Source organism: Streptomyces katrae (assembly GCF_000717655.1).
Taxonomy (GTDB): domain Bacteria; phylum Actinomycetota; class Actinomycetes; order Streptomycetales; family Streptomycetaceae; genus Streptomyces; species Streptomyces katrae_B.
On sequence record NZ_JNZY01000042.1, the window covers coordinates 1 to 53203 of the forward strand.

A 53203-nucleotide genomic window follows, 5' to 3' on the forward strand; every position below is an offset into this window, starting at 1 on the left:
CCATCCTGCTCCACCTCCGTGGTCCTGGGGACTGGCTCCGGATGGACAGGGGCTCCTGCTCGGCATCTCTGATCTGGGCCAATCGGAACATGAACCCCCCGGCCATTCCTTCGGGGGCTTCCCGGCAGTCTTATGGCATTCCGGGGCGGGCCGGGCCGGCAAAGGGGGGCGGAAGGCAACCCGAAACGACGCGACGACGAAGGAGGAGCGCCCTTGACGGCCCGGCACGACACGGAAGGACAGTGGACTGACGGGACACCCCCGGACACACCTCCGACGCCGAATGCGGGGACCCCGCCCCCTGCCCCGATCTTCCCTCCCCACCCCGAGCGCGCAGGCCCGCCCCGGCGTCCTGGCCGACGCCTCCGACGCCGAGTCGACGGACCGCCCCCGAGGCCCCGGCCGCCTTATCGATCGCCGCGCACCCGGTCCCGGCCGCCTTGCCGGCGCCGCGCACCCGGCCCCGGCCCCCTGGCGTCCCGCCCGCCGCCGAGCGCGCAGACCCGCCCCCCGTCGTCCCGACCGACCGCTCCGACGCCGCTCGCCCAGACCCAGCCCCCGCCCCGCCCCCGCTCGCGTTACCGGCGCCCCGGGCGCACCCTGGAGGCAGGGTGACCCCCTGGAGGTGATGCACCATGCCCACACTCGTCGGGTGGCACGTGGAGCTCGAATTCACCGAGGAAGGCAATCGCACCAGTGCGGCGGCCATGGTCAGACTCGGCGACGGCTCCGAGATGAGGGCGCACGGCTACGCCATGCGTCACCCCTCCGACCCGGAGCAGCTGCGGGTCGGGGAAGAGATCGCCGGCGCTCGCGCGCTCATGGATCTCGCGTCCCAGATGTTGCAGAAGGCTCATGGCGAGATCGACGAAGCCACGGGCCGGCACTCATATCCGCTGACCCACTGAGCGAGGGTGAGAGAGGGGCCGTGAGGGACTTTCGAGTCCCTCACGGGCATCCGGTCGAGGCCGGTGGCGACCTCGGGGCGGGGCGGCGGGCGCCGTCGGCGTGGCCTGGCAAGGTGGGGTGCAGCGAGTGCCGAAGGGGTCTTACCGGTATGCACAGTGGGGGGAGATGTGCGCACGTGCCAGGGCAGGAACACCGGGTGACGCGCGGGCAGTTGGGCTGCCTGATCGCCCCGCCGGCCGGAATGGGCACGGGAGTGCTCGGGGCCGTGCTGCTCAATGCCGCATGGCGCGCCTGCGGCGTGGGGGTCAACGGGTCGGCCAACGGCCTCGCCCTCCTCTTCTACGGGGCGCTGCTCGCGCTCCTCGCAACGGCCTGGTGGGGCGTGCTCGTCGGGTACGTCGGGCGGCGCAGCCCGGCGGCCGGGCTGCTCGGTGGGCCGGCCGGGGCCGTGGTGATGGTGTGGGTGTTCGTGGCGCTGTTGCAGGTGCCCGACGGGTATCGCTGCTAGCTTCGGAGGTTCGGCCCGGAGGTTCGTCAGTTCGTCAGTTCATCGGTCCGTCAGTTCAGTGGTCCAGGGGTCATGGGGGGTCAATGTCGCGTCCGTTGCGGTGGGTTGTCGTGCTCGTCGGTTCGGCTGTCGTCTTCTTCGTCTGCTTCAAGCTCGCCCAAGCCGATCCGTTCGGCTGGCTGCCCGAGAAGGATTCCGACGCCGTGGCCGTCGCCGCCGGCTTCGCCGGGGCCATGACCGCGGCCGTCGGGCTGGCCGGTGGCTGGTGGGCCGGTACGGCGCCCCTCGCGCCCGGCACGCCCCCCGCGCCGCCGGTTCCGGAGCGCTCCGTACGGCAGGTGGCCGAGGCGTCCGGGACGTCGGAGATCAGCCAGGCGGGCGGGGCCCGTCCCGCGGGGCCGGTGGACCAGGAGGCCCGGGCCAGGGACAACAGCCGGATCCGGCAGACCGGCGGCGGTGAGCCGGGCGGGACCCCGTGACCGGCGGGCCCACGGAGCAGTGGGCCTTTGCCGAGGGGAACGCGACGATCACGCAGGTGGCCGGGGACTACGTCACGTACGGGGCCGTCGCAGCCCCCGCGCCCCGGGCGCTGTCCGGCCTGCCCGAGGCGCCCGCCGTGCTGGTCGGCCGGGACGGCCCCGTCGAGGAGCTGCTCGGGGTGCTGGAACCGCCCGGGCCCGCCCGGCCCGGCGCTCCCGGCGGGGCCCGCGTGGCCGTCGTCGCCGGGCTGGCCGGGGTCGGCAAGAGCGCGCTGGCGGTGGCCACGGCCCACCGGGCCGTGGAGCTCGGGTGGTTCGGCGACCGGGTGTTCTTCCTCGCGCTGCGCGGTTACGCCCCGAACGGCGCGGTGAGCGGCCCGCAGGCCGTGCAGGAGATGCTCCGCCACCTCGGCATCCGCGACAGCGACATGCCGGCGTCCCCGGAGGCCAGGCTGCACCTGTACCGGGCCGAGCTGGCCGCGCGGGCGCAGGCCGGGGAGCGGGTGCTGATCGTCGCGGACGACGCCGGGTCGGTGGCCCAGGTACGGGACCTCGTACCGGCCCAGGACGCGCACCGGCTGCTCGTCACCTCGCGCCACCGGCTCGTGGCGCCCGGGTTCTCGGCGCGGATCGTGGCCCTCGACGAGCTCGCGGCGGACGCGGCGGCCGAGCTCCTCGCCGGGGCGCTGCTGCGGACCTGGCCCGAGGACCCGCGGCCGGAGCGGGATCCCGCTGCGCTGGCGGAGATCGCGGAGCACTGCGGGCGGCTGCCGCTGGCCCTGACGGTGGCGGGGGCGCTGCTCGCGGGCGATCCGGGCCTGCCCGCGGGCGAGTTGGCCCGGCAGCTGTCGGGAGCGCGGACCCGGCTGGCGACCCTCCACATCGGCGAGGAAGGGAACGGGGACGTCCCGGTCGGGGTGCGGGCCGCGTTCGACCTCTCGTACGCACGGCTGCCCGCGGACCAGGCGCGGCTGCTCCGGCTGCTGACGGTGGTGCCGGGGCCGGACTGCGCGACCGCGTACGCCCACCTGCTGACCCGGGGTTCCCTGCCGCGGCCAGACGGCCCGCCCGAGGAGCTCGCCGCCGTACGGGCCTCGCTGGCGGCGCTCGTACGGGCCAGCATGCTGATCGAGCAGCCGGTGGGCTCGGGGCGCTGGCGCATGCACGATCTGGTGCGGCTGTACGCGCGGGAGCGGGGCGAGGAGCAGGCCGGGCAGGACGGGCGGGAGGGCGTGACCGACGCCCTCCTGGCGAGCCTGGCCTTCGACGCCGCGGTGGCCTGCCACGCGCTGGGAGTGGACGGCCGGGCCGCGAGCGGGCGGGGGCTCCCCTCGGTGGCGCAGGCGCTGCAGTGGCTGGACAGGGAGCGCCCGATGCTGGTCGCCGCGGTGGGCTTCGCCGCCGCAGCCGGCCGGCCGGACATCACCGTCGAACTGGCCGCCCGGCTCGCCCCGTACCTCGCTCTCTACGGTCATGCGCCGGACGCCGTCGTGGTCGCTCACCACGTGCTGGAGGTCGGCCGGGAGAGCGGCGATCGGACCGACGTCGGCGCGGCGCTGTACAACCTCGGCATGGCGCACCTGGACGCCTGGCAGATGGCGGAGGCGAGCGCTCTGCTGGACGAGGCCCTCGTCCTGTTCCGCGAGGTTTCCGAGCCGTTGGGCGAAGCCCGGTCGCTGAACCTGCTGGGGTCCCTGTACACCCGGGAACACCGGTGGGAGGAGGCCCGCGAGGCCCACGAGCAGGCTCTGGAGATCTTCCGCGCGCAGGGGATCCGGCATGCGGAGGCCACGGCACTGGTGAACCTGGCGCGCGTCCTGAAGCAGTCGGGACGGGTGGACGAGGCCGTGGACGCGTGCGAGCAGGCCCAGCGCCTGTTGAAGGAGACCGGGGACGACCACAGGGCCGCGACCGCGCAGGGCGTGCTCGGGGACATGCTCTGGGAGGCCGGGCGCCGGGAGGAGTCGCTTGCCGTACGGGAGGAAGCCCTGGCCACCCTGCGGGAGCTGGGCCACCGGGCCGCGGTGGCCTGGCTGCTCAACGGGATCGGCGCCTCGCTGACGGATGACGCGGCCGGGCCCGGGGACGAGCGGCTCGGCGCCGCGCAGGCCCGGTACGAGGAGGCCCTCGCGCTCTTCGTCGAGGTGGGGAACCGGCACGGCGAGGGCGCGGTACTGGGCAATCTGGGCCGGCTCCACCGGCTGGCGGGCCGGCTGGAGGAGGCGCTGGAGTCTCAGCGGCAGGGCTGCGACCTCCTCGCCGCCACGGGAGACCGCGACAACGAGGCCGTCGCGGTGCAGGGGTTGGCGCTGACGCTGCTCGAGCTGAACCGCCCGGCCGAGGCCGCCGGAGCCTTCGAGCGGGCGGCCGCCCTCCATGGTGCCGTGGGCAACGCCGGGCACGAGTCGGCGGTCCGGGCGGTGGCCGCGCAGCTGCGCGCGATGCCCGCAGCGCCCGGGGGGCCTGCCGTGCCCGCGGAGCCCGAAGCGGCTGCGGAGCCTGCCGCGCCCGCGGGGCCTGCTGCGCCCGGGGGGCCTGCCGTGCCCGCGGAGCCCGAAGCGCCTGCGGAGCCCCAGGCAGCCGCGACCCCCGAGGCACCCGCGACCCCCGAGGCGCTGCCGCGCCGCTGGTGGGACCGCTTCAGGGACTGAGCCGCGGGCGGCGCCCGGCTCCGATCCGGGGCTGCGCCGCCCCCGAGGCGGCCCGCCGGTCCACCCGGGCCTCGAGGCGGGTCAGCGCGCGGGTGAGTTCGCCCGACGTCCCGAACGGGACGACCGCCGCGCGACCGGGGATGCGTACGCCGCCCGTCAGGGCCACACGGGTGCCGCCCGACGGGTCGGGTGCCGCCGCCATCCCGACGATCAGGAAGCGGCTCTGCAGCCAGCACCAGCCCGGGCGCAGCACCCCCCGGAAGTGGGCGCGGAAGCCGTACTTGCTGCGGGCCAGGGCCTCCACCCGGTCGCCGGTCGTCCGCACGACGCGGATGCTGCGCATGTCGGGCTGGAAGCGGCCGAACTCGCCCTCCAGGTCACCCATCACCGCCCAGACGGTGTCCAGGGGGGCGGGGACGACCTGTTCGGCGACCCGGGCGCCCCGGACTCCCGCGGCCATGATCCGCAGGCGGTTCACCTCGTCGAGTGCGTACGTCATGCGGACCATGCCCTTCGGAAGCTCGTACGGGCCCGGTGCAGCCGGGACTTGGCGGTGCCCGGCGGGACGCCGAGGAGGGCTGCCGCGGACTCCTCGTCCAGGCCCTCCACGTCCCGCAGGACCAGGACGGCCCGGTGGTCGGGCGAGAGGCGGGCCAGGACGTCGTCGATGTCGGCGGCGAGCTCGGGGTCCCCGGGGCCGGGGAGGTCGGCGAGTTCGGCGGGGCGGGCGCGGGCCGCGCGGCGGGCGATGCGCACCGCCTCGCGGAGCGCGATGGCGCGGACCCAGCCGTACAGCGTCTCCGGATCGCGCAACGACCGCAGGGCGCGGAAGACCGCGACCAGGGCCTCCTGGCAGGCGTCCGGGCCGTCCGCGAGCGCGATGGGGGTGCAGATGCGGGCGATGTACGGGGTGAGGTGGTCGAGGAGGTCGTGCATCGCGAGGGTGTTGCCGGCGCGGGCCGCCCGGGCGAGGGCGACGCCGCGGTCGCGTTCGGCGGGGGTCACCGGGAGCGGGCCAGCCGGGCGGCCGCCCAGCCGAAGCCGAGGCATGCGGGTGTGTAGAGGAACAGGTTCAGCCCGTGGAAGGGGCCGGCCGGGCTGTCGAGGAGCCCGGCCGCCCACCCCAGGCCCGCCAGGCCCCGTACCGCCAGCCCCGCCGCGACGGCCCCCGTGGCCAGCCGCGTGACGCGTCCGCCGCGCCCGTACGCGTGGCCGAGAACGGCGGCGGCGGCCGTCAGCGTGAGCGCCGCCAGCGGGAGGACGACGGGCGGAGCGAAGGACACTTCCGTGCCGAGGACGGCGAGGGACAGCGCCCGCTCGCTCTCCGCGGGCCAGGTCCGCCCGGTGGCCCAGTACAGGTGCACCAGCCCGTCCGCGGCCAGCAGCCCGCTCACGGCGATCCCCGTACGGCGCCGTGCTGTCTCGTTCATGGGAGCTCCCCCTCGGGTGTCGACGGCCGACACCCAACAGAGGAGGCGCACAGGGAGGACGTTCCCTGTGCGCCTCGTCACACCGGCGGGGCGAGAGCCGTCAGAGGCGCTCGGGGGTGCGGATGCCCAGGAGGGACATGCCCTTCGTGAGCGTGCGGGCGGTCAGGTCGCACAGGAACAGGCGGTTCTCGCCGACGACGAGCTCCGGCTCCGGCTTCACGACCGGGCACTGGTCGTAGAACGTCGTGAACAGCGAGGACAGCTGGTACAGGTAGGCGGCCAGCTTGTGCGGGGCGTGTTCCGCGGCCGCCTCGGCGATCAGCTCGCCGAAGCCGTCCAGGTGCAGGCCCAGCGCGCGCTCGGCCGGGGCCAGCTCCAGCTCCGGGTGGGCGACCGGGTTGCGGTCGCCCGCGCGGCGCAGGATGGACCGGATCCGGGCGTACGCGTACTGGAGGTACACGGACGTGTCGCCGTTCAGCGAGACCATCTGGTCCAGGTCGAACTTGTAGTCGCGCGCGGCCGAGGTGGACAGGTCGGCGTACTTGACCGCGCCGATGCCCACGTACCGGCCGTTCTCGACGATCTCCTCCTCCGACAGGCCGACCTTCTCCGCCTTCTCGCGGACGACGCCCGTGGCCCGGTCGACCGCCTCGTCGAGGAGGTCGACCAGCCGGACCGTCTCGCCCTCGCGGGTCTTGAACGGCTTGCCGTCCTTGCCGAGGACCGTGCCGAAGGCCAGCTGTACGGCCTTGACCTCGTCGTTCAGCCAGCCCGCGCGGCGGGCCGTCTCGAAGACCATCTTGAAGTGGAGCGACTGGCGGGCGTCGACCACGTAGATGAGGGTGTCGGCCTTCAGGTTGCCGACGCGGTCCCGGATCGCCGACAGGTCGGTCGCGGCGTAGCCGAAGCCGCCGTCGGACTTCTGGACGATCAGCGGGGTCGGGTTGCCGTCCGGGCCCTTGTACTCGTCGAAGAACACGCACAGCGCACCGTTGGAGCGGACGGCGACGCCCGACTCCTCAAGCAGCTTGCACGTCTCGATCAGCATGTCGTTGTAGCCGGACTCGCCGACGACGTCCGCGTCCTGGATGTCCATGTCCAGCTTGTCGAAGACGGAGTAGAAGTAGATCTTCGACTCGTCGACGAACCGCTGCCACATCGCGAGGGTCTCCGCCTCGCCCGCCTGGAGCTCGACGACCCGCGCCCGGGCCCGCGTCTTGAACTCCTCGTTCGAGTCGAAGAGCGCCCGCGAGGCCTTGTACAGGCGGTTCAGGTTGGACATGGCCTCCTCGCCGGAGACCTCCAGCGTGTCGTCGCCATCGGCGGCCGCCTTGTGGTCCAGCTCGTGCGGGTGCTCGATCAGGTACTGGATGAGCATGCCGAACTGGGTGCCCCAGTCGCCGATGTGGTGGCGCCGGACCACCTTCTCGCCCGTGAACTCCAGGATCTCGACCATCGCCGCGCCGATGACCGCCGACCGCAGGTGGCCGACGTGCATCTCCTTCGCGACGTTCGGCTGCGCGTAGTCGATCACCGTCGTGCCCGCGTTCGCCGCGTACGGGACACCGAGGCGGTCGTCGCCGGCGCGGGCGGCGAGGGTCTCGATGATCGCCCGGTCGGAGACCGTGATGTTGAGGAAGCCGGGGCCCGAGACCTCGATCTCGCTGATCAGGTCGGCGTCCGGGCCTGCGGGGATGGACCCGACGACGGCCGTCGCCAGCTCGCGCGGGTTGGCCTTGGCCTTCTTCGCGAGCGCCAGGATGCCGTTGGCCTGGAAGTCGGCCCGGTCGCTTCGTCGCAGCAGCGGGTCGGCGCCACCGGCCTCCGGCAGGGCCGAGGCGAGGGCGTCCGCGACGCGCTGATTGACGGAAGAAGCGAGGGAAGGGACCGAGGCCATGAGCTGCCGTTCCTGTGAGGTCGTGCCTGAAGGTGCACTTGGTTGTTCCGACAAGTGCCGAGTATCCCACGTGGGGACTGTCCGGTGCCCGGGATAGGTCCTGGACAGAAGGGGCCCGCAGGCAACCCCGGAGCGGCCCGTTCCGTCTGGGAGAATGGCTGAAGCCAGCATTCGAGATAGAAGGACGTGTCGTGGCTCAGAGCGCCCAGAGCAGCACCGAGACCGACTGGGTCTCCCGTTTCGCGGACGAGGTCATCGCCGAGGCGGAGCGCCGAGCCCCGGGCAAAGCCGTCGTCGTCGCGTCCGGACTCTCCCCCTCCGGCCCGATCCACCTGGGCAACCTCCGCGAGGTCATGACCCCGCACCTGGTCGCCGACGAGATCCGCCGCCGCGGCTTCGAGGTCCGTCACCTCATTTCCTGGGACGACTACGACCGTTACCGCAAGGTCCCGGCCGGCGTCCCGGGCATCGACGAGTCCTGGGCGCAGCACATCGGCAAGCCCCTGACCTCCGTGCCCGCCCCGGCCGGCTCCGCGTACCCGAACTGGGCCGAGCACTTCAAGGCCGCCTTCGTCGAGGCCCTGGCCGAGATGGGCGTCGAGTACGACCCGATCAGCCAGACCGAGCAGTACGCCTCCGGCGCGTACCGCGAGCAGGTCCTGTTCGCGATGAAGCACCGCGGCGACATCGACGCCGTCCTCGACCAGTACCGCACCAAGCAGAAGCCGGGCGGCAAGAAGCCCCAGCAGAAGCAGGTCGACGAGGCCGAGCTCGAGGCCGCCGAGGGCTCCGGCGCTGCCGCCGAGGACGACGGCAGCAGCGCCGAGGGCGGGTACTTCCCGTACAAGCCGTACTGCGGCCAGTGCGGCAAGGACTTCACCAAGGTCACCTCGTACGACGACGAGTCGACCGAGATGACGTACGTCTGCACCGAGGACGAGTTCACCGAGACCGTCAAGCTCAGCGAGTTCAACCGCGGCAAGCTGGTCTGGAAGGTCGACTGGCCGATGCGCTGGGCCTTCGAGGGCGTGATCTTCGAGCCCTCGGGCGTCGACCACTCCTCGCCCGGCTCGTCCTTCCAGGTCGGCGGCCAGATCGTGCACATCTTCGGCGGCGAGCAGCCGATCGGACCGATGTACGCGTTCGTCGGCATCAGCGGCATGGCCAAGATGTCGTCCAGCAAGGGCGGGGTCCCGACCCCGGCCGACGCGCTGAAGATCATGGAGCCGCAGCTGCTGCGCTGGCTGTACGCGCGCCGCAAGCCCAACCAGTCCTTCAAGATCGCCTTCGACCAGGAGATCCAGCGGCTCTACGACGAGTGGGACAAGCTCGAGGCCAAGGTCGCCGACGGCTCCGTCCTGCCGGCCGACGCCGCCGCGCACACCCGCGCCGTACGCGTCGCCTCGCACGAGCTGCCGCGCACCCCGCGCCCGCTGCCGTACCGGACCCTCGCGTCGGTCGCGGACATCACCGCCGGGCACGATGAGCAGACCCTGCGCATCCTGGCCGACCTGGACCCGTCGCAGCCGCTGACCTCGCTGGACGAGGTACGGCCGCGCCTGGACCGCGCCGAGAACTGGATCACCACCCAGGTCCCGGCCGACCAGCGGACCCTCGTACGCGAGGAGCCCGACACCGAGCTGCTGTCCTCCCTGGACGACGAGGCCCGCGAGTCGCTGCGGCTGCTCGTGGACGGGCTGGACTCGCACTGGTCGCTCGACGGGCTCACCACGCTCGTCTACGGCGTGCCGAAGGTGATGGCGGGCCTGGAGCCCGACGCCAAGCCCACCCCCGAGCTCAAGGTCGCGCAGCGCTCGTTCTTCGCGCTGCTGTACCGCCTGCTCGTGACCCGGGAGACCGGGCCGCGCCTGCCCACGCTGCTCCTCGCCGTGGGCGCGGACCGGGTGCGCAAGCTGCTCGCCGCCTGACGTGGATGCGGAAGGGCCCGCACCCCTCGGGGGTGCGGGCCCTTGGCATGTGGGTCGTGGGGCGTGGGTCCTGCGCCCGGTCCGGCTCAGGCGATGTGCTCGTTCTCCAGCTCGCGCTGGTAGCGCAGCTTCAGGCCCGGCATGAGCTTGCGGATCATCGAGGAGCTGCGCGGGTGGTCGATCCCGTGGCGGTCCGAGAGGTGTATGTCCACCTGCTCCGGGGTCGGGAAGTCGGAGTGCTCGTCGAGGTACGAGCGGAACACCTCGTAGGCCGCCTCGTTGAACTTGACCTGGTCGAAGCCGGAGTCCGAGTCGGAGGCGGAATCGTCGTCATCGGCGGTGGGCGGTACGGGGAGCTGCTCCTGCTGCGGAACGTCCTGGTCCGGGCCGGTCGGGGGCATGACCGGGGTCGGCTCCAGACCCTCGACGTACTGGGGGTTGTACCCGCCCTCGTACGCGGCCTGCGGGGCCAGCGGGGCGGCGAACCAGGCGCTGTCGTGGGCGGCGGGCATGGCCGTCGGGTCTACCGCGAAGGGGAGCGGGGTGTGGCCCTGCGGAGCTGTTCCGCTACCCGCCCCTTCCCGCAACCGGGGCTCCGCCCCGGGGGCGGAAGCCGTGGCCTGCGCCTGCGGCGCGGCCTGGCCCGCAGGGCCGCCGGCTCCCCCGGGCAGGACCGCCCGGCCGGGGAAGCCTGCGGCTGCGCCGGCAAGGCCGGGCTGGCCTCCGGCCCCGCCCGGCAGGCCCGCCTGGGCCGACGCCGCGCCGGGGAGGCCCGGCTGGCCCGCGGCACCTGCGGCTGCGCCGGCAAAGCCCGCCTGGCCTCCGGCTCCGCCGGGCAGGCCCGCGCCCCCCGTGGCTCCGCCCGGCTGGCCCGCAAAGCCCGGCTGGCCCGCCGCGCCCGGCTCCAGAGCCGGAGCCGAGGACGCCGGGACCGCGGTGCCCGTCGCGATGGCCGCGGCCGCCGGGGGCAGCAGCATCGGGTCGATGCCCGCCGCCGCCAGGCCCTCCGGGGCCGTCTGGGAGAGGGGGACGCCGATCCGGGCCAGCCGGAGCGGCATGAGCGCCTCCACCGGGGCCTTGCGGCGCCAGGCCCGCCCGTACCGGGCCTGAAGTCGCGCCTGGTAGATCAGCCGGTCCTGCTCCATGCCGACCGCCTGCTCGTACGACCGCAGCTCCCACAGCTTCATCCGGCGCCAGAGCTTGAACGTGGGGACGGGGGAGAGGAGCCAGCGCGTGATGCGCACGCCCTCCATGTGCCGGTCCGCGGTGATGTCCGCGATCCGGCCCACCGCGTGCCGGGCCGCCTCCACCGTGACCACGAACAGGATCGGGATCACGGCGTGCATGCCCACGCCCAGCGGGTCCGGCCAGGCCGCCGCGCCGTTGAACGCGATCGTCGCCGCGGTCAGCAGCCACGCCGTCTGGCGCAGCAGCGGGAACGGGATCCGGATCCACGTCAGCAGGAGGTCGAGCGCCAGCAGCACACAGATGCCCGCGTCGATGCCGATCGGGAACACCAGCGAGAAGCTCCCGAACCCCTTCTGCAGGGCGAGCGCGCGGACCGCGGCGTACGAGCCCGCGAAACCGATCCCCGCGATGACCACGGCTCCTGCGACCACGACGCCGATGAGTATCCGGTGCGTACGAGTCAGCTGCATCGCGGCCACCCGCGATCCCCTCCCCTTGTCGAGCTACGGCAGGCACAGCGTACGGGTGACTGCACAGGTGACTGAATGTCAGCCTCCCGTTAGGGGTCGCCGGGCACCCCCGGCGCCGCCCGGATCCGCCGACGCCTACTGCGCGGAGGGAGAAGCCTGCTGCTCAGGCTGCTTCTGCTGCTGGTTGGCGGTGCCGATCGAGGCCACCGTCTCCTTCGCCGCCGCGATCGCGTTCTCGAGCAGCTTGGCCTGATCCGGAGCGCCCGCACCCTCGTACGCCGCACCGTTGTAGTCGAGCGTGATCACGACGTTCTGCGTGCGCGCCACGATCGTCGTGTTGAAGAAGTCGACGTCCTTCTTCACGCCGTACACCACCGACGACGCCTGGTCCCCGATGCCGCCCGCCTGCTCGACCTTCACGTCGTGCGCGCCCTCGGCCGCCTTCGCGGTCTCGACCTGCTTGTTGAACTGCTCCTCGGCGCGCTTGTTCGCGCTGCCGAGCGAGGCGTGCGAGTCGTAGCGGACCAGGGAGATCGACAGCCAGCGGTACTGCGAGCCCTTCAGGCCGTCCTCGTCCAGACCGTTCCAGGAGCAGCTGGCGCGGGTGGTCAGGTCGTTCGACTTCGTCGCCGTGCCGTTCTTGTCCTTCGCCTCCGGGACGAGGGTGTCGACGGTCGCGGTCTGGATCGACTTGCACGGGTCGGACAGCGTCGCGAACGCCGCCTTCTCCAGCGTGGCCGACGCCTTGCCGCTCGGCTTGGCGGACGAGGACGCGCCGGGCTTCTTGTCGCCGCCCGAACCCGAGTCCTTGCCCGAGTCGGACGAGCAGCCGGCGACGGTGAGGATCACCGGAACGGCTGCGCAGGCGAGAAGGCGAGTGAGACGCGAGGCTGATCGGTGCATGGTTCCTTCAGTACGTAGTGGGGCGCGTTCTGTGGACGCGGTGCGGGCGTGGTGCGGGGTGTGGTGCGGGCGCGGGACCCGAGCAACGGTAGCCCGACGCGGCGCGCGCCTGCTGTGCGCGCCGTCACGCCGAGCCCCCCGCGCCCGCTCCGACCGCCCTCTCAGTCGTTGAAACGCTCGACGAGGGCCTGCGCCAACTGCCGTGCCCTGTCCTGGGTTTCGGGGCTCGATGGGACCGTACCGGGCAGCGCGGGCTGCACGCTGTACTCGACCGTGACGATGACGTTCGAGGTGCGGAACACGATCCGCACGGTCCGCGCCTGCGCCGCGCTGGCACCGGCCGCACTCAGCTTGTCCTCGAGGAACGCCTCGGTCCCGAGCCCCTCGATGACGCGGGAGCCGAGCTCGGGCGGCGGCGCGGAGGGGCTGCCGGTGCCGGGCGACGGCGACTGCCCGGCCGGCGGAGGAGCGCTCGCGGCCGGCGGGGCGGAGGGGGCGGGGCTGGTGGCCGTACCGGCGGCGGGGCTCGGCGAGGGGCCCGGGAACGGCAGGTGCGCGTCCGTCAGCCGGCGCACGTAAACCTGCCGCGTCTTGTCGTCGTCGCTCATGAGCGTCCGGTCGTACGAGACGACGCGCTCGAAGCCGACCGACAGCAGCCGCGTCTCCTCGGGCGTCTGCGCCGTCCAGCGGCAGCCGACGTGCCGGTCGCCGTCGTACGAGGTGTCCGCGGTGCCGGCGTACAGCTGCGTGCGCTGCTCGTCGGTGAGGGTGTCCGCGGCCGGGAGCATGGCCTTGAGGCGCTTGCCATCGGCGGCCCTGCACGGCGCGGGCAGGCTCCGGTACTTGCCGGCCGGGGCGGGGGCGGGGCTGCTGTCGCCCGCCTTGGCGTCGGTGTCGTCCCCGACGCCGTTGCCGCTGGTGCACCCGGTCAGGCCGGTGAGGCCGGCCATGAGTGCGGTGAGCATCGCGATGCCCGGCAGGACTCGTCGGCGTCGCCGTACCGCCTTGCGCTGCACGTCCACTGGCTCCCTTCGACCGGCCGGCGGCCCGGCGGTCAGGAAAATGCGTTGCCGCGCTTCGGACGCGGATGAACACAATGTCTATCGCACACGCTGGTGCTGGCGCCGGTCCCCTGTCTGATTTGGGGCTAAGAGCGAGGCTTTTTGCGTATAACGATTTTTTCACGCTTCTCGGGGGATTAAAGTCTTATGTCGTATGTAGAGGTGCCGGGGGCGAAGGTCCCGATCCGGATGTGGGCCGACCCCGCGTCGGTCGAGGCCGGCGCGATGCAGCAGCTGCACAACGTCGCCACCCTTCCGTGGATCAAGGGCCTGGCGGTCATGCCGGACGTCCACTACGGCAAGGGCGCCACGGTCGGCTCGGTGATCGCGATGAAGGACGCGGTCTGCCCGGCGGCGGTGGGGGTGGACATCGGCTGCGGCATGTCGGCGGTGAAGACGTCCCTGACGGCGAACGACCTCCCCGGAGACCTGTCCAAGCTCCGCTCGAAGATCGAGCAGGCGATCCCGGTGGGCATGGGCCTCCACAAGGAGGCGGTGGACCCGTCGCGGCTGTACGGCTTCTCGGAGGCGGGGTACGAGGACCTCTGGGCGCGCTTCGACTACCTCACCGATGCGGTCAAATTCCGTCAGGAGCGTGCCACGAAGCAGATCGGAACGCTCGGAAGTGGCAACCACTTCATCGAGTTCTGTCTTGATGAGACGGGATCGGTCTGGTTGATGCTGCACTCCGGGTCCCGGAACATCGGCAACGAGCTCGCCGCCCACCACATCGGCGTGGCCCGCAGCCTGGACCACAACCAGAACCTGGTCGACCGGGACCTGGCGGTGTTCCTGTCCGCGACCCCGGAGATGGAGGCGTACCGCAACGACCTCTTCTGGGCTCAGGAGTACGCCAAGTACAACCGCGCGGCGATGATGAGCCTCTTCAAGGAGGTCGTGCGCAGGGAGTTCCGCAAGGCGAAGGTCTCCTTCGACCGCGAGATCAGCTGCCACCACAACTACGTGGCGGAGGAGCGGTACGACGGCATGGACCTGCTGGTCACCCGCAAGGGCGCGATCCGCGCCGGCAGCGGTGACTACGGGATCATCCCGGGCTCCATGGGGACGGGCTCGTACATCGTGAAGGGCCTCGGCAACGAGAAGTCGTTCAACTCGGCCTCGCACGGCGCGGGCCGGAAGATGAGCCGGACGGCCGCGAAGAAGCGGTTCTCGGCGCGGGACCTGGCGGAGCAGACCAAGGGCGTGGAGTGCCGCAAGGACTCGGGCGTGGTGGACGAGATCCCGGGCGCGTACAAGTCGATCGAGCAGGTCATCGACCAGCAGACCGACCTCGTGCAGGTCGTGGCCAAGCTCAAGCAGGTCATCTGCGTGAAGGGCTGAGGCCCGGGCGCAGCTGTCGGGGGAGTGGAGGGGCCCGGGCCGGTCGTGAGCGGTCCGGGCCCCTCCGCGTGCTCAGTCCTCGTCCCCGTCGAGGAGGCGGTCCACGGAGAGGTCGAGCGTGATGCGGCCCCGGGGGCGTCGTGCTGCCGCACTTCACGCCGACGCCGACGCCGACGTCGGCCGCGGATCCAGAGCGGGCGCCGGGTGCGGCGAAGGCCGCCGGGTCGAAGCCGGCGGCCCTCATGCCGCATCCGAAGGCGGCGGGAATCGTCTAGAGGTCGCGGTGGACCTTGGTGTTCGAGGCCTGGGCTCGGGGGCGGACCACCAGGAGGTCGATGTTGACGTGGCTGGGGCGGGTCACGGCCCAGGTGATGGTGTCGGCCACGTCGTCGGCGGTGAGGGGGGCCGCGACGCCCGCGTAGACCTTCTCGGCCTTCTCGGCGTCGCCGCGGAAGCGGGTCTTGGCGAATTCCTCGGTCTTCACCATGCCCGGGGCGATCTCGATGACGCGGACGGGCTGGCCGACGATCTCCAGACGGAGGGTCTCGGCCAGGACGCGGGCGCCGTTCTTGGCGGCGACGTAGCCGGCGCCGCCCTCGTACGTGGAGTGGCCGGCGGTGGAGGAGAGGACCACGACCGTGCCGTCGCCGGAGGCGACGAGGGCGGGGAGGAGGGCCTGGGTGAGGTTGAGCGTGCCGATGACGTTGACCTCGTACATGGTGCGCCAGTCGGCGGGGTCGCCCGTGGCGACGGGCTCGGCTCCGATGGCGCCGCCCGCGTTGTTGACGAGGACGTCACAGCGGTCGAGGGAAGCGGCGAAGGCGTCGACGGCGGGCCGGTCGGTGACGTCGAGGGCGTGGGCCGTGGCGGAGTGGCCGGCTGCCGTGAGCTCCGCGGCGAGTGCCTCGATGCGGTCCTTGCGGCGGGCCGTGAGGACGACGTGGTAGCCCGCGCCGGCGAGCTGCCGGGCGGTGGCCGCGCCGATGCCGCTGCTCGCGCCGGTGACTACGGCGGTTCGGGTGGCGGCCGTGCTCATGTGCGGGCTCCTCGGTCGTTCGGTCATTCGTACGGGCGGACATCCGCCAGCATAGGCGGGGCTCAGCGGCCGCGCGGGGCGTACATGATCACCGTCATGCCGGCGAGGCAGACGAGGGCGCCGGCGATGTCCCAGCGGTCGGGTCGGTAGCCGTCGGCGGCCATGCCCCACACGAGGGAGCCGGCGACGAAGACCCCGCCGTACGCGGCGAGGACGCGGGCGAAGTCGCCCTGGGGCTGGAGGGTGGCGACGAAGCCGTAGAGGCCGAGGGCGATGACGCCGGCGCCGATCCAGGCCCAGCCCTTGTGCTCGCGGACGCCCTGCCACACGAGCCATGCGCCGCCGATCTCGAGGAGTGCGGCGAGGGCGAACAGGGCGGCGGAGCGGGCGATCAGCATGGCGCGAAGCGTACGCAGGCGGGTTCCGGGGCCGGGGCGGCGCCCGCCGGTTGGGGGAGGGGCTCGCCCTCGTTCGTGTGATGGTCCGACCGGTGGGGGGCGGTGCTGGCTAGCCTCCGCGCGTGGAGGTGGTGGCGGTGCGCCGTGGTGCCGTACGAAGTGTGGTGGTGGCGGGCTTGCTGGTGCTCGGGGTGTCCGGGGTACCTGGGGTACCCGGGGTGCCGGGGATGTCCGGAAGGGCCGGGGCGTGGACCGGGCCCGAGGCGGACGTGGCGTACCACGGGCGGGTGTCCCTGGCACAGGGGCGGCTGAGGGTGTGGGTGGTGCCGCAGAACGAGGGGCCGGCCCCGCTGCCGAACGCGACGCTGCGGGTGCGGCTGTCGGCGGAGCTCGCGGACCGGCAGGAGCTGGCGGAGGGCTGCGCGCGGGCCGGGCTGCGCGAGGTGGTGTGCGAAACGGGCGCGCTGCCGCTGCACGGGCGGGGCCGGCACATCGGGCTGCTGCTGGAGCTGAAGGAGCGGCAGCCGGAGGTGGTGGTCCGGATCGACACGTGGTGGAACGGCGGGGCGTCCGACCGGGACCTGTCCAACAACCAGCACGCGGTGCTGGCGCTGGACACGGGCGACGCGTACGCGTTCTGACCGGGGCGTGGCTCCGCCGGGCTACGGCGTGGCCACGCCGCCGAACTCTTCCACGGCCTCGCTGACGATCCGCTCCAGGCGGGCGTGGTGGGCGCCGCGCCAGTAGACGCGCTCGCACGCCGTGCACTGGGCGAAGACGTCGTACGAGCGGTGCGTGCCGCTCTCGAGGCGGTCGCCGACGCTTTCCTTGTCGGCGTTGCGCAGCGGCCCGTTGCAGGCGGTGCAGCGGGTCCACGGCGCGAGGGCGGGGGCGAACCGGCCGAGGACGTCGCGCAGCTGCTCGTCGGGGTTGTCGCTGTAGACGTACGCGCCGGCGAAGAGCTCGCGGCGGCGCAGCAGTCCGCGGTCGCGGGAGAGCAGCACGCGCTGCTCGGCGGCGGAGCGGGTGGCGAGGGCCGGGTCGCCGATGTCCTCGTTCTCGTACGCGGCGTCCACGCCGAGCAGGCGCAGGCGGCGGGCGAGGGTGCCGAGGTGGACGTCGAGGAGGAAGCGCAGCGGCGGGGCGCCGGGGACGTGCTGGGGGCGCTCGACGCCGAAGACCTCGACGGACTGCCCCGCGCTGGGCACGTACGAGACGGGCACCTCGCGGCCGTCGACGAGGAGCCGGCCGACCTCGGTGAGCGGGACGCCGGCCGATTCGACGACGTGGCCGAGGCTGGAGGCGCCGTCGGTGGCGGTCGGTACGCGTTTGGCGCGCCGGCTGGGCGGGGCGAACAGGCGTAGTTCGGGGGCGAGGGTGAGCTGAATGCCGGGTCCGTTCACGCTGTCAGCATGCCATCGGGGGCGCGGCGGCGCGGCCGAATTTACGGTGTTGCCGCAGGCGGGGCGCGCCCGGCGGGCCCCCGCCGGGGCCTTGCCGAGCCCCGGCCGCCTCCGGCGCGGCTACGGGCACTGGTGCGACGGGATGGCCAGGCTGGGTGGTGAGAGCAGAGGCCACCACCGAGCCGGAGGCACAGATGAACCAGGCCGTACCGTTCACGACCGCCGAGACCAGCGGACTGCACGACGCGCTGCGCGAGATCGTCGCCGACGGCGTCACCCCGGGCGGGGTCGTCGTCTGCGGTACGGCGGGCGGGGACCGCACCGTCCGGTCGGCCGGCGTCGTCTCCCCGTTCACGGGCCCGGGCACGCCCGACGAGAACACCGTCTACGACATCGCGTCCCTGACGAAGGTCACGGCAACCTGGCCGCTCGTCGGCCGTGCCGTCGACGCGGGCCTGCTCGACCTCGACACCCGGGTACGGGAGTTCCTGCCGCCGATGGAGGGCTCGATGCCGAGCGCGGAGGCCACCGTGCGGCAGCTGCTCTCGCACACCTCGGGCCTGCGGGCCGCGACCCGGCTCGACCTCTACGACCTGACCGAGCGGCCCCTGCACGAGCTGATCTGCCGGGAGCTCATGGAGAACCTGCCGGGCACGCACCGCTACATCAACCGCGGCTACATCCTCCTCGGCCTGGCCCTCGCCCACGTGCACCGGCAGCCGCTGGACGAGCTCGCCGCCGTCCTGTGGGCCGAGCTGGGCATGGCGGACACCGCGTACGGTCCCGTCGCGCAGTCGCCCCGGGTGGCGCCGACCGAGCGGCACGACGGCCACGACCGGCTCTGGGGGGCCGTCCACGACGAGAACGCGGCCGTGATGGGCGGCGTCGCCGGCCACGCCGGGGTCTTCGCACCGGCCGCCGACCTCGCCACGTACGCCGAGCACCTGCTCGCCGGGGACGGGAGTCCGCTGGGCGGGTGGCTGCGGGCCGGCCTCGTCCCGCAGGCCGAGATCGAGCCGGGGCTGCAGCGCGGTCTGGGCTGGATCCTCGCCGCGGGCGGCACCGTGGCGTACCACCACGGCTTCACCGGTACGAGCCTCCACCTCGCTCCCGCCACCGGCCGGTACGTGGTGATCGTCACCAACGCCGTCCACGACGGCGCCGCCTCGCGCATCCGGATCGCCCCGCTGCGCGAGCGCGCCCTGAAGACCCTCGCCGCCGGCTGACCGGGCGACCGGAAGCCGTCAGGGCCAGACCAGGCAGTACGGCTGGTGGCCCGCCTCGTGGAGGCGGTGGCTGAAGTCCTGCCACTCGTGGAGCAGCTGGTAGACGTTGAAGGCGTCGCGGGGGCCGCCGCGGTCCGGGACCGTGGACCAGATGAACGCCGCGGCGCCGACCGATTCCTCGCCGATGCCGCGCAGCGGGTCGACCACGGTCATCGGGAGCTTGACCACCGCGTAGTCGGGGTGGAGGACGACCAGCTCCAGCGGGGGCACCTTGTGCAGGGGTATGCCCTCGATGCCGGTCAGGACCATCGCGGCCACCGTCTCCGGCTTGATCTTGGTGAACAGGCCGCCCATGCCGAGCTCGTCGCCGCCGAGCTCCTCGGGCCGCATCGTGACGGGGACGCGGGCCGCCGTCGCGCCGTCGGGCGCGCCGAAGTACTTGTACGTCACACCCATGCCGCGGCCCTTGGGCAGGCCGTCGGGGTCCTCGAGGGGCCCGGGTACCGGATCGGCCGCGTCCGCTGCCCGGCGCCGGTGCTTGCCTCGGCGGCGGGCTTCGCGCGCCTCGCGGGCGCGCTGCGGGTCGAGGCCGTCCATACCCTCGCCCGGTCCACCACCGCGTTGCATATCTCCACCCGACTGGTCTTGCCTGCCCCGGCCCCGCGGCCCCCGCCACGCAGCCTGATCATCATGGCAGTGACCTCCCCAGGGGCGGCGCGGTGAAACGCCCGTCCGCAAGTCAGTCGCGGCCTGATGAGACCATGGCTGGTGTGAGCTACCCGTACCCGTATGAAGCCAAAGTCTCGCAGACTCTCTTTGACCGCGCGTCCCTCGTGACGCCTGGCGGCGTGAACTCTCCCGTGCGCGCCTTCCGCGCCGTGGGCGGAACGCCCAGGTTCATGGTGTCCGGTACCGGTCCGTACCTGACGGATGCCGACGGCCGCGAGTACGTCGACCTGGTCTGCTCGTGGGGGCCGATGATTCTCGGCCACGCCCACCCGGCCGTGGTGGAGGCCATCCAGGCCGCCGTCGCCCGCGGCACCTCCTTCGGTACGCCCGGTGAGGGCGAGGTCGCGCTCGCCGAGGAGATCGTCGCGCGCATCGAGCCCGTCGAGCAGGTCCGCCTGGTGTCGTCGGGCACCGAGGCGACCATGTCGGCGATCCGGCTGGCGCGCGGCTTCACGGGCCGGGCCAAGGTCGTGAAGTTCGCAGGCTGCTACCACGGCCACGTGGACGCGCTGCTGGCCGCCGCCGGTTCCGGGCTCGCGACCTTCGCGCTGCCGGACACCCCCGGGGTGACGGGGGCGCAGGCCGGCGACACGATCGTGCTCCCCTACAACGACCTGGAAGCGGTACGGGCGGCGTTCGCCGCGCACCCCGGCGAGATCGCCTGCGTGATCACCGAGGCCGCGCCCGGCAACATGGGCGTCGTGACCCCGGCCGAAGGGTTCAACCAGGGGCTCGCGGACCTGTGCCGCGAGAACGGCGCGCTGTACATCTCCGACGAGGTGATGACCGGTTTCCGCACCTCCCGCGCCGGCTGGTACGGCGTCGACGGGGTCAAGCCCGACCTGATGACCTTCGGCAAGGTCATGGGCGGCGGTTTCCCGGCCGCGGCGTTCGGCGGCCGCGCCGACGTGATGGGGTACCTGGCCCCGGCGGGCCCGGTCTACCAGGCGGGCACGCTCTCGGGCAACCCGGTCGCCACCGCCGCGGGCCTCGCGCAGCTGCGACTGCTGGACGGGGCCGCGTACGAGAAGGTCGACGCGGTCTCCGCGCAGATCCAGGGCCTGGTCACGGACGCGCTCGCCAAGGAGGGCGTGGCGCACCGGCTGCAGACCGCGTCCAACATGTTCTCCCTCTTCTTCACCGAGGACGAGGTGAAGAACTACGACGACGCCAAGAAGCAGGAGTCCTTCCGCTTCAACGGCTTCTTCCACTCGATGCTGTCGCAGGGCGTGTACCTGCCGCCGTCGGCCTTCGAGTCGTGGTTCGTCTCCACCGCCCACGACGAGCAGGCGGTCGAGCGCATCGCGGCTGCGCTGCCCGCCGCCGCCCGCGCCGCCGCGCAGGCCACCCCGGAGAGGACCGCATGAGCAGCAGCGAGATCACCGTCGTCCACCTGATGCGGCACGGCGAGGTGCACAACCCGGACGGGGTGCTCTACGGGCGCCGTTCCGGCTACCACCTCTCCGAGCTGGGCCGCGAGATGGCCGAGCGGGTCGCGGAGCACCTGCAGAACCGTGACATCACGTACGTGGTCTCCTCCCCGCTGGAGCGGGCGCAGGAGACGGCGGCGCCGGTCGCCAAGGGCCACGGCCTGGTCGTGGCGACGGACGCGCGGCTGCTGGAGGCGGAGAACGTCTTCGAGGGCAAGACCTTCGGTGTCGGGGACGGCGCGCTGCGCAAGCCCGCCAACTGGAAGCACCTGACGAACCCGTTCAAGCCGTCCTGGGGCGAGCCGTACGTGGAGCAGGTCGTCCGGATGACGAGCGCCATCGAGGCGGCGCGCGATGCGGCCCGCGGCCACGAGGCGGTGGCGGTCAGCCACCAGCTGCCGATCTGGATCGTGCGCAGCTTCGCGGAGAAGCGCCGGCTGTGGCACGACCCGCGGCGCCGGCAGTGCACGCTGGCCTCGCTGACGTCGTTCACGTACCAGGGCGACCGGCTGGTGTCGGTGGGCTACAGCGAGCCGGCCCGGGACCTGGTCCCGGCGCATCTGCTCGCGGGGGCGAAGCCGGTGAAGGGCAAGTCGAAGGCCTTCGGCGCCTAAAAGTTCATACAAGTCCTGTCGAATCGCCGCGCGGAGCCTCGACTTCATTGAAAAGTCCGTTTATGTGACTATTCATGAGCGACGCGAAGCGCGACTTCACTCGAAGGGGACTGCTCGGACTCGGCGCAGCCGCGGTGGCGGCCGGGGTCGTCGGCTGCGGCGCCGACGGCCGCCCGGCCCGTCCCGGCCCAGGGCCCGGCGGCTCCGGCCCGTCCGGGTCCGCGCCCCCGGCCCGGCCGATCGGTGACGGCTCCACCGCCGACTCCGGCCCGCAGCCCCGCCAGCCGGACAAGCCCGTACCGCTCCAGCCGGGCGAGACCCCACCGCAGTTCGTGGTGTTCAGCTGGGACGGCGCGGGGGAGATCGGCAACGGCCTCTTCCCGCGCTTCCTCAAGCTCGCCAAGGACCACGGCGCGGCCATGACGTTCTTCCTCTCCGGCATCTACCTGCTGCCCGAGTCGAAGAAGGACCTCTACAAGCCGCCGAACAACCCGGCAGGGGCCTCCGACATCGGCTACCTCAAGGACGAGAACGTCCGCAGCACCCTGAAGTGCGTCCGCGAGGCGTGGCTCGACGGCCATGAGGTCGGGACCCACTTCAACGGCCATTTCTGCGCCGGCTCCGGTTCCGTGGCCCGCTGGACCCCGGACGACTGGCAGAGCGAGATCGACCAGGCCGTGTCCTTCGTCACCAACTGGCGGACCAACACCGGCTTCACCGACCTCGAACCCCTGCCCTTCGACTACCGCAAGGAACTGGTCGGCGGCCGCACCCCCTGCCTGCTCGGCCGGGACGGCATGCTGCCGGTCGCGCAGAAGATGGGCTGGCGCTACGACGCCTCCTCGCCCGGCGGCCTCCAGGTGTGGCCTGGGAAGAAGGCGGGCATCTGGGATCTGCCGCTGCAGTCCATGCCGTTTCCCGGGCACTCCTTCGAGGTGCTGTCGATGGACTACAACATCCTCGCCAACCAGTCGAAGAACACCACCCGGGGCGTGCCCTCCAACTACCCGGCCTGGCGCACCCAGGCCACCGGCACCTATCTCGGCGGTTTCCGGCGCGCGTACGAGACGAACCGCGCGCCGCTCTTCATCGGCAACCACTTCGAGGAATGGAACGGCGGCATCTACATGGACGCCGTCGAGGAAGCCCTCAAGGGCATGTCGGACAAAAAGGACGTACGGCTGGTCTCCTTCCGGCAGTTCGCCGACTGGCTCGACGTTCAGGACCCCAGGCTGCTGGCCCGGCTCCAGGAACTGGCCCCGGGGCAGCCGCCGACCGGCGGCTGGAACACGTACCTCTCCGCTGCCTGACCGGGCGACCGGCCGACCGGCTGACCAGCGGCTCGGCGCACCGTCGGGGGGCGGGAAAGATCCGCAAATCGCTCATGCGAAACTTTTCACATGAGAATTGGCCGTGCTCTCCTGCTCACCGCGGTGACCCTCGCGAGCGCCGTGACCCTGTCGGCGTGCGGCGACGGCGGCGGCAAGCCGAACGGCTCCGCCGGCGGCAACTACGTGACCGGCGCCGGAGGCATCTCCACCGTCGCCAAGGGCTCGCGCACCGAGGCGCCCAAGCTCGACGGCGAGACCGTCGACGGCAAGACCCTCGATGTCACCAGCCTCAAGGGCAAGGTCGTCGTCCTCAACGTGTGGGGCTCCTGGTGCCCGCCGTGCCGCAACGAGGCCAAGTACTTCGCGCAGGTGTCCAAGGAGCTCGCCGACGGCGGCAAGGACGTCGCGTTCGTCGGCATCAACACCCGCGACAACAGCAAGCAGAACGCCGTCGCGTTCGAGGAGAACTTCGGGATCGCCTACCCGAGCCTCTACGACCCGGACGGGAAGTTGATCCTCCGCTTCTCCGCGGGCACGCTGAACCCGCAGGCCATCCCCTCCACGATCGTCCTCGACAAGGAGGGCAAGATCGCCGCCCGCACCCTCGTCGCGATCAACGGCGAGCAGCTGCGCTCCATGATCGACCCCGTTCTCGCGGAGCAGTGACCTCGTGGTCCCCGAGCTCCTCACCCTGGCCGCCGAGCCGGCCGGCGTGAACACGACGGTCCTCGACGGGGCCCTGATGCTGGCCTTGCCCATCTCGGTCCTCGCCGGACTCGTCTCGTTCTTCTCGCCCTGCGTGCTGCCGCTGGTCCCCGGCTACCTCTCGTACGTCACGGGCATCAGCGGCGCCGACCTCGCCGAGGCCCGGCGCGGCCGGATGCTGGCCGGGGCGAGCCTGTTCATCGCCGGATTCACGGCCGTGTTCGTCTCCACCGGCGCGCTCTTCGGGTACTTCGGCGGCACGCTCCAGGAGAACCGGGAGATCATCTCCCGGGTCCTCGGCGGTCTGGTGGTCGTCCTCGGCCTCTTCTTCATGGGCCTGATCCCGGGCCTGACGATGCGCGAGTTCCGCTTCCACAGGAAGCCGACCGCGGGCCTGCTCGGCGCGCCCGTGCTCGGCGTCCTGTTCGGTGTCGGCTGGACCCCCTGCATGGGCCCGACCCTCGCCGCGGTCAACACGCTCTCCATCGACCAGGCGAGCGCCGGCCGGGGCGCGCTGCTGACCGTCGCCTACTGTCTGGGCCTGGGCCTGCCCTTCATCCTCGCCGCGATCGCCTTCCGCAAGGCGCTCGGCGCTTTCGGCTGGGTGAAGCAGCACTATGCATGGGTGATGCGGATCGGCGGCGGCATGCTGGTCCTGACCGGTCTGCTGCTCGTCACAGGTTTGTGGGCCAGCATCGTCAACGACATGCAGAGCTGGACCCAAGGCTTCACGGTGGGGATCTGAGGACTACACACACATGAGTACGACAGACAAGGCGTCCACCGAGGCGCCGAACCCGTCCGAGGAACCCGCGGAAGCCGCGGACGCCGCAGACGCAAGCGAAGCCGCCGCCGGCGCGCAGCTGTCCACCGCCCCAGCGGAGGACGCCGGCGGCCCCGTCGGCATCGGCGTGATCGGCTGGATCCGCTGGTTCTGGCGGCAGCTCACCTCCATGCGGGTGGCGCTGATCCTCCTCTTCCTGCTCTCCCTGGGCTCCATCCCGGGCTCGCTCGTCCCGCAGAACCAGGTCGACGCGATGAAGGTGGCCCAGTGGAAGAAGGACCACTCCTTCTGGGTCCCGCTCGCCGAGAAGCTCCAGCTCTTCGACGTGTACAGCTCGGTGTGGTTCTCCGCGATCTACCTGCTGCTGTTCATCTCGCTGATCGGCTGCATCGTCCCGCGCAGCTGGCAGTTCGTCGGCCAGCTCACCGGCCGCCCGCCCGGCGCCCCCAGGCGCCTCGACCGGCTGCCCGCGTACGCGACGTGGCGTACGGAGAAGTCCCCCGACGAGGTGCTCGCACACGCGAAGACCGTCCTCGGCGGCCGGCGTTTCCGTACCGAGGCCGGCACGGACTCCGTCGCCGCCGAGAAGGGCTACTTTCGCGAGGCCGGGAACCTGGTCTTCCACATCGCTCTGATCGTGATGCTGGTGGCGTTCGCCTGGGGCCAGCTGTTCAAGTCCGAGGGGGGCAAGCTCGTGCTGCGCGGCAAGGGCTTCGCGAACACGCTGACCCAGTACGACGACTTCAAGTACGGCAGCTTCTTCAGCGCCGACGACCTGGCGCCCTTCTCCTTCACGCTCGACAAGTTCGACGCCACGTACGAGGAGAGCGGCCCGCAGAAGGGCACAGCCCGCGACTTCAAGGCGTACGTCACCTTCAGCGACGGTGCGGACGGCGCACCGCAGAAGCGCGAGATCCAGGTCAACAAGCCCATGGAGGTCGACGGGTCCAAGGTCTACCTGCTCGGCCACGGCTACGCGCCGATCGTCTCGGTGACCGACCCGACCGGCAAGGTGGTCTTCAAGGACGCCGTGCCCATGCTGCCCTTCGACGCGAACCTCAGCTCCTCCGGCGCCGTGAAGGTCCCGGACGGCTACCGCGACAAGGACGGCAACAAGGAGCAGCTCGGCTTCAACGCCATGTTCGTGCCGACCTTCGCCGGTGAGGGCAAGGGCACGATGCTCTCCCAGTTCCCGGACCTGAAGTTCCCCGTCCTCGCGCTGAGCGCCTACCACGGCAGCCTGGGCGTGGACGCGGGCCTGCCGCAGAACGTGTACCAGCTGAACACCTCCAAGATGCAGGAGTTCAAGGACGCCGACGGGCAGCTGTTCAAGAAGCGGCTGCTGCCCGGCGAGGCGATGGAGCTGCCGAACGGTGCGGGCACCGTGAAGTTCGAGGGCGTCGAGCGCTGGGCCACCTTCTCGATCACCCGGCAGCCGGGCAGCGGCCTGGCCCTCGGGGGCGCCATCGCCGCCATCGGCGGCCTGGCCGCGTCGCTGTTCATCCAGCGCCGCCGGGTCTGGGTGCGCGCGGTGGCCGGCAAGGACGGCGTGACCGTCGTCGAGATGGCGGGCCTCGGCCGCAGCGAGTCGGCCAAGCTCCCCGAGGAGCTGGGGCAGCTCGCCGCCGCCCTCCACCAGCAGGCGCCCACGGCGCCCGACCAACCTGTCAAGGAAACTGTCGAAGGGGAGCGCGGATGACGCCGCTCGCAGCCGAAGTCAACGAGAACTTGGCTCAGATCAGCAACTACCTGGTCTATTCGTCGATGGCGGTCTACACGCTCGCCTTCCTCGCCCACATCGCCGAGTGGACCTTCGGCAGCCGCAGCAAGGTGGGCCGTACGGCCGCGGCGCTGACCAGCACCAAGGCCGCCGGGGCCGGGGCCGCCGACGCCCCCGCCGTCCAGGTGCGCGGCAAGGGGGGCACGGCCGTCCTCGACAAGCCGAAGGTCGTCACCCGCTCCGCCGCCGGCACCCGCGACGTCCCGGACGGCCCCGGCGCGGCCGGCGGCACCGAGAACGGCGACCTGTACGGCCGCATCGCGGTCTCGCTGACCGCGCTCGGCTTCCTCATCGAGGCGGCCGGCGTCGTGGCCCGCGCGATGTCCGTGCAGCGGGCCCCCTGGGGCAACATGTACGAGTTCTCGGTGACCTTCTCCACCGTCGCCGTCGGCGCCTACCTGCTGCTCCTGGCGCTGAAGAAGAACGTCCGCTGGCTCGGTCTGATCCTGGTCACCACCGTCCTGCTGGACCTGGGCATCGCCACCACCTGGCTCTACACCGACAGCGACCAGCTGGTCCCGGCCCTGCACTCGTACTGGCTGTGGATCCACGTCTCCACCGCGATCTTCTGCGGCGCGGTCTTCTACATCGGCGCGGCCGGCGCGGTGCTCTACCTGTTCCGCGACTCCTACGAGAGCCACCTGGAGCAGGGCCGCACGCCGGGCCGCTTCCGCTCCTCGGTGCTGGAGCGGCTGCCCTCGGCGGCCTCGCTCGACAAGTTCTCGTACCGCATCAACGCGGCCGTCTTCCCGCTGTGGACCTTCACCATCGTCGCGGGCGCGATCTGGGCCGGCGACGCCTGGGGCCGCTACTGGGGCTGGGACCCCAAGGAGGTCTGGTCCTTCGTGACCTGGGTGGCGTACGCCTGCTACCTGCACGCCCGCGCCACCGCCGGCTGGAAGGGCCGCAAGGCCGCGTACCTCGCGCTCTTCGCCTTCGCCTGCTGGATCTGGAACTACTACGGCGTGAACATCCTGCTCAGCGGCAAGCACTCGTACGCAGGCGTCTGACCCGCGGGAGTGGGACGCTGGTGGCATGGCACCCGTAAGTCATGCCACCAGTGAGAGCCGCGGCGGGAACCGCTGGCTGCTGCGCTTCGAGGTCCACGTGCCGAGCGCGTACGAGACGGTGTGGCCTGCTTTGACCACGCCGGAAGGGCTCCGCGGCTGGCTGGCCGCGGCGGACGTCCTGGAGCGCCGGCTCGGCGGGGTCGTCACGCTGCGCTGGCTGAACGGCGGAGCGACGGTATCCGGTCACGTCACGGCCTGGGACGTCGAGCGGGTCGTGGAGTACACGGTGAGCGAGCACGGCCGGATCCGGTTCCACCTGGAGGCGGTGGGGACGGACTCGACCGTGATCCGCTTCCTGAACGAGCGGGCCGGCTCGGACGAGGACCGCCTCGACTGCCTGGCCGGCTGGCACCACCACTTCGAGCTGCTCGAATCCGCGCTGCAAGGCCATCCGGCGGACTGGTCCCGGTGGACCGACGCCCGCTGGGCGGAGCTGCGCGCGTCCTACGCGTCCTTCTCCAGGACGTAGGCGCTGCGCGCGCCCGGTTCGCCGAGGAAGAAGTACAGCTCGAGGGTCTGCCGGTGGTCACGGCGCAGCTCGAAGGTCCATTTGTACCGTGCGGGCGCGGCCTGCCGGTCCGGTGCGTCGCCCCTGGCTCCGGCGGAGGCCGGGGCGGGCAGGTGGAGGCGGACGTGCTGGCCGTAGTTCCAGCCGGCCGGCTCCCGGCTGATCAGCTTCCAGGTGCCGGAGCCGGAGAGCCGCCAGCCGTGGTCGTAGTCCCGCTCCTGCCCGTCGAGGAGGGTGACGGCGGCGCTCCCGTCGGCCCGGAAGACGACCTCGGTGCCACCGACGCAGCGCCAGGTGCCGACGATCTCGTCGGCGCGCGCGTCGTAGACGGCCGGGGCGGTGTGGTGGCTGTGCGGATTGCCGCCGGCCATGGTGAGCAGGGCGGCGACGGCGATCCCGTACGCGAGCAGATTGCGCAGGATCGTGTCGACGACCCGCGGCCTTCCGCAGTTCTCCGGCATCCGCTCATTGTTGCAGCAGCCTTGAACGTGTTCAATTGTGCGCTGCGCCACACGGCGCCGGCGCCGTGGCGCTCAGTCCTTGTCCGTGTCCCGGTCCTTGTTCTTGTCGCGCTCCTCGCCGAGCGACTTCAGGAACTCCGGGTTGTCGTCGGGCGCGACCCACTGGGTCCGGCGCGCCCGGCCGCCGCCGACCGCGGACCGCTGCCTGCCGGCGAACAGCCACACCACCGGCCCGACGATCGAGAAGAGCAGGATGATGAGCACCCAGACCACCTTGGGGAGGTGCTTGACCTCCTCCTCGGGGGTGTTCAGGCAGTCGATGAAGGCGTAGATGGTCAGCGCGATGATCAGCAGGAACGGCAGATAGCGCAGCACGGTGTGGGACCGACTCCCCAGCAGTGACGGGGGACCCGCCTCGGGCCCCGGTGACACTCCCAGGTTAGTCGGTGACGGATACTGGCCCCTATGGCTTACGACGATCTCCGCTCGCTGCTCCGGGCTCTGGAGCGGGAGGGCGACCTCAAGCGCATCAAGGCCGAAGTCGACCCGTACCTCGAGGTCGGGGAGATCGTCGACAGAGTGAACAAGGCGGGGGGCCCCGCCCTCCTCTTCGAGAACGTCAAGGGCTCGGCGATGCCGCTGGCCATGAACGTCTTCGGGACCGACCGCCGCCTCCTGAAGGCCCTCGGCCTCAAGTCGTACGGCGAGATCAGCGAGAAGATCGGCGGCCTGCTCAAGCCGGAGCTCCCGCAGGGCTTCATCGGGGTCCGTGAGGCGTTCGGCAAGCTCGGCTCGATGGTGCACGTGCCGCCGAAGAAGGTGAAGGGCGACGCCGCGCCCGTCCAGGAGGTCGTCCTCACCGGCGACGACGTCGACCTGGACGGGCTCCCGGCCCTCTTCACCTGGCCCAAGGACGGCGGGTCCTTCTTCAACCTCGGCCTCACCCACACCAAGCACCCCGAGACGGGCGTGCGCAACCTCGGCCTCTACCGCCTCCAGCGCCACGACAAGCGCACCATCGGCATGCACTGGCAGATCCACAAGGACAGCCGCAACCACTACGCCGTCGCCGCCAAGCGCGGCGAGCGGCTGCCGGTGGCGATCGCCTTCGGCTGCCCGCCGGCCGTGACGTACGCGTCGACCGCGCCGCTGCCCGGCGACATCGACGAGTACCTGTTCGCCGGGTTCGTCGCGGGCAAGCGGATCGAGATGGTCGACTGCAAGACCGTCCCGCTCCAGGTCCCGGCCAACGCCGAAGTCGTCATCGAGGGCTGGCTGGAGCCGGGCGAGATGCTTCCGGAGGGTCCCTTCGGTGACCACACGGGCTTCTACACCCCGCAGGAGCCGTTCCCCGCGCTGAAGATCGACTGCGTGACGATGCGGAAGCGCCCGCTGCTGCAGTCGATCGTCGTGGGCCGGCCGCCGACGGAGGACGGCCCGCTGGGCCGCGCCACGGAGCGCTTCTTCCTCCCGCTCCTGAAGATCATCGTGCCGGACATCGTGGACTACCACCTGCCCGAGTCGGGCGGCTTCCACAACTGCGCGATCGTCTCGATCGACAAGAAGTACCCGAAGCACGCCCAGAAGGTCATGCACGCCATCTGGGGCGCGCACATGATGTCGCTGACCAAGCTGATCATCGTCGTGGACGCCGACTGCGACGTCCACGACCTGCACGAGGTCTCCTGGCGGGCGCTCGGCAACACGGACTACTCCCGGGACCTCACGGTGGTGGAGGGCCCGGTCGACCACCTCGACCACGCCTCGTACCAGCAGTTCTGGGGTGGCAAGGCGGGCATCGACGCGACGAAGAAGCTTCCCGAGGAGGGCTACACCCGCGACGGCGGCTGGCCCGACATGGTGGAGTCCGACCCGGCGACGGCGGCCCTGGTGGACCGCCGCTGGAAGGAGTACGGCCTGTGAGCCCCATCGTGGTGGGAGGTCCCGAGCTCTTCCTCGGCGCCGGCGACGTCTACGTGGCACTGCTGCGCCCGAAGATCGACCCGGCGGACCCGGGAGTCCGGGTGGCCGCCGAGCAGGCGGGCGTCACACCCGAGGAGTTCGCCGGACCCGGTGACGTCTGGGCGTTGATGTACGAGGACGGTGCCGGACACGGAGAGTTCGAGCTCCCCGGCGCCCGGGACACCGAGGCGGACGGCTTCGCGGAGCAGCTCCAGGGCGCCTTGGCGTCGGGCGAGCCGTTCGAGGTCGAGGCCGGCGACTTCCTGGGCCTCGAAGCCCGCCCGTCGGGCGGCGACTGGGTGATCACCGCCCGGGTCACGCCGCCCGAGGACGAGGAGGACGGCGCCGCCGGCCCCCACACCCTGGAGCTCGGCGCGCTCCCGGCGGCGCAACTGCTGGCCGACCTCGAAGAGTTCCGGAGAGCCCTCGCATGATGACGACCGCCGACGGGGTGATCGGACCGGGCCCGGCGCCGCAGCCGACCGGCAAGGTGAAGGCGTTCCTGCGGCTCGTCATGATCGAGCACTCGGTCTTCGCGCTGCCGTTCGCGTACATCGCGGCGCTGACGGCCATGTTCCGGCTCGACCGGACCATGCACTGGGCCGAGCTGCTGCTCGTCACCGTCTGCATGGTGGGGCTGCGGACCTTCGCGATGGCCGCGAACCGGATCATCGACCGGGAGATCGACGCGCGGAACCCGCGTACCGCCGGGCGCGAGCTCGTCACGGGCGCCGTGTCCGTACGGTCGGCCTGGACCGGGGCCGGCATCGCGCTGGCCGTCTTCCTCGGCTCGGCGGCGCTGCTGAACCCGCTGTGCCTGGCGCTGGCGCCGGTCGCGGTGATCCCGATGGTGGTGTATCCGTACGGCAAGCGGTTCACGAACTTCCCGCACGCCATCCTGGGCCTGGCCCAGGCGATGGGGCCCGTGGGCGCCTGGCTGGCGATCACCGGCGAGTGGTCCTGGGACGCGGTGATCCTGGGCCTGGCGGTGGGCGTCTGGATCGGCGGCTTCGACCTGATCTTCGCCTGCCAGGACGTGGCCGCGGACCGCGCGGACGGCGTCAAGTCCGTCCCGGCGCGGTTCGGCGTCCCGGCGGCCCTGTGGGGCGCGCGGGGCGCGCACGCGGTGACGACGGCCCTGCTGGCGTGGTACGCGCTGGCGACGGACGCCGGCCCCTTCTTCTGGTTCGGCCTGGTGATCGTCGTCGGGGCCTTCCTCTACGAGCACACGATCGTGAAGCCGCACGACCTGTCCCGCCTGAACCGCGCCTTCTTCACGGTGAACGGCTTCATCGGCATGGCGCTCTTCGTCTGCGCCCTGGCCGACCTGGTGGCCCGGGGCCTCACGCTGTAGCTCCATCGCGTGTCCCCACGGGACCTCGCCGCTCGGGACCTGACCCTGTGGCTGCGCTCCGGCCTGCCATCGAGTGCATGGACAGGGAGGCTGACGTGACCGTCTCGGACAGCGACCGCCTGCACTCGCAGCTCAGCCGGTTCGAGGACATGTTCCCCGGGTACCGGATGGAGATTGTCGAGGGCGCCATCGTGATGAGTTGGCGGTCCGGCGGCCGAGCAGGAACGCGCAGGCCACACCCGTCAGGAGGCCGAAGAGGTGGCCCTGCCAGCTGACCGCGGTGTTCGCCGGCAGGATGCCGGTCAGGATCCCGGCCCCCCAGTACGCGGCGATGGCGATGCCGACCAGCACGCCCAGCACCCGCCGCTCCACGAACCCGCGGACCAGCAGATAGCCGAAGAGCCCGAACACCAGCCCCGAGGCCCCGGCCGTGACGGTGTTCGACGCGGAAACCAGCCACACCCCGAGCCCGTCCACGAGCACGACCACCGCGGACAGCGCGAGGAACCGTCGGATCCCGCCCAGCGCGGCGACGAAGCCCAGCACCAGCAGCGGCACGCTGTTGGACGCCACATGGCCGAAGCCGAAGTGGAGGAACGGGGACAGGGGAATTCCGGTCAGTCCGTCGGTGGTGCGCGGGATGATCCCGTACGCGTCCAGCGCGTGCCCGGTGGCCAGGTCGACCGCCTCGATCAGCCACAGCAGGCCCACCCAGCCCAGCATCAGCTTTCCGGCGGCTTCGGCCCGTTCGGCCTGGCTCCATTCCTCGAGGCGCACCCCGGCCATGCCCTGATCCCCCTGCCCGCCGCCCACCCGTCGACTCAGCGTCGTTTTGCAGTGGCCGGATAGTCTCGGAGCTATGACTGACGGCAAGCGCACCCCGTGGGTGGTCGGGGTTTCCGGGGCGTCCGGGACGCCGTACGCGGCCGCGGTGATCCGCGGACTGCTGGCGGCGGGGGAGAGCGTGGACCTGGTGGTCAGCCGGGCCTCGCGGCTGACCCTGCTGGACGAGACCGGGATCGCCTTCCGCGACGCGCACTGGCGCGACGATCTCGCCGCCTGGCTCGAGCACGGCGCGGACGGCAAGCCCGCGACCTTCGCCCGGCCGGAACTGGACGAGGTCCGCTACTGGGGCGCCGGCGACCTGGCCGCCGGGCCGAGCTCGGGCTCGTATCCCGTGAAGGGGATGCTGATCGTGCCGGCGTCCACGGCCTGTGTGGCGGGGGTGGCGCTCGGACTGTCGAAGGACCTGCTCCAGCGCGTCGCGAGCGTGACGCTCAAAGAGCGTCGCCGGCTGGTGGTCGCGGTGCGGGAGACCCCGCTGAACGGGCAGACGCTGCGGCATCTGGTGGCGCTGGACGAGGCGGGCGCAGTGGTGCTGCCCGCCTCTCCGGCGTTCTATGCGGGTGCGACGCACATCCAGGACCTGGTGGATTTCGTCGCGGGGCGGGTGCTGGATGCGGCAGGGGTGCCGCACCGGCTGTACCGCCGGTGGGAGGGGGAGCTCGGTGGCTCCCGCCCCCGGGAGGCAAGCAGTGACTAGCGCTTCTTCGCCGTGCTCGGCTTGCGGGTCCGGTCGACGCGGTGGGCGGCGGCGGGCTGGTCGGTGCGGGATCGGTTGGCCAGCTCCTGGAGCTGTCGCATGTGCGCGTAGGCCATCTCGATCGTGTACACGGTGAACCACTCCTGATGTCGTCAGATCAGCGAGATCATCGCCGATCTGTTGAAAGATTCACAGGGTGTTGACCCTGTGCGCCTTTGATTCTATACGTAAACTTGCGGGATCGCCGAATAATGGAAGGCTCCAGGTATATGGACGCGGTGGATAGGCAGCTCATCCAGGCACTCCGGGAGAACGGACGTGCCTCGTACGCGGAGCTGGGCCGGCTCGTGGGCCTCTCCGGCCCCAGCGTCACCGACCGGATCAACCGGCTCGAGTCGGCCGGTGTGATCACCGGCTACCGCGCGACCGTCGACGCGGCCTCGCTCGGCCTCGGCGTCACGGCGCTGATCGGCATCTCCCTCTCCGACGCCGCGGACCACGAGGACGTGGCCCGCCGGCTGCGCGACCTGGCGGAGATCGAGGACTGCTGGTTCATCGCCGGCGACGACTCGTACATGCTGAAGGTGCGGGCCGGGGACGTGGACGGGCTGGAGCGGATCATCCGCAAGCTCTCCAGCACCAAGGGCGTCTCCCGCACCCGTACCACCATCGTGCTCTCCACCAAGTGGGAGAACCGGGTCGGGGACCTGCCCGAGGAGCGCTAAGAGTACGGTGGGTGGCGGTTTGCAGGCAGGACGGGACGCGTAGAGGAGACGACCGGGATGACCGGAATGGACGCTGGGCTCAAGCGCGAGCTGGAGGAGAAGGTCCGCTCCGGCGAGCGGCTGACGCGTGAGGACGGCATCGCCCTCTACGAGTCCGACGACCTGGCCTGGCTGGGCGGCCTCGCCCACGAGGTGCGCATGCGCAAGAACGGCGACGTCGTCCACTTCAACGTGAACCGCCACCTCAACATGACGAACGTGTGCACCGCGTCGTGCGCCTACTGCTCGTTCCAGCGCAAGCCGGGCGAGAAGGACGCGTACACGATGCGCATCGAGGAGGCCGTGCGCCTGGCCAAGGCCATGGAGAACGAGAACCTCACCGAGCTGCACATCGTCAACGGCCTGCACCCGAGCCTGCCGTGGCGGTACTACCCCCGCTCGCTCTCCGCGCTGAAGGAGGCGCTGCCGAACGTCTCGCTGAAGGCGTTCACGGCGACCGAGATCCACCACTTCGAGACGATCTCCGGGATGTCGGCCTCCGACATCCTGGACGAGCTGATCGAGGCCGGTCTGGAGTCGCTCACCGGCGGCGGCGCGGAGATCTTCGACTGGGAGGTCCGCCAGCACATCGTCGACCACCGCACCCACTGGGAGGACTGGTCGCGCATCCACCGGCTCGCGCACGAGAAGGGTCTCAAGACCCCGAGCACGATGCTGTACGGGCACATCGAGGAGCCGCGCCACCGCGTGGACCACGTGCTGCGGCTGCGCGAGCTCCAGGACGAGACCGGCGGCTTCCAGGTCTTCATCCCGCTGCGCTACCAGCACGACTTCGTGGACATGCAGGACGGCAAGGTCCGCAACAAGCTCCAGGCGCGGACGACGATGGCGACGGGCGCGGAGGCGCTGAAGACCTTCGCCGTCTCGCGGCTGCTGTTCGACAACGTGCCGCACGTCAAGGTGTTCTGGGTGATGCACGGCGTGCAGACCGCCCAGCTGGCGCTGCAGCACGGTGCGGACGACATGGACGGCTCGGTCGTCGAGTACAAGATCACGCACGACGCGGACAACTACGGCACGCCGAACAAGCTCGGCCGTGACGACCTGCTCGAGCTGATCCGCGAGGCGGGCTTCCGCCCGGTCGAGCGGAACACGCGCTACGAGATCATCCGCGAGTACCCCGGCCCGGACGCTGCCCTGCGCGAGACCCCGCAGGCGATGCGCGTCTGACGCGCCCCACGGCTTGGAAGGCCCCGGTCCCACGAGGACCGGGGCCTTCCGCGTGTCCGTTGCCAGGGTGATCCACACCGCCGTGGTCGGGCCCCGCCCCTGCCGCTGCACTGACCCCCGGAGGGTTTGTCCGTGGCTGCGGCGTGCTTCACTGGACGGGCACGTGCTGGACGGGCACGTGACGACCCACCCGACGTACCGACGAGAGAGAAGGGGTCACCGTGTCCCTCAAGCCGAGCGCAACGATCCGCTACACCGCGATGCGCCTGGGCATCTTCGTCGGATGCCTCGTCCTGGTCTCCGTCCTGGTCAACGTGGGCTGGGTGCCCGCCGGCCTCGGCGACGCCAACCCCGCCTGGGTCGTGCTGCTCGCCCTCGTGATCTCCGCGCCGCTGTCCTTCGTGCTTCTGCGCAAGCAGCGCGACGAGATGTCCGCGCAGATCTCCGGACGCGTCGCGGGTGCGAAGGAGCGGCTCGCCGCGAACCGCTCCCAGGAGGACGCGGCCGACGACGCCGCCCGCGCGTAGTTAGCTCCGTCACACACCAAAACCCACCGAACCGCCCCAGCGCCGGGAACTTCCCTCGTGCGCTGGGGCGGTTCGTCGTTTCCGCGGGTCCTGGCGGGGGCCCTGTCTCAAAGTGCACCTTTGAGATCCTCAAAGGGAAAGTGTTAGCGTGTTAAACATGTTGACCACAGTTGCGCATGAAATGACCACGGGTGTCCTGCTCGTGGCGCGCCTGCACGTCGACCTCTGCCGCCGCGTGTCCGCGGCCTGTTGTGGCTGTCGCTGAGTCCGCGCCGTTCCACCTTCCCCAATTTCTTTGCGCATCACCCCCGGAGTGTGTCCGTGTCCGCGACCCCTCAGGCCCCCGCCAAGGCCTCCTTCAAGTTCCCCTTCTGGGCCCAGATCGTCACCGGCCTCGTGCTCGGTGTCCTGTTCGGGTGGATCGCCCGCAGCCAGGACGTCAGCTGGCTCGCCAAGACGCTCGAGCAGATCGGCGACATCTTCGTCCAGCTGCTGAAGCTGGCCGTGGCCCCCCTCGTCTTCTTCGCGATCCTGGTGTCCATCACCAACCTGCGGAAGGTGAACAACGCCGCCCGCCTCGCCTCGCGCACGCTGCTCTGGTTCATGATCACCTCGCTGATCGCGGTCGGCATCGGCCTCGCGATCGGCCTGCTGACCAACCCCGGCGCCGGCACCGGCCTCACCCCGCAGGACGGCAAGCTCCCCAAGCGCACCGGCTCCTGGCTGGACTTCCTGACCGGCATCGTCCCGAAGGACGTCATCACGCCGTTCACCGAGCTGAACGTGCTCCAGATCGTCTTCCTGGCCGCCGTCGCCGGTATCGCCGCCCTCCAGCTCGGCAACAAGGCGCAGCCGCTCCTGAACGTCGCCGAGTCGGTCCTGGAGCTGCTCCAGAAGGCCCTGTGGTGGGTCATCCGCCTCGCCCCGATCGGCACCGTCGGCCTGATCGGCACCGCGATCGCCTCGTACGGCTGGGAACTCATCGGCAAGTACGCCACCTTCACCGCCGACGTGTACATCGGCTCGGCGCTCGTGATGTTCGGCGTCTACCCGCTGCTCCTCGCGACGGTCGCCAAGGTCAACCCGATCCAGTTCTTCAAGGGCGCCTGGCCCGCGATCCAGCTGGCCTTCGTCTCCCGCTCCTCGGTCGGCACCATGCCGGTCACCCAGAAGGTCACCGAGCGCCTCGGCGTCCCGAAGGAGTACGCCTCCTTCGCCGTCCCGTTCGGCGCCACCACGAAGATGGACGGCTGCGCCGCGATCTACCCGGCGCTCGCCGCGATCTTCATCGCGCAGATCTTCGACGTCCAGCTGACGATCACCGACTACCTGCTGATCGCCTTCGTCTCGGTCGTCGGCTCGGCCGCCACGGCCGGCCTGACGGGCGCCACGGTCATGCTGACGCTGACCCTCTCCACCCTGGGCCTGCCCCTGGAGGGTGTCGGCCTGCTGATGGCGATCGACCCGATCCTGGACATGATGCGCACCGCCACGAACGTCGCCGGCCAGGCCCTGGTCCCGGTCGTGGTCGCGGCCCGCGAGGGCATCCTGGACAAGGAGGCCTACGAGGCCGCCTCGTCCTCCCCGTTGGACGAGCCCGTCGCGGTCCCCGTCCCCGCCTGACCGGTCCCATCACCCCGCAGCCCCCGCCCCCGTCCGGGCGGGGGCTGCGGTGCGCTCAGCCCAGGGTCTCGCCGCGGATGAAGGCGGTCACGCCGAGGATGAGCGGCGGGGCCAGCCACCACAGGCCCATGGTGCGGCGGACGCTCGGGATGAGGGTGATGAGCAGGCCCAGCACGCTCAGCGACATGGAGATCAGGCACATCGCGCCGACGCCCTCGTAGCCCTGGTGGTCCCACTCGCCCTGTGGGCCGGCGAACAGGGCCGCGAACACGGCGACGGCGTTCAGGAGATGGATCAGGCCCAGGGGGACGCCCAGCACCCACTGGAGGCAGCCCCGGTCTTCGGGCAGGTCGAGGCTCTCGCGCCCGCTCCCGTACGTCATTGCATGGCCTTCTTCACGTTGCCGAGGTTGTTCCGGAAATCATCGCCGTAGTCCTGGGCCTTCTTCGACTCCCAGTACGGGCCGCCGTTGTAACGGGCGGCGATCTCCTGCATCTGGGCCTCGGTCAGCTGGTCCGCCGGGACGTTCGCGTAGCCGGTCTCCTCCTTGATCTGCGCCAGGAAGCCCGCGGCGATGAACGCGTTCTGCTTCGGGTCCTGGAGCGCCGACTTCACCACGTTGCGCTGCTGGTCCGTGAGGTTCTCCGGGTCGTAGCCGAGCACCTCCGCCCCGCGCCGCAGCTGCACCGCGATCGGGCCGAAGGAGGTCTCGTCCGGCTTGCCGCCCGCCCGGTCCGGCAGGTTCTCGGCCGTGACCGGGCTCAGGCCCCACGGGGCGTCCGCCGCCTGGCGGAAGAAGTCCACGCCGTCGTCGAAGATCCCCGGCTGCCCGCCGACCTCCTTCCAGGCGATGCCGGCGACCATCTCCTCCGGCAGCCCCGCCCGCTGCGCGGCCGCCCGCAGGATCTCCTTGTTGTTGCGGATCCACTCCGCCCGCCCCTCGTCCGACTGCGGCGGGTCCCAGTAGTTGTCGTCCGCCTCCGGCAGCCCCGCCACCCGCATCCGGATGTCGCGCAGCTCGGGGGAGACCGGCTCGGTCCCGACCGGGCCGGTCATCTCCTTCTTCGGGCCGCTGCCCGGCAGGTGCGTCAGGGGGTTGGCACGGGCCTCCGCCGCCTCGCGCCGGATGTCGGCCATCGCCGCGTAGACGTCGACCCCGCCCCCGCCGCCCTTCACCTTGAACTCGGGCAGCAGCTCGTACGCCTGCTTCAGCGCGTGCACGCACACGCTGCGGGCCTCCTGCTCGGCCGTCTTGGCCTGGTGGAAGCTGCCGCCCGCGTCGTCGTGGAGCCGGTCCGCCTCCTCGCGGATGTCGTCCACGTCCATCGTCAGCTCGGCGAAGAAGTCCATGACGCCGGTCGTCGCCCGCATGTCCTCCCACTGGCGCATCGGCTCCGCCTCCTGCGCCGTGCGCGTGATCGCCGTGCCCTTCGTGGCGATGAGCGCCGCGAGCTTGCGTTCGGTGCGCTTGCCGTTCCCGTAGTGCGACTTGGCGGTCGTCAGGGCTGCCGCGTACGCGTGCAGTGCGCTCGCCGCCTTGTCGTACCCCTCGGCCATGTGGAGCACGAGCTGACGGGCCTCCGACAGGCGGTCGGTGTACGTGTGGCTGCCGTCGCTCTGCCATTGCGTACCGGTCTCCGCGCGCCGGGCCGGCTCCTCGGCCTGCACCAGCAGGTCGCGCAGCCGCTTGAACTCGGCGGCGTTGCGCTCCACCAGCGCCGGGTTGCACTCCTCCAGGAACTCGACGTCCTTGCGGTGGCTCAGGCTCACTTGGACTCCGGCTTCACGTACTGGCCGCCGTCGAGGATGCCGTTGAGGAAGTTCCGTGCGGTCCCGTCGTCCACCTGGGCGAAGCCGGTGCCGGTGGTCTTGAGCTTGGTGGCGAGGGCCGCGAACAGGTTGACCGTGTCCTTGAACTGGTCGTCGGCGAAACGGGCGAAGCGCAGCGCCTCGGCCGAGACGTCCGCGTGGGCCCGCGGGGCGCGGGCCATGGTGCCGGCGTCGCCGTCGGGCCGGCCCTCGTGGAGGAGCGCGGCGATCTCGATCAGCAGGTTGGCGTTGCCGTTGATGGACTGCGCACCGGCCACGAGGCTCCCGGCCGGGCTGCCCGGGGCACCCGCCTCGGCGGGCGCATGGTTGAGGCGCATGGCGGGCGACTGCTGCGCGAGTACGGCGGCCTTGTGCTGAGCCCATTCCGTGTCGAACGACATGTGTCCCCTGGGTAGTTGATAACCGGACATGACCAGAATTGATTGATCATGTTCATCTGGGACGCGGAATGGGGCCGTACGGTTCCTAGCGGTGGAAGTGGCTGCCCGTTGCCCCGGCCACAACGGCCGAACCGGCGTCACGGCCGGGGCGACGAGCCGCCTGCTCAGGCGGGCTGCTCCGGCGCGGTGGCAGTGATCACCGCGAAGGTGCCGCCCTGGGAGTCGGCGAGGACCGCCATCCGCCCGGCCGCCATGTCGAACGCCGGGGCCATGACGCTGCCCCCGGCCCGCTCCGCGGCCGCCTGGATGCCGTCGACGTCGTCGACGTGGAAGTACGGCAGCCAGTGCGGCGGCACCCCGGCGGGCAGGGCGGAGAGGTCCATCATCCCCCCGACCGCGCGCTCGCCGACCTTGAACTCCTTGTACCCCTCGGCGCCCGGCATCTGCGACGGGGCCGTGGTGACCGGCAGTACGGCCGAGTAGAAGGCGGCGGCGGCGTCGGTGTCGCCGGTGTTCAGCTCGTTCCAGATCAGCGCGCCGTGCTCGTTGACGATGCCCGCGCCGGGGAAGGTGCCGTACTGCCACAGGCCGACCACGGCGCCGGTCGGGTCGGTGATGACGGCCATCCGCCCGAGGTCCATGACGTCCATCGCGCCCATCATCACCGAGCCGCCCGCGTCGGTGACCGCCTTGAGGGTGGCGTCGACGTCGTTGGTGGCCAGGTACGTGGTCCACGCGATCGGCGGCATCGGGTCCGGCACCGTCCCGTCGGGGTTCATCGCCTTCATGATGCCGGCCACCGGCTTGCCCTTGAGGGTGCAGACGGAGTAGCCACCGGTCTCCGGCGGGCCGACCTCGCCCTGCCAGCCGAAGAGGTCGCGGTAGAAGTCGAGAGCGGCCTGCTGGTCGGGAACCATCAGGTCGATCCAGCAGGGGGTGCCGGCCTGGTAGGGGCCGTTCATTTCGGGCACGGATGCCTCCGGGGCTACCGATGAGAGTGGGACGGGCCGTCCCTACCCCGCCCGTGCGTTCCGAATCGGGCCGTACGGATGAATGTGCGAGCGCTCGCCTATAGTCGGTCGCTGTTGATCAATTGACCTTGTGCGGGGGCATGGTGACGGTACGGGAGACACGCGCGGCGGCGCAGATGATCGGACGGCGCAACGCACTGCGCTACCTGGCGATCGGGGTCGGCGCCTCGCTGGTCGCGGCGTGCGGCGGCAAGGACAAGACCCCGGCCGCCGGAGGCGGCGCAGCCGCATCGTCCTCGGCTCAGGCTTCGGCGTCGGCCTCGGGTACGGCGGGCGGCGGGGCCGCATCCTCCGCGGCGCCGACCGCCTCCAGCGTGGTGACCAGGGCCTTCGACGCCTTCATCAAGGGCGACTGGCACATCGAGTCGACCACCCCGAACGGTGAGACCGTAAAGGGGACCGGCACCGTGAACGCGGACGGCGGCGGGAACTCCGGCTGGACCATCACCTGGACCAGCGGCCCCGAGCCGGTCACCTGGCACGGAGGCTGGCTGCACCGCGGCGGCCACCTGGTCCTCGACGTGTACGAGGCGCCCAAGGGCGTGAGCCGGCTTACCGGCGGCCGAGCCTTGACGGTCCCCAAAGAGGTGGGGGACAACGTCTCGTTCACCTTCCCCTGGCAGCCCCCGGGCCACAGGGACACGAGCGACGGCCAGGTGCTGAAGGTGACGTACAAGAACAACGTGCTGCGGATCGTCCACAGCGAGGGCGGGCACAGCGAATCGGTGCACGTCTGCACCCGCGCCTAGGGTCGTCGTCAGACGCCGGACGCGTGGGCCACGAACCCGGCCCAGGCGTGCGGCCCGAAGGCCAGGTGGTCCCGCTGGATGTCCTTGGAGTCGCGGACGAGGACGGCGCCGGGCGTGTTGGCCACCTCGACGCAGTCGTTGATGTCGCCGCTGTCGCTGTAGCTGCTCTTGAACCAGGCAACCTCGACGCAGTCGTTGCCATCACTGCTGCTGTAGCTGCTCTTGAACCACTCCGGCTCGGACTCGTGGATCATGTCTCTCCCAGCACTTGCTCGATGAATGCGACGGACTCCCATGGTGTGAGAGCCTGGGACCGGATCATGGCATGGCACTGCTCAAGGATTCGGACCTGCCTCGGATCCGAGACGGGACGGCCGTTGAATGCCCCTTCGGAGCGCCCTACCGCCGATCCGTCCGTGAATTTCAGCACTTGGATCAACCCACCCATTCCGGCGTGCTCTTCCAGGTGGGTGGGCATGACCTGGATCGTCACGTGCCGCAGCTCGGCAACCTCCAGCAGGCGTTCGAGTTGCCCACGCATCACCATTGTCCCCCCGATGCGGCGCCGCAGGGTCACCTCTTCCTGGACGAAGCACAGAGCAGGCGCGGGACTGCGTTCAAAGATCGATCGTCGCGCCATTCGGCCGGCCAAACCGCGTTCCACCTCTTCCATCGTCTGGGGAGGCTGCCACATCTCGAACAGGGCCCGCGCGTAGTCGTCTGTCTGCAACAGGCCATGGATGTTGTGATTGCCGTACGCCGACAGTTCGACCGCCCGGCCTTCCAACTGCACCAGGTCCCGGACCTTCTTCGGGTACCGGACCTGTTCCAGGTCGGCCTTCATCGCGGCGATCTTGCCGCCCGCGTTCAGTACCTCGTCCGCCCGATCCAGGTACTCAGGTCGGGGGATCCGCTTGCCTGCCTCGACCTTGCGGACCTGGTCCTCCCCGTACTGGATGGCCGCCCCGAACTCGGCGGCCCGCATGCCCGCCGACTCGCGCCAGGCCTTCAGCTGGCGGCCCAGCGCCGCCACCACCGCCACGCCCTGCTCGTCCTCCGGGTCCACGTCCCAGCCGGGCTCTTCCGTACCGTCACTGTTGTCCACGCTCATTGCGCGCCCACTTCCGACGAGCCGATGTCCTCAGCGCCCCGTACCCGTGAGGCCGGTCCGGACAGCCGCGACAGCACTGGACAAGCACCGGACAAACGCGGGACGTACGGGCGGTGTCGGTTCCCACGGTACGCACGAGCGGCCACGCTGAGTGACGTGATTCCTCAACTCGTCGACTTTCACGTCCAGCTGTCCGCGACCCCGCGCGGGGCTCGACTGGGGCGCGTGCTCGCCATCGAACAACTCCGCGCCTGGGGGCTCCCCTTGGAGGTGCCGGGGCAGATCATCGCGGAACTCTCCTCCAACGCGATCACCCACGGACGCGTGCCCGGACGGGACTTCAGGCTGGCCCTCACCGTCACCCCCGGCAGGCTGCTCATCGAGGTGACGGACACCCGGGGCGACCGGATCCCGCAGATCCGCGACGCGGGGCGCGGGCTCGTACTCGTCGAGGCGCTCGCCGACCGTTGGGGCGTACGGGAAGGGCCGGTTCCGTGCAAGGTGGTGTGGGCGGAGGTCGCGCTCGAAGCCGTGTCGCGGGCTGTCGCGATCCGGCGGGCTTAGACGCATAAAGACCTAAAGAACCGAGGGAACGGATTCGGGGCCGGTTGGCGGGCATATGCTCGCCCCGACAACCGCAGACATGAGACGGCCCCCGGCGGGACTGCAATCCCGGTCGAGGGCCTGACCATCTTAGGAAGTGGCTCGCTTCCCCATCCCTGAATCTTCGCAGGGAATCCCGGCCTTCAGGCCGGGCGGGAATGCGATCCTTGGCCTGGAGCCGCGAAGTGGCGGAGTTCTCTGCGGCTCCGGGGTGACGGTCAGACGGGCCGCTTCTGATTCTCGATGTACTCCTGGACGATGCTCAGGGGTGCGCCGCCGCAGGAGCCCACGAAGTACGAGGGCGCCCAGAACACCGAGCCCATGCCGGTGCGGTTGATCCGGCCGGTGTACTCGGCGCGCAGGTATCGGGAGCTGACGCCCTTGAGGCTGTTGACCAGCTTGGACAGGGCGATCTTCGGCGGGTAGTGCACCAGCAGGTGGACGTGGTCGCCCTCGCCGTTGAACTCGTTCAGCTCGGCTTCGAACTTCTCGCAGACGTCCCGCATGATCGCTTCGCAGCGGGTCAGCATGTCGTCGTTGAAGACTTCACGCCGGTACTTGGTGACAAAGACCAAATGAGCATGGAGGTTGTGAACGACGTGGTTTCCCCGGCGGATATCGGGGTCTGGTTCCCAGCGTGGTGACATCCGCCAAGTGTATTGTGTTCGAGCGAACCGACTGGGAAGGGGGGTGGGCCGGGTGATCCGTGCGTACAAGTTCCTCATGCGGCCCACCGTGGGCCAGACGATTGCGCTCGGCGAGATGCTGCGCGACCACTGCTCGCTCTACAACGGAGCATTGCAGGAACGCCGGGACGCCTGGCGGCATGTTTCGAAGACGACAGTCCGGTACGGGCAGCAGTCCGCGCAGCTCAAGGCGATCCGGCGTTCGACCCGGAGCGTCAGGGCCGCTGGTCGTTCTCCTCCCAGCAGGCGACGCTTCGCCGTCTCGACAAGGCGTTCGCCGCGTTCTTCCGCCGGGTCAAGTCCGGTGAGACGCCCGGCTACCCGCGTTTTCGCGGGGTGAACTGGTTCGACACGGTGGACTTTCCCAAGGACGGGGACGGCTGCCGCTGGGACTCCACCCCGCACGACGCCGTGACCCGCGTCCGCTTCCAGGGCGTCGGGCACGTCAAGGTCAACCAGCACCGGCCGGTGGTCGGCAAGGTCAAGACCGTCAGCGTCAAGCGCGAAGGCCGACGCTGGTACGTCATCCTGACCGCCGAGCAGACGCCACCCGAGCCGCTGCCCCAGACGGGCAGCGTGGTTGGCATCGACATGGGCATAGCCTCGTTCCTCACCACCTCCAATGGTGAGCATGTCGCCAACCCCCGCCACGGCCGCAAGGCCGCGGCGAAGCTCGAAGCCGCACAGCAGGCTCTTGCACGGTTCCCGCGCGTGCGCCGCGACAAGCGCACCGCCAACCACCGCCGTGCCGTCCAGAAGGTTGCCGACCTGCACCGCAAGGTCCGCCGCCAGCGCCTGGACCACGCACACAAGACCGCGCTTGACCTCGTGCGGGAACACGATTTCATGGCGCACGAAGACCTCAAGATCCGCAACATGGTCAAGGCCCCCGCGCCGAAGCCCGACCCCGAGACACCGGGCGGCTTTCTGCCCAACGGGGCCGCCGCGAAGGCCGGACTCAATCACTCGATCTCAGATGCCGGATGGGGGGTGTTCCTGACGATCCTGCGCGCCAAGGCTGAGAGCGCCGGACGGGAAGTGATCGCCGTGGACCCCCGCAACACCTCCCGGACCTGCCCCGAATGCGGGCACGTCTCAACGGAGAACCGGCCCACACAGGAGAAGTTCCACTGCGTCTCGTGCGGCCACATCGCGCACGCCGACACGGTAGGCGCTATCAACGTTCTACGGGCCGGGCTGGTCCGTCGCGAAGCCAAACTGGCATAGCGAGAAGCCCCCTCATTTATGAGGGGGAGGAGTCACGGCTCTTCAGCACCCTAGCGCGCCCTCGCGCGCCTCGTCCCGAGTTCGTGCCGGGACCCCCCGATCCGGTGTCATCCACGTCAACACGTGGCACGCCAGTCACTACACCGTGGTCGGCAACCACCTCCTCCAGCACCGCGAACTGTCGGCGACGGCGATCGGGGTCGGGGCGTACATCCAGTCGCTGCCCGACGGCGCCCCGGTCGGCATCAGGGCGCTCACCGAGCGGTTCCAGGAGGGCGAGAAGCGCATCAGCGCCGCCCTGCGTGAACTGGAGCGGCACGGCTACCTGGAGCGGCGGCGCGAGCGGCTGGACACCGGGCGGGTGGTGACCCGTACGTACTCGTACAACAAGCCGCTGACCGGCGGCGACGAGCCCCCTCCGCCGCCGGACCGGGAGCCCGTACCGGAGCCGGAGCCGGAGGAGACCCCGGAGCCGGAGCCGGAGCCGGAGCCCGGGCCCCCGCCCCCGCGGCTGGAGCCGCACCCGGGGGCGGCGGACCTGCTCGCCGGGCTGCGGCGCTACGATCCACGGCTGCTGCTGGCGGAGCGCGACGTACAGCGGCTCGCACCGAAGGTCTCGGCCTGGCTGGAGCGCGGGGCGGATCCCGAGGCCATCGGGCTGACCCTGACCGGGAACCTCCCCGAGGCGATGCGCAGCCCCGCCTCCGTACTCGCGTACCGGCTCGAGGCACTGCTCCCGCCGCGCCTGCCGGCGGCCCCGGCGGTGAGGCCGGTCAGACGGCCGGACCCGTTCCAGACCTGCGACGGCTGCGAACGCGCCTTCCGCTCCCCGCACCCCGGTCGCTGCCGCGACTGCCCGCCCGAGGTGCACGCGGCCGCCTGAGCGAGCCCCTTCAGGGGTGGACGTGCTGCGCCGTCCGGCCGCCGCTCAAGGGGCTGCCGAGGCGCCTCGCTCCGCGCTGACGGGCCCGCACCGGGCCGTAGGGGCGGCGTCGCCGTGCGCCGGCCGACAGCAGGCCGACGCACGGGGAGGCGCTCCGGCGTTACATCGTGTAGTAGCCGGCGACGTCGGCGATGAGGTCGACGGATCCTGCGTTGTTGTAGAAGCTGACCTTTCCGTTCACGACGGGAACGATGACGAGGTTCGGGATCGTCTGCCCGGCGGTGAAGTTGAGGTTCGACGCGCTGGTGCGGGTCGTGCCGTTGGGGTAGACGGAGACGTAGCTTCCGGTGGTGGGCTCGGTGGCCGTGACGTTCAGGACGAGGGCCGTCACGCCTGTGGCCGGGATGCCCGCGTTGCCCGTGCCCTGCAGGGTCACCGTCCCGCCCTGGCCGACCTTCGCCTTCGGTACGCCCAGTCCGCTGCGGGTGTCCATGAGGCGGGTGGGCGTGATCGGCTTGTAGGTGGAGCCGGTGCCGTCCGTCGTGTAGTAGCCGGCGACGTCGGCGATGAGGTCGACGGATCCTGCGTTGTTGTAGAAGCTGACCTTTCCGTTCACGACGGGGACGACGACGAGGTTCGGGATCGTCTGCCCGGCGGTGAAGTTGAGGTTCGACGCGCTGGTGCGGGTGGTGCCGTCGGGGTAGACCGACACGTAGCTGTCGGTCGTGGGGTCGGTCGCCGTGACGTTGAGGACGACGGCCGTCACCCCCGCCGCCGGAATCCCGGCCGCGCCCGTGACCTGCAGGGTCGCGGTGCCGCCCTGGCCCACCTTCCCCTTCGGAACGCCCAGCCCGCTGCGGGTGTCCATCAGCCGCGTGGGCGTGATCGGCTTGTACGTACCCAGGCCGGAGACCGGGGGCGGCGTCACCGTCAGCGTGCCGCGCGGGTACACGCTGCCGAGTGCGACGACGCTGATGCTCCAGTTGCCGGCGGGGGCCGAGCGCAGGTCGACGCTCGCCTTCAGCGTCCGGCCGTCCTCGGAGACCGAGACGGTCGTCGCCGTCAGCGGCGCCGGGCCGCCGGCCAGCCGGACGGTGGTGTTCATGCCCAGCGCCGTGCCCTGGACGGTGAGGGTTGCGACCGTGCCGCTCTGCGCGGTGCCGGGCGTGACCGTTCCCACGGACACGTCCTCGGAACCGCAGGGCGCGTTGGTGCAGACGAGATCCGCGCGGTAGGCCGAATGGCCGGCCCAGTCCTGCAGAGAGAGGACGAACAGGCTCTGGTCGGCGCCCTGGCAGTCGTACGTGGACGAGCTGCCCGTGCAGAGGTTGCGCCCCGTCTTGTCGTAGAGGGCGGGCTGCGGGCCGGGGGACCCGTCCGTGGCGGTGGAGGTGATGTCGGCCCTGAACCGGTCGCCCGAAACGCTCGGAAGGACGGCGCACGTGCCGGTGCGCTGCTCGGAGAGCGTGCCGGTCAGCGGGCCGTACCCGTACGCGACCGATCCGACCCGGGGACATTCGGGGGCGGGCCCGGCGGCCGTGGCGATCCGCCAGGCGTCGAGGCGGTAGGAAGCGGGGAGGTGGTAGTTCTCCGGGACCTGGGTGACCACCTGGTAGCCGGTGGAGCCCGTGGGGGTGCACGCCCAGGTCCGCTGGTGGCAGGCGATGCCGCCGTTGTTGTCCATGACGAGCACGTTGGTGCCGTCGTGGACGTCCCGGGGGTTGATGTGCAGCCGGTCCGTGGCGGCGTCCGTGGTGACGCGGTGGCAACGCAGGGTGCCGATCTGGCCGGACGTTCCGGTCGTGGCCGGGGCGCCGACCGCCGTCGCGGCGGAGACGGTGCAGCCCCGGGCCGTGGCGGTGACGTCGCGGCGGTCCAGGGTGTGGGTGCGCGGGGCGTCCTGGCCCTGCAGGAGCAGGGTGTACGCCTTGCCGGCGGTGAAGGAGCAGCTGGTGAGGCCGTCCGTGCGGAGCTGCTGGCCCAGGGCGGGGTGGTCGTAGCAGGAGGGGGGCCCGTTGCCGTCGGTGTCGACGACGCTGAGCGCGTACCTCGGGAACAGGTCCGTGTCGTCCGGGAAGCCGTAGCGGATACGGAGGAGCTCGGAGGTGGAGTGCGCGTCGGCCGGGATGGTCAGGCAGTGGGAGAAGACGCCGTCGCCGGTCTCCAGCCGCACGGCCGCCGCATCATCGGCGAAACTCCCGGCGGGCAGGACCTGACAGCCGTTCTGGGTTACGTCCGTACGGACGAAGTGGACGCCGTACGACCCGGTTTCGGTGGCTTCGTCGGCGTGCACCAGTGCACGGAACGGTGCCGTGCCGGTGAGCGCGCAGCCACCCCGGTCGAGTTCGGTGGCGGTGCACTGTGCGGTGCCGTTCGTGTCGACCACCTCGACCTGGACGGGCACGCCCGCGCCGCCGAGCGAGGTGAGGGCGGCGATCCGGGCGCCCTGCGGGCTCGGCAGCTGCAGGCAGTGCGTCTGCCCGGCGGTGGCGAACGTTCCTGCGTACCGCCCCTCGGTGACGGCGACGCAGTCCTGAGCGGCCGGCGCGGCGTGCGCGGTGCTCACCGGCAGGAGAAGTGCGGCCAGGACGGCCAGCAGGCACGTCAGTGAGGTGGAAATCGGACGTCTTATGGACGCCAATGGCGTTGGCATGAACCCCCCAGGGTGGTGTGCGACGAGAGATCGTCGCACACCCTTGCGGAGCCGAGGAGTTGGGGGACCGGCCTCGTGCAACGCCCTTCAGCGGGCGTCGCGACAGGTCACCGCCGGGCGGCGGTTGCCGGGCGGGCGCGTCAGGCTTCCGGCAGGCGGACGCATTCGATCCGGTAGTCGCCGTTCTCCGGGTCGATCGTGACGCCGTGGGCCTCGCTGTGGAAACCAGGGAAGGCCCGGTCGAAGGCCTCCAGGGCGCCCAGGTACCGCAGCAGCGGGCCGTCGGGGGCGCCGACGGACTCCCCGGGCATCAGCACCGGGATGCCGGGCGGGGTGACCGTGACCATCGCGGCCGCCACCCGGCCCGCGGCATCGGCCAGCCGCAGGCGTTCCGTACCGCCCCGGATCAGCTGCTGGTAGCAGTGCTGGGGCGGCGCGACGGGCTCCGGCAGCTGCTGGAAGGCCGTGTCGAGCGCGGTGATCAGATCGGCGCGGGTGAGGTGCTCGTGCATCTCCCGGCACAGCCGTCCCAGGGTGGTGCCGGCGTAGCGGCGGGGGAACTGCTCGACCAGACCGGGCAGGACCCGGTCCAGCGGCGCGTCGGAGTCGTACAGGGCCTTGAAGTCCATGAGGGCGTCCATCAGGGTGCCCCACTTGCCCTTGGTGATGCCCATGGAGAAGAGGACGAGCGTGCTGTAGCTGTCGGTCTTCTCCACGACGATGCCGCGGTTCGCCAGATAGGCGGTGAGGATCCGCGCAGGGATGCCCCAGGGCGAGGTCTCGCCGGTGGCCGTCACGCCGGGACAGGTCAGGGTCACCTTGACCGGGTCCAGCATGCAGTAGCCCTCGCCGAGACCGGCGAAACCGTGCCAGTCGGCGCCGGGTTCGAGGTGCCAGCAGCCGGGCTCGCGGCTCAGCAGCGTGGGCGGGGCGTCTGCGAACGGGATGCGCTCGCCGGTGCCCGGGTCGGTGACGGTGTCGGGCTGCCACACGCCGAAGAACCAGCCGGGCCGGTCGCCCGCGGCGGCGATGCGGCGGCCGGTGCGGACGACGGCCTGCCGGAAGCGGATCGCCTCGGTGATCGCCTCGTCGATCAGCCACTGGCCCTGCGCGCCGTCCATCATGGCGGTGGCCACGTCCAGGGAGGCGATCGCGGGATAGAGCGCCGAGGTGGTGCCGTGCATCATGAACGCCTCGTTGAACCGCTCGTGTTCGACGGGTGCGCGGGGCGCCGACTTGACGTGGACCATCGCGCACTGCGAGAGCGCGGCCAGCAGCTTGTGAGTGGACTGCGTGGAGAAGACGGTGGGCCGCTCGGGCCCCTCGAAGGTGTCGGGGCCGACGGCCATCCCGTAGCGCCCGGCGTACAGGGGGTGGAAGCGGGCGTACGCGAACCAGGCCTCGTCGAAGTGCAGGCGCGGGGTGCTGGGGGCGAAGGCCCGGGCGGTCGCGACGGTGTCGTAGCACAGACCGTCGTACGTGGAGTTGGTCAGGACGGCGTACTGGGCCTCGGGCGACACCGCGCCGGCGGTCAGCGGGTTGGCCGCGATCCGGGCGGCGACCGCCGCCGCATCGGTCTCGGCCGGCGGCAGCGGGCCGGCCAGGCCGTAGCCGTTGCGCGTGGGCACGAGGTAGACGGGTCGGGCACCGGAGATCACCAGGCCGTGCAGCACGGACTTGTGGCAGTTGCGGTCCACCAGCGCGATCTCGTCGGAGGTGACGCTGTAGTGGCCCACCATGCGGTCGGCGGTGGAGTCGCCGTGCAGGACGAAGTACGTACGGTCGGCGCCGAAGACACGGGCGGCGTTGCGCTCGGCCTCGCCGATCGGCCCGCTGTGCTCGAAGAGCGATCCCAGCTCGCCGACCGAGATCGACAGGTCACTGCGGAAGAGGCGCTCGCCGTAGTACTCGAAGAAGGCCCGTCCGGCGGGGGACTTGAGGAACGCGACGCCGCCCGCGTGCGCGGGGGTGTGCCAGGAGTACTCGTGGGCGTCGTCGAAGCGGCGCAGCGCTTTGAAGAAGGGCGGCAGGACGTCCTTGTGGTACGCCCGGGCGGCGGTGACGACGCGGCCGGCGATGAAGGCGGGGGTGTCCTCCAGGGGCCAGATGTAGCCGACGACCGCCTCGGAGACCCACAGGGGCAGGTGTTCGAGGTCCTGGTCGGACTCGTCGGCCATGAGGAGGAAGACGGGCAGGTCCTTGAAGCGGCGCGCGATGTGCCGCAGGACCTCGGCGCCTCCGCCCTCCTCGGCGGCGCCGCCCTTGCCGCCCGGAAGGTCCCAGGCGACGACGGCCGCCGCGAGCCCCGGCTCCGTGTGCAGGGTGGCCCGTGCGTCCCTGGCGCTGGCGGCCCACCGCGGCTCCAGCCCCTTGTTCTCCATCTCCTTGCCGATGCGCCGCAGTTGCTCAGAACTCGCGCCGCCGCCCAGAGGGTTCTCCCGCAGAGCCAGCAGGACCGTACCGTTCGCCATCGCATCCGCCTCTGTTGTGCCGTTGTGCCGCTGTGCCGTGGTGCCGACATGTCGTCGTCCGGCGGCACAGTCTTTCGATGGTGCGCGGATGCTTGCCGATCTTCGGTGACTGCTTCACTCGCACGAGGGGCGAGGAGGCCGGCGGTGGGGTGGTGCCGGTGGTGCCGGTGGTGTGGAGGTGTCGGGTGGGTTCGGGTCGGGGTGGTTGGAGGGGTGGTCAGCCGGAGTGGGCGTGCATAGATTACCGGCGGTAACTCCCGAGTCGAGCCGAGGAGGGCGCCGTGGAAGCCGTGGGAACCGAGCCCGAGCTGGTACCGCCCGTGTTGACCGTCGTCGACGGGGTGGTGCGGGAGGTGGAGGTGCCCGCGCTGGCCGGGATGCCGGGGAGCGGGTCGCTCGGGGACCTCCCGTTCCGGAACGCCCGCGAGGCCCCCGGCCAGGTCGTGCTCGCCCGCAAGGAGCGGGACGGCAGCTGGCGGGACGTCACCGCTGCCGAGTTCGCGGCCGAGGTGATGGCCGTCGCCAAGGGCCTGATCGCCGAGGGGCTGCGCGAGGGCGACCGGCTCGCGATCATGGCCCGGACCACCTACGAGTGGACCCTGCTGGACTTCGCCGGATGGGCCGCCGGGCTGGTCACCGTACCGATCTACCCGACCTCCTCCGCGCTCCAGGCCCGCTGGATCATCCAGGACTCCGGTGCCGTGGCCTGCGCCGTCGAGGACACCGCGCAGGCCCGCATCATCAGCGCCGAGAGGCCCCACCTGCCCTGGCTGGCGCACCTGTGGGAGTTCGACACCGGTGCGCTGGCGCGGCTGGTCAAGGCCGGCGAGGGCCTGCCCGACGCGGTGGTGCACGCGCGCCGGTCCGTCCGTACGCCGGACTCCGTGGCCACCCTCATCTACACGTCCGGCACGACCGGACAGCCCAAGGGCTGCGTGATCACGCACGCCAACTTCTTCGCCGAGTGCGACAACGCGGTCGAGCTGCTGCATCCCGTCTTCAAGTCCGTCAGCAAGGACGCGGCCTCCACGCTGCTCTTTCTGCCGCTCTCGCACGTGTTCGGGCGGATGGTGGCCGTGGGGTGCCTGCGGGCGCGGGTGAAGCTCGGGCACGCGCCGAGCATCCAGACCGAGGACCTGCTCGCCGATCTCGCGGGCTTCCGGCCGACGTTCCTGCTGGCCATCCCGTACGTACTCGAGAAGGTCTACAACACCGCGCGGGCCACCGCCGAACGGATGGGCCGGGCCTCGTCGTTCGACCGGGCGGCGCGGATCGCGCAGCGGTACGGGGAGATCGTCGAGGGCCGGACTCCGGGGGTGGGCCTGCGGGCGGCGCGGGCGCTGTACGACCCGCTCGTCTACCGGCGGATCCGGGCGGCGCTGGGCGGGCGCGTGCGGTACATCCTGAGCGGCGGCTCGCCGCTCGGACGACGGCTCGCGGCGTTCTACACCGGGGCCGGGATCGAGGTCTTCGAGGGGTACGGGCTCACGGAGACGACCGGAGCCAGCACCGTCACCCCGCCGCTGAAGCCGCGGCTCGGCACGGTGGGGTGGCCGCTGCCGGGCACGGCGGTGCGGATCGCGGACGACGGGGAGGTGCTGCTGCGGGGGCGGCACGTGTTCGCGGGGTACTGGAACACCGCCGCTCACGCGGGTGTGGGAGCCGGGGGCTGGCTCGCCACCGGGGACATCGGGGAGCTGGACGGGGAGGGGTACCTGACGATCACGGGGCGGAAGAAGGACCTGATCATCACGTCCGGCGGCAAGAACGTGGCCCCGGCCCCGCTCGAGGACTGGCTGCGGGCCCACCCGCTGGTCGGCCAGTGCATGGTGATCGGCGACAACCGGCCGTACGTGGTGGCGCTGATCACGCTGGAGCCCGAGGGGCTGGCGCACTGGCGGCAGATGCGGAAGAAGACGGGCGTGCCGATCAGGGAGCTGGTACGGGACGAGGAACTGCGGGCGGAACTCCAGCGGGCGGTGGACGAGGCGAACCGGCTGGTGTCGCGGGCGGAGTCGATACGCCGCTTCGCCGTACTGCCGGGGGAGTTCACCGAGGCCCGGGGGCACCTGACGCCGTCCCTGAAACTGAAGCGCGCCGCGATCGCCCGCGACTGCGAGCGGGAAATCGAGGACCTCTACCGCCGCGCATAACGGGCCATCGTGACGGCCGGGGCCGGGGCCGGGGGCGGGGGTACGCGGGACAGGCTGACGGCGGGAGCGTCGTAACCGCCGCAGACGGCGGGCCGCAGGCCGCAAACGGCCTCAGGTCCGGCGGGCAGGGGCGGGCGCGGGCCTGCCCTGCGGTGCATCGCACCGCAGGGCACCGCCGCCGCCCGGGTGGAACCCCCGCCCCCCCCACCCCCCCACCCCCGC

52 protein-coding genes and 1 pseudogene are annotated in these 53203 nt (G+C 71.4%); 29 read left to right on the forward strand and 24 right to left on the reverse strand.

The window, feature by feature from the left end:
• The first annotated feature begins 635 nt into the window (after nt 1–635).
• The 4 genes from IF09_RS0133080 to IF09_RS0133095 all read left to right on the forward strand — a co-directional run bounded on the left by IF09_RS0133080 (nt 636) and on the right by IF09_RS0133095 (nt 4547).
• On the forward strand, nt 636–908 hold the full coding sequence (locus IF09_RS0133080) for a DUF1876 domain-containing protein (protein WP_030302113.1): 273 nt from the start codon (nt 636–638) through the stop codon (nt 906–908).
• 176 nt (nt 909–1084) lie between these two features.
• A complete protein-coding gene (locus IF09_RS41050) occupies nt 1085–1417 on the forward strand; it encodes a hypothetical protein (protein ID WP_234321239.1) in 333 nt (110 codons plus the stop codon).
• 83 nt (nt 1418–1500) lie between these two features.
• Nucleotides 1501–1896 carry a hypothetical protein gene (locus IF09_RS0133090; protein WP_158710123.1) on the forward strand — a complete coding sequence of 132 codons (396 nt, stop codon included), beginning with the start codon at nt 1501–1503 and terminating at the stop codon, nt 1894–1896.
• Nucleotides 1893–4547, forward strand: coding sequence for an ATP-binding protein (locus tag IF09_RS0133095; RefSeq protein WP_051833323.1), 2655 nt, complete (start codon nt 1893–1895; stop codon nt 4545–4547). The genes IF09_RS0133090 and IF09_RS0133095 overlap by 4 nt, the downstream gene beginning before the upstream one ends.
• On the opposite strand, the gene IF09_RS0133100 is transcribed toward IF09_RS0133095, so the two are convergent.
• The 4 genes from IF09_RS0133100 to argS all read right to left on the reverse strand — a co-directional run bounded on the left by IF09_RS0133100 (nt 4537) and on the right by argS (nt 7874).
• Nucleotides 4537–5046 carry a hypothetical protein gene (locus tag IF09_RS0133100; protein ID WP_199920520.1) on the reverse strand — a complete coding sequence of 170 codons (510 nt, stop codon included), beginning with the start codon at nt 5044–5046 and terminating at the stop codon, nt 4537–4539. The two genes, IF09_RS0133095 and IF09_RS0133100, sit on opposite strands and share 11 nt — an antisense overlap.
• On the reverse strand, nt 5043–5552 hold the full coding sequence (locus IF09_RS0133105) for an RNA polymerase sigma factor (protein WP_030302119.1): 510 nt from the start codon (nt 5550–5552) through the stop codon (nt 5043–5045). Before IF09_RS0133105 ends, IF09_RS0133100 begins: the two co-directional genes overlap by 4 nt.
• A complete protein-coding gene (locus IF09_RS0133110) occupies nt 5549–5977 on the reverse strand; it encodes a DUF3995 domain-containing protein (protein WP_030302120.1) in 429 nt (142 codons plus the stop codon). The genes IF09_RS0133105 and IF09_RS0133110 overlap by 4 nt, the downstream gene beginning before the upstream one ends.
• 100 nt (nt 5978–6077) lie before the next feature.
• Nucleotides 6078–7874: an arginine--tRNA ligase gene (gene argS / locus IF09_RS0133115; protein ID WP_030302121.1), complete on the reverse strand. Its 1797-nt coding sequence runs from the start codon at nt 7872–7874 to the stop codon at nt 6078–6080.
• 191 nt (nt 7875–8065) lie between these two features.
• Here argS and lysS point away from each other — a divergent pair, with 191 nt between their 5' ends.
• Nucleotides 8066–9802, forward strand: a complete 1737-nt coding sequence (lysS, locus tag IF09_RS0133120; protein WP_030302123.1) for a lysine--tRNA ligase — start codon at nt 8066–8068, stop codon at nt 9800–9802.
• 86 nt (nt 9803–9888) lie between these two features.
• Here lysS and IF09_RS0133125 read toward each other — a convergent pair whose 3' ends face one another.
• From IF09_RS0133125 to IF09_RS0133135, 3 genes are all read right to left on the reverse strand, one after another.
• Complete coding sequence (locus IF09_RS0133125; protein WP_234321240.1) at nt 9889–11460, reverse strand: DUF2637 domain-containing protein; 1572 nt, start codon at nt 11458–11460, stop codon at nt 9889–9891.
• Nucleotides 11461–11595: 135 nt separating this feature from the next.
• Nucleotides 11596–12363, reverse strand: a complete 768-nt coding sequence (locus IF09_RS0133130; protein ID WP_051833330.1) for a DUF3558 family protein — start codon at nt 12361–12363, stop codon at nt 11596–11598.
• Nucleotides 12364–12524: 161 nt separating this feature from the next.
• A complete protein-coding gene (locus IF09_RS0133135) occupies nt 12525–13379 on the reverse strand; it encodes a DUF3558 domain-containing protein (RefSeq protein WP_234321241.1) in 855 nt (284 codons plus the stop codon).
• Nucleotides 13380–13571: 192 nt separating this feature from the next.
• Here IF09_RS0133135 and IF09_RS0133140 point away from each other — a divergent pair, with 192 nt between their 5' ends.
• Entirely contained in the window at nt 13572–14765 is a 1194-nt protein-coding gene (locus IF09_RS0133140; RefSeq protein WP_030302130.1) for an RtcB family protein, read from the forward strand.
• A 271-nt stretch (nt 14766–15036) separates the two neighbouring features.
• Here the strand turns inward: IF09_RS0133140 and IF09_RS0133150 are convergent, their stop codons facing one another.
• Together IF09_RS0133150 and IF09_RS0133155 are read right to left on the reverse strand one after the other, a co-directional pair.
• Nucleotides 15037–15801 carry an SDR family NAD(P)-dependent oxidoreductase gene (locus IF09_RS0133150; RefSeq protein WP_030302133.1) on the reverse strand — a complete coding sequence of 255 codons (765 nt, stop codon included), beginning with the start codon at nt 15799–15801 and terminating at the stop codon, nt 15037–15039.
• A 62-nt stretch (nt 15802–15863) separates the two neighbouring features.
• Nucleotides 15864–16199 carry a YnfA family protein gene (locus tag IF09_RS0133155; protein ID WP_030302135.1) on the reverse strand — a complete coding sequence of 112 codons (336 nt, stop codon included), beginning with the start codon at nt 16197–16199 and terminating at the stop codon, nt 15864–15866.
• 227 nt (nt 16200–16426) lie between these two features.
• On the opposite strand from IF09_RS0133155, the gene IF09_RS0133160 reads away from it, so the two are divergent.
• Nucleotides 16427–16840, forward strand: coding sequence for a hypothetical protein (locus tag IF09_RS0133160; protein ID WP_234321242.1), 414 nt, complete (start codon nt 16427–16429; stop codon nt 16838–16840).
• 21 nt (nt 16841–16861) lie between these two features.
• Here the strand turns inward: IF09_RS0133160 and IF09_RS0133165 are convergent, their stop codons facing one another.
• Nucleotides 16862–17602, reverse strand: coding sequence for a Mut7-C RNAse domain-containing protein (locus IF09_RS0133165; protein ID WP_030302138.1), 741 nt, complete (start codon nt 17600–17602; stop codon nt 16862–16864).
• A 155-nt stretch (nt 17603–17757) separates the two neighbouring features.
• Here IF09_RS0133165 and IF09_RS0133170 point away from each other — a divergent pair, with 155 nt between their 5' ends.
• Complete coding sequence (locus IF09_RS0133170) at nt 17758–18828, forward strand: serine hydrolase domain-containing protein (protein WP_234321243.1); 1071 nt, start codon at nt 17758–17760, stop codon at nt 18826–18828.
• 18 nt (nt 18829–18846) lie between these two features.
• Here the strand turns inward: IF09_RS0133170 and IF09_RS0133175 are convergent, their stop codons facing one another.
• A complete protein-coding gene (locus IF09_RS0133175) occupies nt 18847–19284 on the reverse strand; it encodes a hypothetical protein (protein WP_030161262.1) in 438 nt (145 codons plus the stop codon).
• A 305-nt stretch (nt 19285–19589) separates the two neighbouring features.
• Between IF09_RS0133175 and hemL the strand changes: the two genes are divergently transcribed.
• The 8 genes from hemL to IF09_RS0133215 all read left to right on the forward strand — a co-directional run bounded on the left by hemL (nt 19590) and on the right by IF09_RS0133215 (nt 27740).
• Nucleotides 19590–20924 (forward strand): glutamate-1-semialdehyde 2,1-aminomutase, encoded by a 1335-nt coding sequence (gene hemL / locus IF09_RS0133180; protein ID WP_078613602.1) that lies wholly within the window; start codon nt 19590–19592, stop codon nt 20922–20924.
• Nucleotides 20921–21601 carry a histidine phosphatase family protein gene (locus IF09_RS0133185; protein WP_030302145.1) on the forward strand — a complete coding sequence of 227 codons (681 nt, stop codon included), beginning with the start codon at nt 20921–20923 and terminating at the stop codon, nt 21599–21601. Before hemL ends, IF09_RS0133185 begins: the two co-directional genes overlap by 4 nt.
• A 74-nt stretch (nt 21602–21675) precedes the next feature.
• A complete protein-coding gene (locus tag IF09_RS0133190; RefSeq protein ID WP_030302148.1) occupies nt 21676–22911 on the forward strand; it encodes a hypothetical protein in 1236 nt (411 codons plus the stop codon).
• A gap of 90 nt (nt 22912–23001) precedes the next feature.
• Nucleotides 23002–23598: a TlpA family protein disulfide reductase gene (locus IF09_RS0133195; protein WP_030302150.1), complete on the forward strand. Its 597-nt coding sequence runs from the start codon at nt 23002–23004 to the stop codon at nt 23596–23598.
• 76 nt (nt 23599–23674) lie between these two features.
• Nucleotides 23675–24382: a cytochrome c biogenesis CcdA family protein gene (locus IF09_RS0133200; protein WP_078613605.1), complete on the forward strand. Its 708-nt coding sequence runs from the start codon at nt 23675–23677 to the stop codon at nt 24380–24382.
• 13 nt (nt 24383–24395) lie between these two features.
• A complete protein-coding gene (gene resB, locus IF09_RS0133205; RefSeq protein WP_030302154.1) occupies nt 24396–26120 on the forward strand; it encodes a cytochrome c biogenesis protein ResB in 1725 nt (574 codons plus the stop codon).
• Nucleotides 26117–27211 (forward strand): c-type cytochrome biogenesis protein CcsB, encoded by a 1095-nt coding sequence (gene ccsB / locus IF09_RS0133210; RefSeq protein ID WP_030302156.1) that lies wholly within the window; start codon nt 26117–26119, stop codon nt 27209–27211. The genes resB and ccsB overlap by 4 nt, the downstream gene beginning before the upstream one ends.
• 25 nt (nt 27212–27236) lie before the next feature.
• Nucleotides 27237–27740 (forward strand): SRPBCC domain-containing protein, encoded by a 504-nt coding sequence (locus tag IF09_RS0133215; protein WP_030302166.1) that lies wholly within the window; start codon nt 27237–27239, stop codon nt 27738–27740.
• On the opposite strand, the gene IF09_RS0133220 is transcribed toward IF09_RS0133215, so the two are convergent.
• Nucleotides 27716–28240, reverse strand: a complete 525-nt coding sequence (locus tag IF09_RS0133220) for a hypothetical protein (RefSeq protein ID WP_051833336.1) — start codon at nt 28238–28240, stop codon at nt 27716–27718. The genes IF09_RS0133215 and IF09_RS0133220 overlap by 25 nt on opposite strands.
• A gap of 72 nt (nt 28241–28312) precedes the next feature.
• On the reverse strand, nt 28313–28615 hold the full coding sequence (locus IF09_RS0133225; RefSeq protein WP_030302170.1) for a PLD nuclease N-terminal domain-containing protein: 303 nt from the start codon (nt 28613–28615) through the stop codon (nt 28313–28315).
• A 90-nt stretch (nt 28616–28705) separates the two neighbouring features.
• Between IF09_RS0133225 and IF09_RS0133230 the strand changes: the two genes are divergently transcribed.
• The 3 genes from IF09_RS0133230 to mqnP are packed head-to-tail and all read left to right on the forward strand — an operon-like array spanning nt 28706 to nt 31556.
• Nucleotides 28706–30163, forward strand: coding sequence for a menaquinone biosynthesis decarboxylase (locus tag IF09_RS0133230; RefSeq protein WP_030302172.1), 1458 nt, complete (start codon nt 28706–28708; stop codon nt 30161–30163).
• On the forward strand, nt 30160–30636 hold the full coding sequence (locus tag IF09_RS0133235; protein WP_030302174.1) for a hypothetical protein: 477 nt from the start codon (nt 30160–30162) through the stop codon (nt 30634–30636). Before IF09_RS0133230 ends, IF09_RS0133235 begins: the two co-directional genes overlap by 4 nt.
• Nucleotides 30633–31556: a menaquinone biosynthesis prenyltransferase MqnP gene (mqnP, locus tag IF09_RS0133240; protein ID WP_106975193.1), complete on the forward strand. Its 924-nt coding sequence runs from the start codon at nt 30633–30635 to the stop codon at nt 31554–31556. The genes IF09_RS0133235 and mqnP overlap by 4 nt, the downstream gene beginning before the upstream one ends.
• A gap of 132 nt (nt 31557–31688) precedes the next feature.
• On the opposite strand, the gene IF09_RS0133245 is transcribed toward mqnP, so the two are convergent.
• Nucleotides 31689–32342 carry a rhomboid family intramembrane serine protease gene (locus IF09_RS0133245; protein WP_051833338.1) on the reverse strand — a complete coding sequence of 218 codons (654 nt, stop codon included), beginning with the start codon at nt 32340–32342 and terminating at the stop codon, nt 31689–31691.
• A gap of 73 nt (nt 32343–32415) precedes the next feature.
• Between IF09_RS0133245 and IF09_RS0133250 the strand changes: the two genes are divergently transcribed.
• Nucleotides 32416–33099 (forward strand): UbiX family flavin prenyltransferase, encoded by a 684-nt coding sequence (locus IF09_RS0133250; protein WP_030302183.1) that lies wholly within the window; start codon nt 32416–32418, stop codon nt 33097–33099.
• Here IF09_RS0133250 and IF09_RS48105 read toward each other — a convergent pair.
• Complete coding sequence (locus IF09_RS48105; RefSeq protein ID WP_266626677.1) at nt 33096–33230, reverse strand: hypothetical protein; 135 nt, start codon at nt 33228–33230, stop codon at nt 33096–33098. The two genes, IF09_RS0133250 and IF09_RS48105, sit on opposite strands and share 4 nt — an antisense overlap.
• A gap of 138 nt (nt 33231–33368) precedes the next feature.
• On the opposite strand from IF09_RS48105, the gene IF09_RS0133260 reads away from it, so the two are divergent.
• The 4 genes from IF09_RS0133260 to IF09_RS0133275 all read left to right on the forward strand — a co-directional run bounded on the left by IF09_RS0133260 (nt 33369) and on the right by IF09_RS0133275 (nt 37204).
• On the forward strand, nt 33369–33824 hold the full coding sequence (locus tag IF09_RS0133260) for an Lrp/AsnC family transcriptional regulator (RefSeq protein WP_030302184.1): 456 nt from the start codon (nt 33369–33371) through the stop codon (nt 33822–33824).
• A gap of 66 nt (nt 33825–33890) precedes the next feature.
• Nucleotides 33891–35054 (forward strand): aminofutalosine synthase MqnE, encoded by a 1164-nt coding sequence (mqnE, locus tag IF09_RS0133265; RefSeq protein WP_030302185.1) that lies wholly within the window; start codon nt 33891–33893, stop codon nt 35052–35054.
• Between the two features lie 221 nt (nt 35055–35275).
• The gene (locus IF09_RS0133270; protein ID WP_030302186.1) at nt 35276–35581 is read left to right on the forward strand and encodes a DUF4229 domain-containing protein; all 306 of its coding nucleotides are present in this window, start codon (nt 35276–35278) and stop codon (nt 35579–35581) included.
• A 315-nt stretch (nt 35582–35896) separates the two neighbouring features.
• A complete protein-coding gene (locus tag IF09_RS0133275) occupies nt 35897–37204 on the forward strand; it encodes a dicarboxylate/amino acid:cation symporter (RefSeq protein WP_030302187.1) in 1308 nt (435 codons plus the stop codon).
• A gap of 55 nt (nt 37205–37259) precedes the next feature.
• Here the strand turns inward: IF09_RS0133275 and IF09_RS0133280 are convergent, their stop codons facing one another.
• The 4 genes from IF09_RS0133280 to IF09_RS0133295 all read right to left on the reverse strand — a co-directional run bounded on the left by IF09_RS0133280 (nt 37260) and on the right by IF09_RS0133295 (nt 40376).
• Nucleotides 37260–37586, reverse strand: a complete 327-nt coding sequence (locus tag IF09_RS0133280; RefSeq protein WP_051833339.1) for a hypothetical protein — start codon at nt 37584–37586, stop codon at nt 37260–37262.
• Complete coding sequence (locus tag IF09_RS0133285) at nt 37583–38974, reverse strand: hypothetical protein (RefSeq protein ID WP_051833341.1); 1392 nt, start codon at nt 38972–38974, stop codon at nt 37583–37585. The genes IF09_RS0133280 and IF09_RS0133285 overlap by 4 nt, the downstream gene beginning before the upstream one ends.
• Nucleotides 38971–39414 (reverse strand): hypothetical protein, encoded by a 444-nt coding sequence (locus tag IF09_RS0133290; RefSeq protein WP_234321244.1) that lies wholly within the window; start codon nt 39412–39414, stop codon nt 38971–38973. Before IF09_RS0133290 ends, IF09_RS0133285 begins: the two co-directional genes overlap by 4 nt.
• A 164-nt stretch (nt 39415–39578) precedes the next feature.
• Complete coding sequence (locus IF09_RS0133295) at nt 39579–40376, reverse strand: VOC family protein (protein ID WP_030302191.1); 798 nt, start codon at nt 40374–40376, stop codon at nt 39579–39581.
• Nucleotides 40377–40525: 149 nt separating this feature from the next.
• On the opposite strand from IF09_RS0133295, the gene IF09_RS0133300 reads away from it, so the two are divergent.
• The gene (locus IF09_RS0133300; protein ID WP_030302192.1) at nt 40526–41194 is read left to right on the forward strand and encodes a hypothetical protein; all 669 of its coding nucleotides are present in this window, start codon (nt 40526–40528) and stop codon (nt 41192–41194) included.
• A gap of 8 nt (nt 41195–41202) precedes the next feature.
• Here the strand turns inward: IF09_RS0133300 and IF09_RS0133305 are convergent, their stop codons facing one another.
• Together IF09_RS0133305 and IF09_RS0133310 are read right to left on the reverse strand one after the other, a co-directional pair.
• Nucleotides 41203–41448 carry a DUF397 domain-containing protein gene (locus IF09_RS0133305; RefSeq protein WP_030302193.1) on the reverse strand — a complete coding sequence of 82 codons (246 nt, stop codon included), beginning with the start codon at nt 41446–41448 and terminating at the stop codon, nt 41203–41205.
• Nucleotides 41445–42305, reverse strand: a complete 861-nt coding sequence (locus IF09_RS0133310; RefSeq protein ID WP_030302195.1) for a helix-turn-helix domain-containing protein — start codon at nt 42303–42305, stop codon at nt 41445–41447. The genes IF09_RS0133305 and IF09_RS0133310 overlap by 4 nt, the downstream gene beginning before the upstream one ends.
• A 156-nt stretch (nt 42306–42461) precedes the next feature.
• On the opposite strand from IF09_RS0133310, the gene IF09_RS0133315 reads away from it, so the two are divergent.
• On the forward strand, nt 42462–42869 hold the full coding sequence (locus IF09_RS0133315) for an ATP-binding protein (RefSeq protein WP_106975196.1): 408 nt from the start codon (nt 42462–42464) through the stop codon (nt 42867–42869).
• A 257-nt stretch (nt 42870–43126) separates the two neighbouring features.
• On the opposite strand, the gene tnpA is transcribed toward IF09_RS0133315, so the two are convergent.
• Entirely contained in the window at nt 43127–43555 is a 429-nt protein-coding gene (gene tnpA / locus IF09_RS0133320; protein WP_078613603.1) for an IS200/IS605 family transposase, read from the reverse strand.
• A 52-nt stretch (nt 43556–43607) separates the two neighbouring features.
• Between tnpA and IF09_RS41055 the strand changes: the two are divergent.
• Nucleotides 43608–44821 (forward strand): annotated as a pseudogene (locus IF09_RS41055) (RNA-guided endonuclease InsQ/TnpB family protein).
• Nucleotides 44822–44966: 145 nt separating this feature from the next.
• Complete coding sequence (locus tag IF09_RS46015; protein ID WP_078613604.1) at nt 44967–45704, forward strand: DNA-binding protein; 738 nt, start codon at nt 44967–44969, stop codon at nt 45702–45704.
• 160 nt (nt 45705–45864) lie between these two features.
• On the opposite strand, the gene IF09_RS47570 is transcribed toward IF09_RS46015, so the two are convergent.
• Nucleotides 45865–48270 (reverse strand): hypothetical protein, encoded by a 2406-nt coding sequence (locus tag IF09_RS47570; protein WP_051833346.1) that lies wholly within the window; start codon nt 48268–48270, stop codon nt 45865–45867.
• 227 nt (nt 48271–48497) lie between these two features.
• Nucleotides 48498–50828: an Orn/Lys/Arg decarboxylase N-terminal domain-containing protein gene (locus IF09_RS0133340; protein ID WP_030302207.1), complete on the reverse strand. Its 2331-nt coding sequence runs from the start codon at nt 50826–50828 to the stop codon at nt 48498–48500.
• Between the two features lie 281 nt (nt 50829–51109).
• On the opposite strand from IF09_RS0133340, the gene IF09_RS0133345 reads away from it, so the two are divergent.
• Entirely contained in the window at nt 51110–52981 is a 1872-nt protein-coding gene (locus IF09_RS0133345) for an AMP-dependent synthetase/ligase (protein WP_030302209.1), read from the forward strand.
• Nucleotides 52982–53203: the final 222 nt, after the last annotated feature.

Coding starts and splice junctions, on each gene's coding strand:
- IF09_RS0133305 (WP_030302193.1), bottom strand. CDS start 41,448: ATGATCCACGAGTCCGAGCCGGAGTGGTTCAAGAGCAGCTACAGCAGC.
- IF09_RS0133190 (WP_030302148.1), top strand. CDS start 21,676: ATGAGCGACGCGAAGCGCGACTTCACTCGAAGGGGACTGCTCGGACTC.
- IF09_RS0133340 (WP_030302207.1), bottom strand. CDS start 50,828: ATGGCGAACGGTACGGTCCTGCTGGCTCTGCGGGAGAACCCTCTGGGC.
- IF09_RS0133185 (WP_030302145.1), top strand. CDS start 20,921: ATGAGCAGCAGCGAGATCACCGTCGTCCACCTGATGCGGCACGGCGAG.
- mqnE (WP_030302185.1), top strand. CDS start 33,891: ATGGACGCTGGGCTCAAGCGCGAGCTGGAGGAGAAGGTCCGCTCCGGC.
- tnpA (WP_078613603.1), bottom strand. CDS start 43,555: ATGTCACCACGCTGGGAACCAGACCCCGATATCCGCCGGGGAAACCAC.
- IF09_RS0133175 (WP_030161262.1), bottom strand. CDS start 19,284: ATGGGTGTGACGTACAAGTACTTCGGCGCGCCCGACGGCGCGACGGCG.
- IF09_RS0133300 (WP_030302192.1), top strand. CDS start 40,526: ATGGTGACGGTACGGGAGACACGCGCGGCGGCGCAGATGATCGGACGG.
- IF09_RS0133160 (WP_234321242.1), top strand. CDS start 16,427: ATGTCCGGAAGGGCCGGGGCGTGGACCGGGCCCGAGGCGGACGTGGCG.
- IF09_RS0133100 (WP_199920520.1), bottom strand. CDS start 5,046: ATGACGTACGCACTCGACGAGGTGAACCGCCTGCGGATCATGGCCGCG.
- IF09_RS0133090 (WP_158710123.1), top strand. CDS start 1,501: ATGTCGCGTCCGTTGCGGTGGGTTGTCGTGCTCGTCGGTTCGGCTGTC.
- IF09_RS0133245 (WP_051833338.1), bottom strand. CDS start 32,342: ATGGCCGGGGTGCGCCTCGAGGAATGGAGCCAGGCCGAACGGGCCGAA.
- IF09_RS0133150 (WP_030302133.1), bottom strand. CDS start 15,801: ATGAGCACGGCCGCCACCCGAACCGCCGTAGTCACCGGCGCGAGCAGC.
- IF09_RS0133290 (WP_234321244.1), bottom strand. CDS start 39,414: ATGTCGTTCGACACGGAATGGGCTCAGCACAAGGCCGCCGTACTCGCG.
- IF09_RS0133155 (WP_030302135.1), bottom strand. CDS start 16,199: ATGCTGATCGCCCGCTCCGCCGCCCTGTTCGCCCTCGCCGCACTCCTC.
- IF09_RS0133280 (WP_051833339.1), bottom strand. CDS start 37,586: ATGACGTACGGGAGCGGGCGCGAGAGCCTCGACCTGCCCGAAGACCGG.
- IF09_RS0133195 (WP_030302150.1), top strand. CDS start 23,002: ATGAGAATTGGCCGTGCTCTCCTGCTCACCGCGGTGACCCTCGCGAGC.
- IF09_RS0133220 (WP_051833336.1), bottom strand. CDS start 28,240: ATGCCGGAGAACTGCGGAAGGCCGCGGGTCGTCGACACGATCCTGCGC.
- IF09_RS0133260 (WP_030302184.1), top strand. CDS start 33,369: ATGGACGCGGTGGATAGGCAGCTCATCCAGGCACTCCGGGAGAACGGA.
- IF09_RS0133125 (WP_234321240.1), bottom strand. CDS start 11,460: ATGCAGCTGACTCGTACGCACCGGATACTCATCGGCGTCGTGGTCGCA.
- IF09_RS0133110 (WP_030302120.1), bottom strand. CDS start 5,977: ATGAACGAGACAGCACGGCGCCGTACGGGGATCGCCGTGAGCGGGCTG.
- IF09_RS0133250 (WP_030302183.1), top strand. CDS start 32,416: ATGACTGACGGCAAGCGCACCCCGTGGGTGGTCGGGGTTTCCGGGGCG.
- mqnP (WP_106975193.1), top strand. CDS start 30,633: ATGATGACGACCGCCGACGGGGTGATCGGACCGGGCCCGGCGCCGCAG.
- IF09_RS0133200 (WP_078613605.1), top strand. CDS start 23,675: ATGCTGGCCTTGCCCATCTCGGTCCTCGCCGGACTCGTCTCGTTCTTC.
- IF09_RS0133310 (WP_030302195.1), bottom strand. CDS start 42,305: ATGAGCGTGGACAACAGTGACGGTACGGAAGAGCCCGGCTGGGACGTG.
- hemL (WP_078613602.1), top strand. CDS start 19,590: ATGGCTGGTGTGAGCTACCCGTACCCGTATGAAGCCAAAGTCTCGCAG.
- IF09_RS0133295 (WP_030302191.1), bottom strand. CDS start 40,376: ATGAACGGCCCCTACCAGGCCGGCACCCCCTGCTGGATCGACCTGATG.
- IF09_RS0133230 (WP_030302172.1), top strand. CDS start 28,706: ATGGCTTACGACGATCTCCGCTCGCTGCTCCGGGCTCTGGAGCGGGAG.
- argS (WP_030302121.1), bottom strand. CDS start 7,874: ATGGCCTCGGTCCCTTCCCTCGCTTCTTCCGTCAATCAGCGCGTCGCG.
- IF09_RS0133080 (WP_030302113.1), top strand. CDS start 636: ATGCCCACACTCGTCGGGTGGCACGTGGAGCTCGAATTCACCGAGGAA.
- ccsB (WP_030302156.1), top strand. CDS start 26,117: ATGACGCCGCTCGCAGCCGAAGTCAACGAGAACTTGGCTCAGATCAGC.
- resB (WP_030302154.1), top strand. CDS start 24,396: ATGAGTACGACAGACAAGGCGTCCACCGAGGCGCCGAACCCGTCCGAG.
- IF09_RS0133130 (WP_051833330.1), bottom strand. CDS start 12,363: ATGCACCGATCAGCCTCGCGTCTCACTCGCCTTCTCGCCTGCGCAGCC.
- IF09_RS0133140 (WP_030302130.1), top strand. CDS start 13,572: ATGTCGTATGTAGAGGTGCCGGGGGCGAAGGTCCCGATCCGGATGTGG.
- IF09_RS0133215 (WP_030302166.1), top strand. CDS start 27,237: ATGGCACCCGTAAGTCATGCCACCAGTGAGAGCCGCGGCGGGAACCGC.